Source organism: Lentisphaerota bacterium, from assembly GCA_016873675.1.
GTDB lineage: Bacteria > Verrucomicrobiota > Kiritimatiellia > RFP12 > JAAYNR01 > VGWG01.
The window spans coordinates 1-45,229 of sequence record VGWG01000013.1 but is presented as its reverse complement, the minus strand read 5'-3'; the positions used below and the strand labels follow the sequence as shown (position 1 = coordinate 45,229).

Below are 45,229 nucleotides of genomic sequence, written 5' to 3'. Positions count from 1 at the left end.
ACCGACGAAACCGGCACTCTATAGGATGGCGCCGGGCGGAAGGGCGTGCCCGTTTGCGCCCCCTGACCACCCCAAAGCCCCCTCACTGTCGAAAAACCGCCTGTTTTCGGCCTTTTCTGGCGACTGGTCCATGGCTGCGGAGCGCGTGTAGGCGCAGGTTATCGGCGGCGACGCTCCTTAGGCGAGGATTTGGGTCGAAAAATCCCGCCGGGACCGGCCCCGGACACTTTCGCCCCGCCATGGAACTTGACATAAACGCCATTTATCCGTCCAGAACCGACACTCGTCGATCCTCGGAAAAGGCTGCTTGTACGTCCTATCCGTATCCGTCGTCCGTCAGTGGGACGGTGCGAGCACATTGGGATTTGAAGCCGCGATTTCGAGCAGACGCAAGGCCGCGCCGCAGGGCGAGCGGCGGCCGGTCTCCCAGCTTTTCGCCGTCATGGGCGATACATTGAGGAGATGAGCGAAAACCGTCTGCGACACGTTCAGTGTGTGACGCAAGGCGACGACTTTTTCGGGTGGCATCGGTGCCGCCTTTTTGGGCAGGGGCACGCGGGTTGTGCGCAGGGTGATTTTACCGCGTGCGTGCTGCAGCGTCTCGTCGAGAGCACCAAGCAGTTCGTCGGCGTCGAAGTCATATTCTTTTTGTTTCACGCTCATGGCTCAAACTCCTGTCTGATTATTGCGATTCGTTGGCGCACGGCTTTCTTTACGTCAGGCGGCAGATCCTCGAAGTCGTTTTTCGTGTAGACCATCAGAAAGACGATGGTTTCCGCACGCGTGAAAAGCAGGTACAGCGTCCTTGCCGCGCCACGCTTGCCCCTTCCGGGTAGCGACAGGCGAATCTTGCGCAGTCCGCCCATTCCCGGGATCACGTCGCCCGCATCGGGGTTAGCTGCGAGTTCATTCTGCAAGGCCCGGTAGGTCTCTTCGGCCCCGAGTTCGATGATCCGCTTTGTGAAGAGCGTCGCCTCTATGAACGTCAGCATGTCCGTCCTTTCAATCAGTGTACAATGTAATCTAATTTGCGGTTGTCGTCAATAGTGGTTTCCTTCGATCAGTGCGGCGGCTTCATCTGGTGGTACGCCATAGGTCGTAAGTTTGTTCTCGATTTGAAACCTGGACTTCCGCGCAGCGATCCATACTTCAACCATTTTCTGCTCGACCATGTTGATCTCTCCTCTGATGGTTACGTGGCAGGTGCAGACAGATCTCAGTGTGTGTATCTGGGACGGACCGGACGCATGTCCCTGATCGGGTCGTTTGAATCTGGAAATCAGGAAAAATGGGCGCTACGCGTTCTCTGTCCCCACAGACTCGATTCACATACCCACACACGCGCTTTCCCCGGATAACGCATCTCGAACCGTAGGTTGCCCAGCGCCACCGCGTTGGTCGTTCCGCTCGGGCCGGTGAGGCTCACCAGCGCGGGCGAGCCGTCGAGGGTGAAGCGGGTGGTGGTCTTGGGGGTGTCGGAGACCACGAGCTCGCGCTTACCGGGTTTCTCGAATGGCTAGAGTGCTGTTGGAGCATGAGATACACGCGGTTGCCGGTATCGCCGTAATAGAAGTCGCCGTTGTTTCCGTCCCACGCGGTGTTATCGGTCACGCCTGCGTAGAGGGAGGGGCGGTAGATCATGTATTGATTAGCCGGTCCGTTGAGGTCGGCCAGCGACCAGATGAAGAACGGGAACGCACCGCTATCCGGCGACAGATTGGCGCTGGGGAACAGGTAGCTCGACTTGGCCATTGGTGGCCGCAAGCCCCTGGGCGTCGTAGATCACGGCCATGAAGGTGTAGTCGCCGGACTGGGTGAACGTGGCGAGGGTGTCCTTGGCGGGATTGGAGGCGTTGGGCGAAAAAGCCACGTCCGCCGGACCGCTAGAGGATTATGTAATCATCGCCTCCTCATCCCCGTTTGATCAATCGCGTTGTTGCATCCTCTGATTGCTTCCCGCATGAAAAACCCGCTCCGGGTCCACCAGCGTGGAACACAAAATGAGCGGGACCGAATCAGTTGATGAGGCGATATTATAGCGGGGGGGGGTAAGTCAATCGTTTCTTTAAATATTTTTTACCGCCCCGTGGGTGATGCGGAGGGGATGGAGCGGGAGAGTCCCCACAGACCTAACTCCTGACTCCTGAATTCGAGGTGCGATGCAACGAAGTGAAATCGCGCCCAGCGGCGGACCGCTTACGTCGCGAGCACCCGTTGCCACTGCGCCTCGAGGCGCTTGGCCGAGGCGGGTGCGGCCGTGCCCAACTCTTGGGCAAAAAGCGAGATGCGGAACTCCTCGACCATCCAGCGGTAGTCTGCGAGGGCGGCGCGGTCGTGCGTGGCGTGCTCATCCCGGGCCGTGAAGGCGGTGTATCGATTCCAGAAGGGCGCAATCTCGGCCAGGCGCTTGAGGTCGGCCGCCGGGTTGGTTCGCAGCCGCTCCACGCGGATGCGCATGCCCTCTAGATAGCGCTGATAGTGCTGGAGATGACCCCAGGGTGTGGCGCGTATGAATCCGGGAAACACCAGCCAGGCGAGCTGGTCGCGCAGATCGTCTGCCGAAGCCGGATGCAGGGTCACGGCCACCGGCGCCCGCGCCGCCGCCCGTTTGGCTGGCTGGTGATGCGCGCCGGGATTGGGTTGGCGGTTGTAGGATACCAGCAGATCCGCGAAGGTGGCGAGGGCATCGGCCCGGAGGGGCGCTGATAACGGGGGGGACTTGACGGCCGCCGGACCTTTGGTGAAATCGCGCATAACCGATTCGGCGGTGTGCACCGATGGCGGTGCCGCAGCCGGAATCGGCCGCGCGTCGCCGCCGAGGTCACGTTCGAGGGTCTGCGCCGCATGGAGGACCGAGGCGCACAGACGCGCGATCTGCAGATGAGCGGCACCCAGTTTCGGACGGCCGAGAAGCAGACGTTGACGAAAGACGGCTTCGCTGCGCACGGGTGCCAGACCTTCAAGAAAGCAGGTGTGCAGGGCGGCCCGAAGGATATCCTCAACGAAAGATTCGGACGTGTACTCAAGGGCTGCGAGCGCCCCGCGCAGGTCTTTGGCTGGCGCGGACGAACGGCGGAGGGCGAGCGTGTCGGGGCCGAGGGCGAGCGCGATGAGCCGCAGCGTCCCCTCGGCATGGATGGCGGCGGCGGTCGCGGCGTCGGCAAACAGTCGAAGGGCGCAGGCGGCGGGTGACGCGTCGACCAGCGCGGGATAGTGGAGCATGGGCCAGCCGGCGCGGTCGATGTTGACCTCTTCTGGAAGATCGCCAAAACTCCAGTCGGTGATGCCGTCGCGGTGAAATCGGGAGTCGGTTCCCGACTGACTCGGAGCGGGGGCGGAGGGCCCGACAGAAGCGAGGGCAAAGGTTTTGATCAAGGGGTCGAAGGTGCGGCCGCTGCCGAGGATCTTGCCGTCGGAATCGGTCACCACGAAGCGGATGCGGAGCCAGTCGGGTAAATCGTCCTCGCGCCACGCATCGGCGGGGATGCGGACGCCGCAGACCTCGTACAGGGCGCGGCTAAGGGCTTGGTTCAGCGGTTCGCGACCGGGCGGCATGCGTCCGAGACAGCGGTCTGCGGTTTCACCGGGCGGAGCGACGAGGCGCCGGGTCTTGGAGGGGAGCGACGCGAGCATCCAGCGGATCTTCTCGGGCAGCGCGCCGGGGACGAGCCAGTCGGCTCGCCAGGCGCGGAGGCGCGACAGCAGGTCGGCGGGGACGGTGCAGGTGATTCCGTCGTCGGGCTCTCCCGGCGCATGGCGGTAGGTGAGTGGGATGGACTGGCCGTCGAGCGTAAGGGTGTCGGGAAAGCCCGTCGCGGCGCCGTCGGGCAGGGGGATTTCGGCGTCGGTCAGGCGGAGGGCTTCGACCTGCTCGGGCGAGGCCTGACGCAGCCAGCGGCGCAGTGCGTCGGCACTGAAAACGTCGGCGGGCAGGTGGGCGTCATAAAAGGCGTAGACGGCGTCCTCATCCAACAGGGACTGGCCGCCGCGGGTCTTGGCCTGGGCGAGGCGTAGGAGCGCGAGGCGGCTGAGGTTGTCGCGGATGATCGGCGGCGGGTTCGGACACTCTCCCGCGATCAAGCCGTGGCGGATGAACAGGACGCGCGCATCGGCGGGATTGATGCGGGCGTAGTCGCGCGTCCGGTTTTCGACCAGCACGAGGCCGTGAAGGGTGACCCGCTCGCGGATGCGGGCGAAGCCCTTGTCGGTGTCCCACCACGGCGAGTGGAAGGAGGATTTGCAGAGACGTCCGGCGATCGGCTCGATCCAGCCCGGGTCAATGCAGGCGGCGGTGCGGGCATAGAGACGGGCGGTCTCGACCAGTTCGCCCGCGATCACCCAGTCGCGCGAGACCGGCAGGGACGCGGGGGAGGGGCGCGCCGGTGGCGCGGTGGTGACGTCGGCATCGGATTTTTTTCGCTTGCCCGCCTGGCGCGCGGCCTTGGCAAGGCCGGAACCGGGAAAGAGGGCGAAGCGCAGACCGTGGGCGCCGCGGTAGTCGCCGGTCTCGGGGTCGCGCTTGCCGATATGCCCGAGCAGTCCCGCCAGCAGGGCGCGGTGAAGCCCCGCATCGCCGCCAGCCTCGGTCGCCGGATTCAGCCCGAGCGGACGCACCAGGTGCTCGAGCTGATCGCGCAGGTCGCGCCAGTCGCGCATTCGTGGAAACGAGAGGAAGTGGTCGCGGCAGAGGCGACGGGCGGTGGTGTTGGAGCTGAACCCGCCCTGTTCGTCGTACCAGCGCCAGAGGCGGAGCAGGGCCGAGAAGTCGGATGCGGGCGTCAGGAACTGGGCGTGCGCGGCGTCGGCTTCGGCCTGCTTCTCGACTGGCCGCCGGCGGGGATCGTCGCATTCGAGGGCGGCGACAACGATCAGCGCGTGGCGCAGTGCCTGCTCGGTGTCGGCGGCGAAGAGAATGCGGGCGAGGCGCGGCTCGAGCGGCAGGCGGGCGAGGCGCATGCCGAGCGGGGTGAGCGCGGGCGGGGACCGGGGATCGGCGGACGGCGCGCCAGGCCGGGCGTCGGGATGCTCGATAGCGCCGAGTTCGATCAGCTCGCGCAGGCCGTCGCGGATGGCGGCGGGCGGGGGCGGGTCGAGAAAGGGGAAGGTGGCGATGTCGCCCAGGCGCAGGTCGAGCATGGTCAGGATCACGCCCGCGAGGGAGGACCGGACGATCTCGGGGTCGGTGTAGGGCGGCCGGCCGGCCAGGTCGTCGGCGCTGTAGAGGCGGATGCACACGCCGGGGCCGAGGCGGCCGCAGCGCCCGGCGCGCTGGCTGGCCGAGGCCTGCGAGATCGCCTCGATCTGGAGGCGCTGGACGCGGGTGCGGGCGTTCCAGCGGGGGACGCGGGCGAGACCGGTGTCAATCACGGCGCGGATGCCGGGGAGGGTGACGGAGGTTTCGGCGACGTTGGTGGCGAGGATGATGCGGCGGACGCCGGGGATCGTCTTAAAGGCCCGCTGCTGCTCGCCTGCGGGCAGGGAGGCGAGCAGCGGGATGATAGCGGTGTCGGGGAGGCGGCGGCCGGCGAGGACGTCGGCGGCATCGCGGATGTCGCGCTCGCCGGGAAGAAAGACCAGCACGTCGCCCGGCGCATCGGCCGCGAGCTCGGCGGCGGCCTGGGCGATCATCCGAGGCAGGTCGGGGGCGTCCTCTTCGTCGGCAGGCCGGTAGCGGACCTCGACCGGGTAGAGGCGGCCGGGGATGGTGAAAACCGGGGCGGGCGCGCCGCGATCCGCAAAGAAGGTCGCGAAACGTTCGGCATCGAGTGTGGCGGAGCTGATGACCACGCGCAGGTCGGGCCGCCGGGAGATGATGCCGCGCAGGATGCCGAGGAGAAAGTCAATGTTGAGCGAGCGCTCGTGCGCCTCGTCGATAATCAGCGTGTCATACGCGCGCAACAGGCGGTCCTGGCGGGTCTCGGCCAGAAGGATGCCGTCGGTCATGAACTTGATGCGCGTCTCGGGCGAAAGACGGCGCTCGAAGCGGTGTTGGACCCCGACGAAGCCGCCCGGCTCGCCGCCAAACTCCTCGGCAACACGGGTGGCCATCGCGACGGCCGCGAGGCGTCGGGGCTGGGTGACGCCGATCAGCCCGGTGCGGCCGCGTCCGGCGGCGAGGGCGATCTTGGGGATCTGGGTGGTCTTGCCCGAACCCGTGTCGCCGCAGACGATCAAGACGCGGCTGCGCGCCAACGCATCGGCGATCGCCTCGCGGTGCGCGGTGATCGGCAACTCGTCGGGGAAGCGCAGGGGCGGACAGACAAACGGAAGGGCAGGGTTCACGTGATGTAAGAGGATTACACTGCGCAAGTGATGAAGCGCTGGTTGGTGATGATCATGTGAACGCGGATGTCGTGGGGTTCGAAGGGGAGGGGATCGTCGACGACCTGCCAGTCGTAACAGACGGCGATGATGGGGACGGTGCGGGCGGCCTGTGCGAGGATGCGGTCGTAGTACCCCTTGCCATAGCCGAGGCGCCCCCCGTGGCTGTCGAAGGCGAGGCCGGGGACGATGAAGCAGTTCACATCCCAGGGGAGGATCGGGATGCGGATGGACGGCTCACGGATGCCCCGGTGTCCGGTGATGAGGGGCATGCGCGGATCATAGGCGAAGAGACCGTAGGTTTGCGCCATAGGATCCCAGGCCGGGATGCACACCTCGCGTCCGGCCTCGAACACGGTCCGGAGGATGTAGCGGCTGGTGACCTCATGCGGGGTGCTGAGGTAGCAGCAGAACCGCCACGAACGGGCAAACGCAGCGGTTGAAGCGAGGCGTTCCGCGATGGCCTTTCCGGCGTCGCGGCGCGTCTGATCGTCAACATCGCGGCGGCGGGCCAGCATGCCGGCGCGGATCTCGTCCTTGGTCATGGCCGCTCCGTCTTCTCCAAGGCGGAGGCGATCCGCTCCATCCGCTTGCGGATGGTCTCCTCGTAGCCCTGATCGGTGGGTATGTAGTAATGCTTGTCTGCCGGAATGTAGCGCTGCTCGACGATGTGGCCTTGAAAGGCGTGCGGATACAGATAGGGGTGGTCGGCGGCGTCGTGGCCGATCGCGTCGAGGTGGAGGTTTTTGAGATGCTCGGGGATGGCGAGGACGCGGCCTTCGCGGACGTCGGCCAGCGCGGCATCGACGGCGAGGTAAGCGGCGTTGCTCTTGGGGGCCGTGGCGAGATAGGTGGTCGCCTGGGCGAGGATGATGCGCGCCTCGGGCATGCCGACATACTCGACGGCCTGGGTGGCGGAGACGGCGAGCGTGATGCCGCGGGGATCGGCGTTGCCGATGTCTTCGCTGGCGAGGATCATCAGGCGGCGGGCGATGAAGCGGGGGTCCTCGCCGGCTTCCAGCATCTTGGCCAGCCAGTAGACGGCGGCATGGGGATCGGAGCCGCGAACGCTCTTGATGAAGGCGGATATCGTGTCGTAATGGCCGTCCTCGTCGCGGTCGTAGAGAATCATGCGGCGCTGGACGCAGTCTTCCATCACGCTGCGGGTGATGTGGATCACGCCGTCGGCGCCGGGGGGCGTGCTCCGGGCGGCGACTTCAAGGGCGTTGAGCGCGCGTCGGGCGTCGCCTTCGCAAATGCCCGCGAGGCAGGCGACCGCATCGGAATCGGCGATCACCCGCAGCAGTCCCAGGCCGTGCGATTCGTCGGCAAGGGCGCGCAGGATGAGGCGGACGATGGACGGCTCGTCGAGCGGCTTGAGCTCGAACACAAGCGATCGGGAGGTGAGCGGCGAGTTGATGAAAACCTGCGGGTTGTGGGTGGTCGCGCCGATCAAGGTCACCGCGCCGTCCTCGACGTAGGGGAGGAGCACATCCTGCTGGGCCTTGTTGAAGCGGTGGATTTCGTCGATAAACAGGACGGTCTTCCGCAGGGCGCGCAAGCGCTTGGCGTTTTCACACAGGGCGCGGAGCACGGCGACGTTGGAGATCACGCCGCTGGTGCGCTCGAAGCGGCATTGCGTGGCTTTGGCGATGACCTCCGCGAGCGACGTCTTGCCGCTGCCCGGGGGTCCGTAGAAGATGAGATTGGGCAGGCGGTCGGCTTCGATCACCCGCCGCAAAAGCTTGCCCGGCCCGAGAATATGATCCTGGCCGACCACGTCGTCGAGTGTCTGCGGCCGCATTTGGGCGGCCAGCGGCGGACGCGAGGCGCCACCCGGCGCGGCATTCGCGTCAGCGACATCCAGCGTGCCCGAATCAAAGAGTTCCGCGTCAGACATGCGCTTAAAGTGCCATGAAACGGTGAAAAAAGCAAGCCGGGGGGTGTTAGCCGCTACTTGATCGAACGCACGACGGTATAATCGCGCCGGCGGATGGGTTCGGCCTGGCCGAAGAGCCGGGTCATGAAATCAACGTGCCAGTCGGTTTGCTTGGCGACGATCAGGCAGCGTCCGCCGGGCGCGAGCGCCTCGCAGGCGGTGCGAATGAACAGCTCGGCAATGGCGTAATCGCCGAAGTAAGGCGGATTGCCGACGGCGAGGGTGAAGCCGGTCCTTCGGGTCCCGGTGTCGGCGCATTCGAATGCGGGATCGGCCAGCCCGTTGGCGGCGGCGTTGGCGGCGGCGCACGCCACGGCGCGGGCGTGGCTGTCGAGAAAGGTGACGTGAAGACCCGGAACAACGCGGGTGAGGGCGATGCCCACCATGCCGCATCCGCAGCCGATGTCGAGCACGCGGTCGCCAGCCACCACCTCGCGGGCGGCGACCTCGGCGAGCGAAAGGCCACCGAGGTCGGGGCGGCGATGCGCGAAGACCCCGGGACGGGTCTGCAGGGTGAACGGCGCGACCCCAGGCAGGGAGACCTCGAACGAAGCGGAAAAATTACGGGGCTTGGGGAGCGGCCGGACGCGCGTCGCGCACGCCACAGCGATATCGGCGTCCACCGTCACGGCGGTTTTGCCGAAAATGGCCTTGAGCTGGGCGCGGAGCCATTCGGCGTCGCCCTCGAATCCGATCAGGCAGACGCCGCCGTCCGCCAGCCCCTCATGCACCTGCTCCAGAAGGTCGGTCACCAACTCGGTCGGCATCGCGTGGCGCGAGAGTTGGAGGACGGCGGCGTCGAAGGGCGGATACCGGGGAATGTCGGCCGCCGCAACGCATGCAATGCCCGCTTCGGCGCCGCTTCCGGCGAGTGTGCGGAGGATGATCGCCCGGTGATGCGTGTCGAAGACATGGGCCAGCACCTCGGTCCGAGGGAAGAAATGACGGATCGCGGCGGGCAGGACGCCGGTGCGGTTGCCTGCGACCAGGACGCGCGAGATGGCGCGGGGAAGCGTCGGCAGCCGCTCCAACAGCGCGCGTTCCGTGGGATGCAGCCCCGAGCGCGACCGCACCAGCAGGGCGCCGTCGAGAAATTGCTCGTCGCGGGCCAACGGCGGGAGGCGGTCGGTGGTGGTGAGCGTCACGGGCATCAGCAGATTCCTTCGGCGATGAGGCGGGGAAGATCGTCCAGGCGGTCGATGACCGGCCGGCAGGCGGCGAGCAGCCGCTCGCGGGATTGATGTCCGCGGGCGACGAGGACGCAGCGGCAGCCGAGTTCGGCGGCCACGTCGTGGTCATGAAGGGTGTCGCCCACGAAAAGCGTCGAGGCGGCGATGCAGCCGAGATCGCGGACGAGGCCGCGTCCGCGTTCGGCCTTGGAGAGCCCGTGCAGGTTGTCGGAGCCGAAGATGCGGGAGAAGCAGCCGGTCAGCCGCGCCTCGCCGATCAGGCGCTCCAGGATCGACTGTTCGCACGACGAGAGGATCGCCTGGCGGATGCCGCAGGCGGCGAGGGTGTTCAGAACGGGCCGGGCGTCGTCGAAGAGGCGCAGGTCGGGCTGCGCGAGATAGGCGTCGTGATAGTCGCGGGCCAGGCGCTCCCAATCCTCACGGGCCAGGTCGAAGCCGGCCTCCTGGTAATAGTCGCTGACCGGAAAGCCGAAGCGGTCGCGGTAGCGCGCCACGGTTTCGGGACCAAGGCCGCGGGGCGCCATGAGCGCGTTCAGCGCGTTTACCGAGGCGCAGACATCATCCAACAGGGTTCCGTTCCAATCCCAGATGATGCAGGTGACGCGGGTCCCGCCGGTACCGGGACGAGCCTGATCCGGAAACCCATTAGTGAAAGCCTGAGCCAAAAGAAACTCCCTTCGCGCGTCCGCCGCCCATGCGCTGGCGCCTGAACACCACGCGCCCGTATCGGTTGCGATTGTGCGACAGGTCGCCTGCGCTGTCAAGCGTTGAGCGGGGCCCACATGTCGGTTTCGACCGGGTTTCGACCTCGGTTTCGACGCGGCAGCGGTGGCGTAGGACATTCCCCGAATCTGGGGCCGCTCATCCGGGCGTGACCAGCCAGTCCCAGGGTAGGGCGAAAACATTTTCGGTGACGCGACGGGGACGGTCGGCCGCACAGACAATCAACCCTGGCGCGATCCGTTGGCCGGGATGGGCGGCGCGGAAGGCGTTGATCCCCGACGCGTCCCGCGGACGTGGATTGCTGGTCAGGCGGACCTCTACGGGATAGAGGCAGCCATCGGCCTCAATGATCAGATCGACCTCCGCACCCCCCGCCGCGCGCCAATGCCAGAAACCGGGCGCAAACGCCAGCGCCGAGGCCTGGCGGCGGATATCGCCAACCACGGCCGTCTCGAACAAGGCGCCCAGGAGCGGATGCCCGCCCAACGCCTCGGACGAGGAGATGCGCTGACCGTGGCAGATGAGTCCCGTGTCACCCAGATAGCCCTTGGGTTTGGCAATCACGCGTTTGACGGCATTCCCTTGCCAGGCGGGAATCTCGTGCCACTGGAAGGTCCCCGTGAGGACGTCCAGCCACTTGCGCGCGGTGCGGGGCGTCACGCCCATCTCGCGCCCAAACTGGCTCGCGTTCACCTCCTGCGCGCTCAGCGCCCCCGCCAGACGGAGAAACAGGCCGAACTGCTGCCAATCGCCGAGCTCGGCCAAGGCGCGCGCATCACGCTCGATGTAGGTACGCTGGTAGGCGTCCCAGAATGAGGCGATCCACGCGTCCTCCACCAGCAGGGTTCCTGGCAGCGAACCGCGCCACAGCCAGCGGTGGAGCCGCAGACCGGACCGCCGTCCGGCCTGATGGTCCATGAATGCGTCGGCACCCCCTAGCCAGAACGGAAGCCAGCCGCTCTCGGGCGCATCGGCGGATTCGGCCACACTCAGACCGTGGAGGTCGATGAAGACTGCCCGTCCAGCCAGGCTCTCCGCCAACACGCGCATGACCTGCCACTGCTGCGAACCGGTCAGGATGTACTGGCCTGGAAGGTCGCCGGCGCGGTCCACGCGGCGCTTCAGCGCGGCAACGACCTCGGCCGCATACTGGATCTCATCGAGGATCAGAGGCGGCGGGTGGTTGTCCAAGAACAGATCGGGATCGGCGCGCGCGCCTTCGATGTCAGTCACCGGGTCGAACGTGACACAATCCCATTCCGGAAAGAGATGACGCAGCAAGGTTGTCTTGCCGGTCTGTCGCGCACCGCTCACCACGACAACGCGGAAAGACTTGACGGCCCCCCTGACGCGGGATGAGAGTGATCTTTCCTTGAACATGCGTGCAGATTAGTACTTGCGGTAACAAACTGCAAGCAAAAAGTGTCTCGCTTCGCACTTACCCGCCTTCTCACCCCAACACCCCCGCATTTTATTGTGTATCTTTTCGTCCGTATGCTTCAAAATGTACATCCATGCCAAACGTAAGGGGTGATAGGGTGTTGCCTGATCTCATGGGGAATCCGCGGGCCTTTGAGGCGGTGCGGCTGGCGCTGGACGAGGATGTCGGGCCGGGGGATGTGACGACGCTGGCGCTGGTGGATCCGGATGCGGAGGCCGTCGGAGCGATCCTCAGCCGCGCGGCGTGCCGCGTGGCCGGAGGAGCCGTGGCGGCAGCCGTCCTGCAAGCGGTGGACCCGGACGTGGTCTGCGAGACCGTCATTGCCGACGGCTGCGACGCGGCGCCCGGCGCGACGGTGCTCGCGATCCGCGGACGGGCGGCGGCGATTCTGACCGCCGAACGGACGGCCCTCAATTTCATGCAGCGGATGTGCGGCATCGCGACACTCACGAGCCGTTTCGCCGAGGTCGTCAAACCGTGGGGGACGCAAATCCTCGACACCCGCAAGACCACGCCCGGGTTGAGGCTCTTCGAAAAATACAGCGTGCTATGCGGCGGGGGCGCCAACCACCGCTTCGGCCTCTTCGACCGTGTGCTGATGAAGGACAATCACCGCCGGCTCTGGCAGGGTGGCGATCCGTCGCGGCTGGATCTGGCCGTCGCGGCGGCGCGGCGCTGCTTCCCCGCGATCCCGGTCGAGGTGGAAGTGGAGAGCGTCGAGGAACTGGTCAGCGCGCTGCGTGGCAACCCCGACTGGGTCATGCTCGACAATATGGATTGCGCCAGGATGCGCGAATGCGTCCAGATCACGGCGGGCCGCGCGCGTCTGGAGGCCTCCGGCGGGATTACGCTCGAACGGGCGGCGGCGGTGGCGGCAACCGGCGTCGATGCGATTTCGCTGGGGTGCCTGACGCATTCAGCCCCCGCAGTGGACCTGTCGTTGGAATGGGCGGCGGTCTGATGGAAGGAGGCGACGCATGCGGTGTGTGGTGATTGATGTCGGCAACACGTCGACCAGCTTGGCGCTCTATGTGGATGGCCGTGTTTCGCGGTTTGCCCATGTGGCGGGCGGCGTTGTCAAGAATCCGGACGCCTGCGCCGCGGCGGTGCGGCGGGCCGCCAAAGGCGGGGTGTGCGGCGCGGTGCTGGGGTCGGTTGTCCCCGCGACGAACCCGCTGTGGCGCACGCTCGTCATGCGCGAGCTGGGATGCACGCCGCTGGTGGTGCGGGCGGGGATTCCGATGGCGGTGGCGATCGATTATCCGGATCCCCGGACCATCGGCGCAGACCGGCTTGCGAACGCGGCCGGCGGCGTGGTGAAGTACGGCGCGCCGCTGATCGTCGCCGACTTCGGCACGGCGCTGACATTCGATATCGTGACGCCGGCGCGGGGCTATATCGGCGGCGTGATTGCGCCGGGGCTGCCACTGATGACCGACTACCTGCACGAGCGGACGGCCCTGCTGCCGCACGTGGCGCCGGGCGGTGCGTGTCCGAAGATCGGACGCAGCACGCGCGGCGCAATCCAGATCGGCGCCCGGATTGGCTACCGCGGCATGGTGCGCGAGATTGTCGGCTACCTGTTGCAGACGCTGGGACCCGACGTCACACTCGTCGGAACCGGCGGTTTTGCCCGCTGGGTGCTGACCGGAATCGGCATGCCGTTTGTGATTGACCCGCACCTGACCGTGTTCGGGCTGGGGACCATTTTTGAGCAGAACGCGGAAAGCAAAAAATAAAGGAGGATTCCATGAAACAAACAAAACCAGTGGAAGTGGTTCTCGGCGTGACCGGTTCGATCGCCGTTTACAAGGCGGCGGAGCTGGCTCGGCTGATGATCAAGGCGGGGTGGTCCGTGCATGTGGTGATGACCGAGGCTGCGACCCGTTTCGTGACGCCGCTGACCTTCCGGACCCTCTCGCGCAACCCGGTCGGCGTGAGTGCGCTGGACGATCCGGAGGAGTGGATGCCGGGGCATGTGTCACTCGCCGAGCGAGCTGGCATCATGGTGGTGGCGCCGTGCACGGCCAACGTGCTGGCCAAGCTGGCTCACGGCTTGGCCGACGACCTGCTCACCGCCACCGCGCTCGCAACGCGCGCGCCGCTGCTGATTGCGCCGGCGATGAACACGGGGATGTGGGATCATCCGGCGACCCAGGCCAATCTGGCTACGGTGCGTGCGCGCGGCGCCGGGATTATCGAGGCTGCGGCGGGCGAGCTGGCCTGCGGCGCCAACGGCCCGGGCCGCATGGCCGAGCCCGAGGCGATTCTTGAAGCGGCGCGGCGGATGATCGGACATGGCCAACACGGACAGTCTTAAAAGGCCACGCGTTCGCAGCCGGATCCGATTCATGGATGCGGCGGCGTTGCGGGGGTGGTTGGATGCGGTCCGCGCGACGCCGGCGTGGGCGGATTGGAAGTGGCAGATGCGACACGCGCTCGATGCGGCGGATCTGGCGCGCCTCGGCCTGTTGGCGCACCCCGACTCAGCCGCAGCCGCCATCCGCTATCCGGCGCGCGTGTCGCCCTATTATCTGGCGGCGGGCGATTTCACCGATCCGGCCGATCCGCTGCGCGCGCAGTGGATTCCCGATGCTGGAGAGATGGCGGCGGCGGCAGGGTATTGCGCCGATCCCTTTGAGGAGGTCACCCATTCGCCCGTGCCCGGCCTGGTGCATCGGTTTTCCGACCGCGTGCTGGTGCTTGCGTCGGCGCGGTGCGCCGTGAACTGCCGTCACTGCACCCGGAAGAACGATTTTGAGAACCGTGCCGTGATGACCGATGCGGCGGGGCTGCGCGCGGCGGTCGCCTATGTCCGGGCCAATCCCGGCGTGCGCGAGGTGATCCTGTCGGGCGGCGACCCGCTGCTGGAGCGCGACGCGGCGGTGCTGCGGCGCGTCCGGGCCTTTGCCGAACTGGCGCAGCTCGATGCGGTGAGGATCGGCACGCGGACGCCGGCGACGCTGCCGATGCGGATTACCGACGCATTGGCCCGCGCGTTGGGCGCATCGAAAAAAGTGTGGGTCAACACCCAGTTCAATCATGCGGGAGAGCTGACAGCCGAGGCGGCCGAGGCGTGCGGGCGTCTGGTGGACGCGGGCATACCGGTGTCCAATCAGGCTGTGCTGCTCAAGGGCGTGAACGATTCGGTCGAGGCGCTGGCGCGGTTATGCACGGGGCTGCAACGGATCCGGGTGCGGCCGTATTACGTTTTTATCGGCGACCCGGTCGCGGGGACGGTGCATTTCCGCGTCACGGCGCAGCAGGCCGTGGAGATGGCCGATGCGCTCGCGCGGCGGATCGGCGGATTGGCCATGCCCCGCTTCGTCGCCGATATTCCGGGCGCTCCCGCCAAAACCGCCGTGCAGGATCTGGTGAGATAGGACGGGCCATGAGGTTGGTGTCATTACGACGCCCTGCAACACGGATACAGAATGAGCAAAGCATTACGCGCCAGCCTGCTTCTCGTCTGGCTCATCGCTTTTCCGTACTACGTTTTCAGTGTGCGCGGCCTGTCCGGATTCAAGACTATTGCAATCACACTACTCTTTGTGTGTGCGCTTTTCACTGCGATGTTCGTCTCACGAAACAACCGGTGTCGACTCTTCTGCGCCGACTTGACAGAGTGAGAAGGCTGACGTACGATATTGCGTACGAAAGGAAAGGGCTTATGACAACACTTACGGCCACAGAGGCTCGAAAATCCTTGTATGGCCTTTTGGATGACGTGGCGGATTCCCACAGGATCGTCCAGATCACGGGCAAGAGGAGCTCCGCTGTCCTTGTTTCCCATGACGACTGGCAGGCCATCCAAGAGACTTTGTTTCTCACATCGATTCCCGGAATGAGAAAATCCATTCAGTCCGGGATGAGGACTCCAGTCAGCAAATGCGACAAGGAGTTGAAATGGTGAACTGGACGCTTGTCTTTACCAAGCAAGCCCAGAAAGATGCAAAGAAACTTCGGGCTTCGGGTTTGAAACCACAGGCAGAACGGCTTCTCGCGGTTCTTGAGAAAGACCCGTTTCAGAATCCGCCTCCCTATGAGAAACTCGTCGGCGATCTGTCCGGCGCGTATTCTAGGCGCGTGAATATCCAACATCGGCTTGTCTATCAGGTTTTGGCTGACGTTAAGACCGTCAAGGTCATCCGGCTCTGGTCACATTATGAATGATTGGCGAACAACGCGGTGGAGGCGACGGGATGCCGCCGCTTCACCGCTGGCGTTGTGCTCAGAGGGGAACAGGGAAACGGAGTCATGCCCGAACGGCTTGCCGGCAAAGTCTATCGACAGCAGGCCCGTTCCTTGTTACTCGGCGCCGATTGCCGGCGTTTTCGGATCGGACGGGAGCGGAATCCAGGGCTTGTCATCAATCTCGTCCAAAAAGAGGCGGAAGAACTGTTCGCTGCTCGCGGGAAGCGCCAGTCCGTTGGTGGATACCAGACGAAGCTGCTTTCCGCAGACATGGGCCTCGTTCTTGTAGAGTCGCCCCCCCTGGCACACCCCGATACTGACATCGCCGATGTTCGGATCGTCATGGGCGGAGTGGCTGACGATCCAGACCCAGTCATTGGTGCCGAGGTTCAGCAGGCCCCGGCCGTTGATCTCGCAGCACAGGGCCTCGACCCCCTTATGTCCGGTCGGACGAAACCGGCCGGTGGCGAGGCCGGAACTCGGAACGAAATTCCGGAGTTCGGTCGCCGTCGTCTGTATCCACGCGTCCCGCACCTCGGGGATCGGTTGCCGCTTCCCGGCAGCGGCCGCGGAGGTGGCGGCTGCCAGAAGACAGAGCACCGCGCCGGTCCGTGCGACCGGGTGTTTCCATCGGATGGACAGTCTCGGAGTATTCATGCAGCATGCCTCTCACACAGGGACCCGGAATCGCTGACACACGGCGCTGGCGCCCGGGGCGAAGGGGGTATGCCGCGTCCCGCGGGTTTTTGACGAGAAGTGGCGGAGAGGGATGGATTCGAACCCCCGGTGCCCGTAAGAGCACACAGCATTTCCAGTGCTGCGCCTTAGACCAACTCGGCCACCTCTCCAGAAGGTGCGCGAAAACGCCGCCCTTTATAGACGGTCTGACGGAAATACTCAACTCAAAACGCTCAACGCAGCGATCTGGAATATTGACAATACCTGATCGGTCATTATATAGTGCTGCAAAAGGTGATCGATAAAGAATTAGAATGACGATAGCGACGATCATGGCGATCACGATCTTCTTGACCATGCAGGTCATCGCGCAGTTGTTTTTCAAGTGGGGCAGCATGGTAGAGGGCCGATGGTGGCGGGGGTTTCTCGGCGGCAACCTCTTCGGTTTCTCCAGCATCTGGCTTCTCATGCTCGTGTACCGATCCATGAATCCCAACGTCGCCCTCGGCATCTGCGGCGGCGGCTCGTTCCTGCTCGCGCAGTTGGCGTTGGCCGTGGTGTTCAAATCGGGCCTCTCGGTGACACAATGGGGTGGAGTTGCCGCGATCTTCGCCGGCATGATCCTGTTGGCGATGGGCAAGACATAATCCCAAGTCGCGTCCCCTCCATTCCCCGGTGCGGAAACGCCATCACCGAAACCGAATCCATTCAAGGTCGTGTAGTCTGGATTCAAGTTTTCATTGAACCCCGCGTCCCGTTTCATTATAGTCTGTACCCAACAAATCACGGGGCCTGATCTATGTTACGTACATTCCGAGTGCCGGTTCTTCTCGCCCTTGCCTGGTTCGCGTTTGCCTTGTGTCCGCCCCTTCGCGCCGGCATCGCCGATCAGGTGCGGCTCGATTTCTTCTTCTCCCCCGGGTGCTCCGAGTGCGAACGCGTGAAGCGCGAGGTGTTCCCCGAACTGGAGGAGCGATTCGCGGATTTTTACGAGCTGGTCGCGCACGACATGAACCAGGCGGAGACCATCCCCCTGCTGATCGCCTACCAGAATCGGTGCGACAATCATGAAAGCGGCCTCGTCTCCATCATCGTGGATCACACCGTGTTTCTTTCGGGCTATGAAACGATTGCCGCGACATTGCTGGATCGCGTCAACGCGGCCCTGGCCAGCCGCCAGTCCTCCAACTGGCGTCCTCCGGAGCCACCCCGGATGACAACGGACGAACAGCGCGACGTCGTGCAGAAGCGCGCCAGCGCCATGACCATTTCCATCGTGGCCATCGGCGGTCTGACCGACGGCTTCAACCCCTGCGCCATCTCCACGCTCATCTTCTTCCTGAGTCTGCTGACCGTCCTCAAAGTCAGCAAGCGCACCCGCCTGCTGGTGGGCATTTCATTCATCACCGCCTCGTTCATCGTCTATACCGGCCTCGGGCTGGGCTTTTTCTTCGCCCTCCGGCGGGTGCCCAATTTCTACGCCTTCAAGAAATACGTTGAGATCGCCGTCGGCCTCGGCATGATCCCTCTCGCCGTCCTCTCGTTCCGGGATGCCTTCCGCTTTAAGAAAACGGGTCGCGTGAATGATGTCACGCTCCAAATCCCCACAGGCATTAAGACGCGCATCCATGCGGTCATGCGTAGTGGCCTCGGCTTCGGGGGACCGGTCATCAGCGGCTTCCTCATCGGCGCGGCCGTCACCATTCTCGAGAGCGTCTGCACCGGACAGGGCTACCTGCCGGTCCTGATGTATCTGGTCAAGCACGACACCTCCCGGCTCTACGCCTGGCTGCTTCTCGTCTTGTACAACCTGCTCTTTGTCGTCCCCCTTGCCGTGGTCTTCATCTGCTTCCATCGCGGCATGCAGATCAATCGCCTCCTAGACTGGAGCCGCCGCAATCTGGTGGTGGTCAAAGTGATTTTGGGCCTGTTCTTCAGTGCCATCGCGATCCTGCTGCTGACCGGCTGGTGAGCGCGGTTCGCTAGACGCAACGCGCGGCCAGGACCGATCGATAGACGGCCTCGGTGCGCGCGACCATGGCGTCGTCGGTCAACTCGCGGCGGGCAAACGCCCAGAGCGCTTCAAAAGACGTTCCGTATGCGGGCAGATCGGCGAGCGCGGTGTTGAGTGTGGCGGCTAGAGCCGCTGGATTTTCGGACGGCACCAGCGTCTCCGGCGGTAGAAAACCCAGCATCCCGCCCACGGCCGTCGAAACGACTGGACGCCGCGCATGCAGCGCTTCGATCAGCACCAGCGGCAGCCCTTCGCGCCGCGAGGCGATGACCATCAAATCAGCCGTCCGGAGCAGCGACTGGACGTCCGCACGAAATCCGGCAAACGTCACGCGGGAAGACACGCCCAGCTGGCGGGACAGCGATTCGAGTGCGGTGCGCTCGGGCCCCTCGCCGACAATCAGCAATCGCGCGGACGGGACCTCAACCCACGCGCGCAGCAGCACATCAAAACCCTTGACTGGAACGAGACGGCCAATCGCAATGACGAGCGGAGGCTGGTTGGCAGGCCCAGGGGCTGGAGGATCATCCGACAGCGGCACGCCGTTCATGACCACATCAACCGGAAGTCCGGCGAGGGCGTTGGCGACCGTCCGGCTCACGGCAATCACGCGGTCAAACGCCCGCAGGAAGGAGGTTCGCCGTTTCAGCCCATGCACCGTGGTCACGCGTACGAACGCGTCAAACAAACGGGGGACGGCGATCAAGGTCGCCGCTTTGCTGCCGTGCGCATGAATGAGGTCGGGGGCGATCTGTTTGATCAACCGCCGCAGCCGTATCAGGGTCAGCGGATTATACCGACTGGACAACAGCCCGTTGAAGGGGATAACGCGCACGTCTGGATGAAACTTATCCAGAAACCAGTCGGCCGCCACCACGGTGACGGTCTGGTTCCGACACAGCCCGTTGCAGAGGGCAATCAGGTGGTTTTCCATGCCGCCCGCTGCCGCGCTCGCGATAATATGGCAACTATGCATGTGTGCCCTGTGACAATCTCATGCGGGTTAAGAAGCAAAACGCAACCGCTACACATCGACAACAGCCACGATGCTGTTTCTGAGCAACGGATGTCTCGCGTAATAGTGATTTTTCAACACGGTCCACGATTTGATCGTTCCACTGCGGCACGTTCGCATCTCCTTCACGCGCAAGCCGGCGGCCGTGATGACCTTGGCCAGCGTGTAGGGGGTGAACCAATACCGATGATCGGAGTTGATCACTTCGCAATTCTGCCGCACGGCCCGATGGTTCTCCCGCGCAAATCCATTGGGCACGGTAATGATCATTTCAGCCGCAACACCGTTGAACCTGCGGGCGAATGCGGCCAGGAAGTCCACCGGATTGTTTTGGTGCTCCAGAACATCCGGAATGAGCAGGCAATCCCAGGTCCGGGAAAAGATATCTGCGCAGTCCTGCTTGAGGATATCCAGACACGCCACGTCCTGATAGCCGAGGACGTTCTTCACGTAGTCGACCCCCGGCTGATCGATGTCCAACCCATAACACCGGGATGCCACGCGGCAGAGCGCCTCATGCAGCCATTTGTTCTTCTTTAATTTCTTGTCAACCGATTGCGGGGTGTGATCCACAAAGCCGAGATGAATGACGTGCTTTCCACGACATCGGTCTTCGAGGATATGAACGCGCGTCTGGTAGATGAAATCACGCGGGTCCAAAACAAAGCGAGCCCTCAAACTGTTGGTATACTGACGGCCGTGCAGATAAACCAGATCGTCGGGATGAATAATCATTTCACGTCCTCACTTTTCTGACTCAGAACAAGCGTCGTGACACGGGGCGCCTCAATCGCGCGAAGGGTGTCGTAGAGGCGGTCAACAGTTTGAAAAGCGGCTTCGATGGCGCGCGCATCGCTGCTCCACGGCAGGGCTTGAAGCGGATAGCCGAGCAACTCCAAGACCCCCTCCATTTTATGCGTGTTGCCTCGAAACGGGACAAACGGCACGCGATGCATCGCCGCAAAAATGTTCGGATGCTGCCTGCCGCCGACGATCAGATGCGCCTTGGCGACGACCGCCATGGCCTGTTCATACCGGACCGGCGGCTGGATGATGAGAAAGGGATGCTTCCGCCTCAGCGCTTTCGCCAGGGCGATGTCGGTCTTCGCGTTTGCCAGGAACACGATGGGCATCGCGTAGTGGGCGCGAATGCACGTCAGCAGGCGATCCATCGTGCGCGTGGATGACTTGCTCAATGCCGATGACCCGGTCACGCCGATGAAATGAGGCGGAAGATTCAAACCGGCCGTGAGCGGTTCGATCTCCGACTCCGAGAGCCGGGGGAGCGCATACACCGCATCCGGAACGAGCTGCGCGCGGACCCCGAGGCCGACCAGTTCCCGGAAGGAGACGGGCTCGCGGGCGCTGACGTAATCGAGCGTGCGATAGACGTGTGCAACCACCTCCCGGGCCAGCGACTGCCGGCCCAGGTCCACCGTTTGATTCAACGCGCTGACAAAGCACCCCGCGTGCTTGAAATACCACAGCATGCCCATGAGGCGAATCAAATGGCCGGACTTCGCATGAATGGCTCCCTCGCCATTAAAACAGACGGTGTCAAAACCCTGAAAAAGCGTGAGCGGGATGTTCAGGCGCCGCAGATTGCGCGCGACACCAGCCGCATCATCCGCCAGAATCGCTCGGGCCAGGTGATGCTCGAAAAGAGACCGAATGGGCGCGAGATGCTTGTAGGGCAGCTTGGGCACGTCCAGTGGAACGAACTCCGCATGCGGATAATTCTGCGCCGCCAGCCGCTTCAGACCGGTGGAGGTCGCCTGTCCGCCCCAGTTGATCGCATTGAACGAGTTGACAAAATAGGCTATGCGCATGAGTCCTCCGTCCGAATCCAGGGGCTGAGCTGGGCGGCAAGCTCCGCCGTGGTGTCCTTTTCCAGCACCTGAAAATAGGAGGCGACGTCCCGTTTTGGATCGAGCGTGTGCAGGGAGCCGATGGCGACCGGCTTGATCCGGCGGGCGTCGGCATGGGATTGAAGAAACGCCTGATAGAACGGTTGCGGCCGGACCTGTTCGGGTATGAGGGAATAGACGGGTTTGCCCGCCGTCATGGCTTCGGTGATCATCGATCCGCTGTCCGCAGTGCAAAACACCAGATCTGCGGCACCGAGAAACGACGCGACAACTTTCTCGGGGCGGTGATTATAGTACGTGGCATACGCTACGGCCGGGCAATCACCGAGCACCGATTTCAGCACGCGCTCGAGCTTCAATCCGGTGCGGCGAGACGTGGTAACGAGCAGCTTGACCTGATAGTCCCGAGCCAGCGCGAGAAGCCCGTGGGCCAACTGCTCCAGCGATGCGGCGTCATAGTGATACCCTGCGCCATCACCCCCGATCAGCACGCACCAGACCGTTTGATGTTCCAGCCCGTGGGCCGTCCTGAATTGCTGGCCCTGCTCCAAGATCCGCGCCCGGTCCGTCAGCAGGGGAATAAAGGGCACGCGGATGTTGTTGTTGTGAACCGAGGCCGCGCCCAGCGAGAAATACACCGTGAAGAGGGCAGGATTCAGCCCCCTCAACGCGCTGCAGTACATGTTTCTGAGGCCATGACGCTGGGCCAGCCAGACGTTCAGGAAGGAGGTGTCGCCGCCGCTCGATATGACCCAGTCAAACGGCTGTGTCGGGTCGAGGTGCTGAGGCTCGCACATTTGGTACACGAGTCCCATCAGCCGGCGTTGCGTGCCTGCGGGAATGCGGCGCAGAAGGGTCGGCCGGTTCAGCAGCCATCGTAACGGATAGCGGATCATTTTCAGGCGGAGGCGGACCTGAAGCACGACCGATTCCGCCGCCACGATTGTTTGGATGGCCTTGAACACCCCCATGCTGTTGGTCACGTGGCCGGGCTTGTTGTCGGAAAGAATCAGGCATCGAATAACTGGCTTCATGCGGCACCCTCCGCGTTTGAGCAGAGGTCAAGAAGCCCGCGGGAGATCCATTCATGCCCCTGCGCGTTGATGTGCGTGTCGTCCAGATACAGCGTGTCGCGATGGGTGGCAAACCAATCGTAGGTGTCGAGCGCCTGGCAGCGGGGATGCGCTGCCGCAACGTTCCGCAGGGCGTCGTTATAACGTCGGATGGCGGGATTGCGCGATTCATTCCGGTTCGGCACGGTTTCAATGAGCAGGATTCGGGTGTCGGGCCGGCAGGCTTCGATGATCTGGGTCAGCCTGCGCGCATACTCCTCCACCGGCACGAGCGGCGCGCTACCCAGCCAGGTGTTCAGGCCCGTCTGACGACAGAGCTTCTTATAGCGTTTGACAACTTTTCGACAGAGTTTGCGGACCAGATTGTCGGGATAGTACAGGACATAGGGGGCGTAGGCAAAGGTTTCCCAGGAATCCACAAGTCCGTATTGGAGAGTCACGATGGTCGTGTCATGCGTGTAGAAATCACGGAAGAAATAGGAGGCCTCCCGCATGGTGGACATGGTGTAGCCACAGTTGCGCACGACTCCGCCAAGAAGCTGCGCGAACCGCTCCGGATAGGCATTCCCTTCGCACGGAGCGATGCCGCAGGTGTTGCAATCGCCCAAACTGAGAACGGATTCCATCTCAAACGCCCCCCAGTGCGGCCTCAACGCCCGAAATGACCAGCGCCTTTTTCAAGAATGACGAACGCAGCAATTTGGGATATCTATGGGCATAAGACACCAGCTTCGGCATGTCGACAAGATCCGTCAGGCACGTGTTGGCGCGAAGCAATTCCAGAATGCGAGACTGATTGTTGTACAGGAATCGTTTGCCGTCCCAGCGGAAACCCTGCTTTTGCTGCCGCCATTGTGACGGCAGCGGCGCGAGCGAGTCAAAGGCCTGGCGCAATTCATATTTGTTCCAGGCGGAACGGAACTTCCGGCGATACCCGCTGTAGGCATAGCGATTGAGCCGGTAATCCAACAGGGGGCTGCGCCCTTCCACGCTGGACATCATGGAGTTGCGGTCGTTATGCCACAGCCATTCACCCAGTCGGCCGCCGGGCGCGAGATCGGCGCACATCGCCTCTGTGAAAGAGAACGAGAGATTGTCGAGCGGGTCGGCGGTGGATGATCCGAGGATCTGACGCAGCTCAACCTTCAAGCAGGGATAGGCCAGAGCCTTCAGTTTGTTGCCCGCCGACTGCGTCGCTTCAAGCCAGGCAGCGGGCAGAAAGGAACGCAACAGATGGGTGCGGACGATGTGCTCATCGTCCTTGCACAACAGCTGATTCCAGATCCACGTCCAGTCGCCCTGTCTGACGGCCTCGCGCACCGCAAACGGAAACTGGCGCTGCCAATAGCCGCCGAATAGCTCGTCCCCGCCCGTGCCATCCAGCACGACCGGCACGCCTTGCGCGGCGATCACCTCATACATTTGCGGCATCGCCATCGTGCTGCCATTCATCGAGAACGGCTTCTCCTGATGCCGGCAGATCGTGAGAAAGCGATCAAAGGTGTTCGAGTCATAGTCGAGCAAGACGGTTTCGGCGCGGACACCCAGTTGATCGGCGCACCGCTTGGCATACGCATAGTCCTCCGATTTCCCGGTGTCGCCCATGTACACCCGGCAGTGCTCATGCAGCCCGAGCGTATAGAGCGTGGATAGGATCAGCGTGCTGTCAATGCCTCCCGAAAGCAACAAGCCGACCGGACGATCCGAAATAAGCCTTTTTCGAACGCTGTCCTTGAGGTCCTCCACAAGCTGTTCCGGATCGTCGTTGATCTGACCTGCCAGTTCGGAATCATAAAAATTGAAATACCGCTCCTGCCGGATTGTCCAGGAGTTGAGGTCAAAAACGCCCCAGTGTCCGGGCAAAATCTGCGAAATCCCCTGATAATGGGTCTCGGCGCATCCGGATGGATACAGCGTTCCATGAACCAGGTAGCGCGCCACCGTGTCCCGGTTAAAGACGAGTGGACGATGGAGATAGGATTGGATCGCATAGAGGGTGGATGACACGCAGAACGTATCGGTATCCCGATAATAAAAAAGCGGCTTTTTTCCATAGCGGTCGCGTGACAGAAACAGACGGAATCGATCCGCCTGATACAGCGAAAAAGCCCACATGCCGTTGAAGTGTTTGAGGGCCTGGTCCTCCTGGGCGAGGACGCTCTTGAAAAGCGTCTCTGTGTCCCCGTGGGTCTCGATCACGTGTCCCCGTGCTATCAGGGCTTCGTTCAACTCTTTAAAATTATAGATTTCTCCGTTGAACAACAACACGTCCGGGCCGATGACAAACGGTTGTCTGGATTTCTCCGACACATCCAGAATGGACAGCCGCTGATGGCCGAACGCAAAATAAACCGTCTGCTTTTGGCCCTCGTGTGCACACGTTTCGCGTTCAACAAAAAGCTCGCCGCTTTGGTCGGGGCCGCGATGACGCATCGACGCCAGCGCATGACGAAAGCGATCCCGGTTCACCGGCTTGTTCCTGTGAATCACCTGAAGAAAACCGCACATGTATTATTCCTGGAGATGGCCCCTGAAACGGTTGGAAAGTATGGCATGATTGAAGGAGGATGTCCATCTCAGGCTAGAACCGGAAATAGATAAAGGGGTTGTGCGTCCCGGCCGCTAGCGACATGGCACTGAAGAGGAACAAAAACGCCACGGCCGCGGCGTTGACCAGCGTATAGGCGGCCGCGCCGGCCGGGTTGCGCATGAATAGCCGCTGACACCACAGCCGGGCGCGCGGCAGGACTGGCGCGGAAAACACAATGCCGAACACGAGGGCCGCCAGGACGTCACCGGACCACCAGTCCTGCAGCATGAGCGAGCTTTTCGCAGTCGGCGCAAACCCCGCCATCGACGTGATCAGCACGACGGCTCGCGAGAAGGATTCGGTGTAAAAAAGAACCCAGCCGGCCATGATCACCAGCAAGGCATACCCGTGTTGCAGGGGACGCGGTAATCGATTGATCAGGCGGGCCAGGCCGAGACGCTCCACCACGAGGAAGAATCCATGGAAGAGGCCCCAGGCCACATACGACCAGTTGGCGCCATGCCAGAGCCCGCACAGGAAGAAGACGGCAATCAGGTTGAGATACGTGCGGCTTTCGCTTTTTCTGTTGCCGCCCAGAGGAATGTACAGGTAATCCCGGAACCAGGTCGACAGGGAGATGTGCCACCGCCGCCAAAACTCTTGGATGGATCGGGAGACGTAGGGATAATTGAAATTTTCCAAAAACTGGAATCCGAACATGCGTCCCAGTCCGATCGCCATGTCGCTGTAGCCCGAGAAGTCATAATAGATCTGAATGCTGTAACAGAGGGTCGCGACCCAGGCCTGCGGAGTGGTGACCTGATCGGCGGGCAACGCCATCACGGCGTCTGCCGCGCGGGCAACGGTGTTGGCAATCAACACCTTCTTGGCCAGCCCCAGAACAAACCGGTTGACGCCGGAAGCGAACACCGGCGCGGACAGGGTCCGATGCACCAATTGCTGGGCGATATCGGCGTAGCGGACAATCGGCCCGGCCACGAGCTGCGGGAACAACGCCACATAGCAGGCGAAGTCAATGAGATTGCGGGTGGCTTTCACATGGCCGCGATACACGTCAATCGTGTAACTCATCGATTGGAACGTATAGAAACTGATGCCGAGGGGAAGCGTCACCCGCAGGGCATCCGTCAGACGCCAGGCCTCTGGAACCAGATGGTTCACGGTATCCAAGCCGAAGTTGAAATACTTAAAGAAACCGAGAAAAAGCAGATTGGCCGTCAGGGATGCGATCAGCGTCAGGCGTTGCGCGCGGGACCGCAGTCCTCCCGCCGCCAATGGCTCCACACGTCCGGTGCGCCATGCGCCGGAAATCAGCAGGCCGCACACGTAGTCAATCAGCGTTGAGGTGAGGAGTATCCACACGAGCCAGCCTTCGCCCCAGAAGTAGAACAGGATGCTGACGCACAGCAGAAGAAGATTGGACAGACGGAGGAACAGCGGCGCGCGCGAGCTGTGGCGGGAAACCTGCAGAAAGAGCAGGTGGTAAAGAATCAGGACGACGGGAAGGTAGAAAAAGAGAAAAGTGAGTGAACTAAAAACCATGGGTCCTATCTTTCCAGCGCCTTCGCCCATTCATCAAAAACCGGTTGCGGCTTGTGCAGGACGTTCCGGTGAATCTGTTCGTCCACAATCGCGTCCGGGTGGAAGGATTCGATGATCCAGCGATAGGTGCCGATGGAGGGACGCAACGTCGCCAGAAAGATGGTTTCTTTAAAATGGAGGGGAAAAAACCGAAACCACCCCTGCCAGGCGAACGAATCATGAATGATCACAATCCGCCCGGAGCCATCCGGGTTGCGCATGATGCGAACGCCGGAGATGCCATCCGGCAGTTTCAGGGACGCAATCTCCTCGGCGGGGGCCTCCTGAATCCGGTTGGTGTGCGCCGAGTCGGGCATGATCTCGACGCAGGAGATCGTGGCGGGGCGACCGTCGCCGAGCATCGCAATCAGATCGCCTTTCCACAGGCTCTCAACCTCAACGCAGGACTCGCGCCTGATCGGCTCCACGTCGGGAAAGCGCCGTTTGAGCCTCTTAATGACCGCGCAATAACTGAAATAACTGCCGAGATAGGTCCAATGCGTGTCGTTGGGGAAGTAAAGCAGCCCTTCAGACTTGCGCGCCAGGAGCTCGTCGCGAAGGTCCAGAATGTTCAACGCGGAGGACGCGCGCTCCAGCCAGCTCAGCCACTGCATGATGCCGTCCGTGCCACGCGCCTTCAGAACCGCATCCGGAAGATGTTCGGGGTAGATCACCGGCTTGTTCGGCGGGATGACGAACAGGTGGTGAATGCCCTGCTGTTCAATCCAGCGTTGCCGGCCTTCGAAACTGATGCGCAGGTTCTGCATCTTTTCATCCGACAGGGTGCGCAGGCCGAGAAAGTCCGCGATATTGCCGTTATCCTTGAGGTATAGCCAGCCGTCTCGTCCTTCCAGCACGCGATCGGATTGCCGGTGAAAAACATCCTGCATCAGCTTCCGGTGGCGCCGAATGAAGGTGTTGCGGAAGCCGATGTGATCGTTGCAATAAGCGTCCAAGCTCGCAGGCCAGGCTGCCAGCGGCAGCGACAGCAGCCTCGGGCGCTCGGCCAGAAGACGATTCTCATCCCCGGGCGGATGAAAGTCCCAGTTGAAAAAAGTTCCCAGAAAGGGGACGCTGATCAGCGTCGCGAACAGGACGGTGATCAGCCGTCCGCTGGATGTGATTGCTGAAGGCATGGGTTTCCGTGTCAAACAAACTCAGAACGTTTCATGAGGGCGTCACAGACCTGGACCTCTCCGCGTCAGAAGTCGTGTTCTCTGAGGGATGGTCGAACCGCTGGCGCTCGCAGGGCATTCGGCTGGAGAGCAGGCCTTGAAGGAAGCGAACGCCATAGACGAGATGCGTCGCGATGATGCCGAGCCAGACGATGAGCCAATCGAGGGGGCACCTGCGTATGGCGGCCAGTCCGGTGATCACCAGGTAGGCACCCACGCCGCACAGGTAGGCGCGCGCCAGCCACGGATGGACCCCGGCCAGGGGCGCACCCAGCACGAGGCCGAGCACAAAGAGCGACGGCAGCATGTAGGCCGGGCGGCGCGACGTGATGGGGAAGCGCTTGGCGAAGAAGCCGCGGTGCAGGGCGTAGCGCCCGACCTGCCGCAGGTGGGGCCCGAAGAGCGCGCGCCGGTGGTGGGCGACCGAAGCCCACGGGTCGTACACGATACGCCGCCCGAGCCGGTGGACGATGTCGGAACAGAGGATCGTGTCCTCACCCGGCCAGTACGCGGTGTTGAATCCGCCCAACTCGCGCACCACGTCGGCGCGAGCAATGAGATTGCAACTCGGCAGATCGTCTACCGTGCGCACCCGTCCCGGCCGGTACCGATACACGCAGGTTCCGGAAACCAGCCGGTTGGCATAGACTTCGCCCCCCAGTTGCGCCATCCAGGGGTCGCGCGGCGGCGTGACGCCCGGACCGCCGGCCGCAGCCACGCCGCTGTCGGAGAAATAGGGGACCGCGTGCGCCAGCCAGTCGGGGTAGGGGATCGTGTCGTCATCCAGAAAAGCGACGAGAGAACCGCAGGCCTCGCGGATGCCCCGGTTGCGCTTCTCCGATGGGCGGATGTGGCCGGTCGGGATGACGCGCAAACCGGCGGCGGGCGCGGCGTTAAGTTGCGCGGAGAGGTCGGGGAGCACCAGGGTCTCGATCCGAGCATACGTTTGCCGGGCGATGCCCGCGAGGCATTCGTCGAGATAGGGCGAGGGGGCGGGGCAGGCGATGATGATCGACACCAGCGGCAGGGGATCGGGCAGGGGATGGACCTCGACGCTCGGATAGTAGCGGAGGACGCGAAGACGGTAAAAGATGGCCAGTGTGTCCACCATGACGTGCTTGACGGTCGAGAAGCTCAGGCAGCCAACCTTGTTGCCGAATTCCATGCGGATCGGGGCCTCGGCGACGCGGTATCCCTTGGCATGGCAGATCGCCAGCATCTCCAGGTCAAAGGCGAAACTCTTGCAGAGCATCCGCTCGAAGGCCCAGGCAATGGCCTCGCGGCGGAACAGCTTCATGCCCGTCTGGGTGTCGGTCACCGGCAGGCCGACGAGGATGCGGACGAGGGTGTAGTAGACCCGGCTCGCGAGTCGGCGATGCCACGGGTAGTCAATCTGGGATTGCGGATGGCGTTTGGAGCCGATCACGATGTCGGCGCGCTCGGCCTGCATCACGGCAAAAAAGGTCGGTATCCGCTCGGGGGAGAGGTCGAGGTCGCCGTCGAGCAGCAGCACGTGGGTTCCGGAACAGGCCGCGAGGCCAGCGCGCAGCGCCGCGCCCTTGCCGGCGTTGGCCGCCAGCAGCACGGGGCGCACGATATCCGGATGACGCTCGGCCGCAGCCCGCAACTCATTCGCCGTGTTGTCGCGACTGCCGTCGTCCACCACGACGATCTCAAACGGGATGCGGCCGTCGAGCAGCGTGCGGACGCGGTCGCTGTTGGCCGCGATCGAGGGGCCGAGGTTGTAGGCCGGCATGACCACGCTCAACCGGCCGTCCGGGCCGAGACAGGCCCGCGCGGCCGACCAGTCGTCCGAAATCCCCGTTTTTTTGTGTTTGCGCGCTCTGCTCATCGATTCAGACATCTCCGAGTTTGCGAGCCGTCATACGCCGGGCGCGAGAAGGCGCAGCCGCAGTAATCCTGCCGATACAGGCCGAGGGCGGAACTGATCGAACGGGCGCGGCCGAAGCCGTCGTCCTTCTTGAAATCCAGGGCCAGGAAGCGATCCGCCGCGAGTTCCCGCCCGATCACGAAGAGGATCGGCGACGATTTGTGGGGGCTGGTGGTGAGGCTGGTCGTGAAGGCGTCGAACCCGGCCTGTAACATGTGGCCGCAGGTGCGGGCGAGGCTGTAGCGGAAACACAGGGCGCAGCGGCTGCCACGCTCCGGGGCATTCTCGTGGCCGGCCACGGCTGCGCGCCAGGCGTCGCGGTCCGGGGCGTCGACGAGGAGCGGCGCGAGGAAATGCGCGGCCAGCCGTTCGACGTGCAACAGCCGCAGCGCGTGCTCAGCGGGGGTGTCGATGTTGTGGTTGCTGAAGAACAGGGTCACGGCGTGGCCGAGGCCGAGGAGACGCTCGACGGCGGTCGAGGCGCACGGGGCGCAGCAGGCATGGAGGAGTACGCGCATGACACTTAAAGCTGCAAGAGGATGAGCATGGCGAGCGCGGTCTGCGCTTCGGCCGCGGCCTCGTGAGTCATGCCCGTGGCCAGCCAGAAACCGGCGCCGGGCGTTTGGGGGTCGTGCTGCTGGCGGGCGACCAGCGTGCCCGCCAGTTGCTCCCGCCAGTCGGCCGGGGTGACGACGAGGCCAACGGGGATGGCGCGGTTGATTTCGGTGATCAGGAGGACCCGATCGCCTGAAAGCAAGGAAGACTGGACAATGTCCAGTGTGAGCGGCCTGGCGGCATCCACGGTCCCGGATGATGGCCACGGAGTGATCTCGGCCCCCGTGGCGAGCGCCGTCCAGAAGGTGTTGGTGCCCGAGTCGGAGGTGCGGCGCAGCCACGCCTGACCGCGATCAACGGCGGCCTGAAGGTTCGTGTCGGCGGGCATCTGGCGCAGCGCCAGGACGGCATAGGCGGTGGCGAGGCGGTTGCTGACGCCCCAATATCCGCCGGGCTGCTGCCCCGCCCGCAGCCATAGCCCCCCGCGGCGCACCGCCGCATCGGCTTCCTGCTGCAGGGAAAGGTGGAGCCGGCCCCCCGGCAGTCGGGGCGTGGGCGACTCCCGGACGGTCCCGGCAGTATCCGCCCAGCAGCGAACGGCCAGCGCGGCACACATGAAAAAAACGGGTTTCATGATCGGATCATCGGCTTTCATTACCATTCCTTGACGCGACCCCAGCATACCACACGTGACGGGTTTTGCAAGTAGACACACCTCGAAAAACGTGCCATACTGCGTCTGTCTGTTTTCGAGTGCGGCCCACTGCCGTAATCAGATTGTTTAGCCTGGGTGGCGGAATGGCAGACGCACCGGACTTAAAATCCGTTGCCGGGTAATCCGGCGTGAGGGTTCGACTCCCTCCCCAGGCACCATAAAATCGCTGTTTTCCGGTTGACGGATCTCGGGGAGAGAAGCTGTGTCTACTTGCCCGGCCTCGGATGACCCTGATGATCGGTTCCGCAAGCGAAATTGGCGAAGCGTACCCGCATAAGTTAAATATACGGAGTGTCCCTTATAAACCGCTGGATAGAGGCACACTCTCAGGGAGACTCTTTATCGGGAGCTCACGGCTTCAAATACAGCAATCACGACTTTGGACATTCGCTCGTAGTCCAGCCGCCCGGACGTGTCCTCTTTTGTGTGGTATGCCCTGTTTCTGTAGAATGCGGTGTCAGTGATCATCAGGGCATTGAGTCCAAGCGGCCAGTAGTTGAGATGATCCGAGAAATCAATGCCCGGAATGGAGGCTGGAGCCCGCAGGGAGTACACGGGAAGGTCTGTCGCTCCTTTCATGCCCGCCTTGATGCGCTTGATCCACCGGCCTTGGTCCCAGCGTCCAATGACGGCGATGAAGGTGCCTCGACTGGGGTAGATCAACTTGAGCCATTGCGAGGGATAAGACTGAGAGCCCTTCGCAGCGTTAAAGTATCCGACCGTATCCAGGACGATCACGCCCTCAATCTTTTCCTGCTCGGCCGCAATGCTTGCCGCATGGACGGCGCTCCCCATGAGCGGCGTCCGGAAAAATGGGGGTTCCTCCAGAACATAGGCGACCAGTTCAATCTCCCTCTCTGGCGGGTGACGCCCGAACAGGTAGCTCAGTTCAATGAGAGCGGCCACGCCGCTGGCATTGTCGTCCGCACCCGGGGTGTCGCCGCAGGCATCGTAGTGTGCCCCCACCACAATCTTAGCGCCTTTCCCCACGCCGAAACGGGCGATTACATTGCGGTACTGCCGCCCCTGGGCTGGGACGGGTTGGAACTGCACGACAGCACCGGCGTTCGTGAAGTGGGTGCCGATATAGTCTGCACAGATGCTGAGGTTAGCCTCGTGCTCCCAGTCCCGTGGATGGAAGGTCTCGCTCAGCGTGGTCACATGTTCCCGCAACTGATCGGGTGCAACGGACACCGCAGAAGGCTGATTGCTTCGGAATGTGGGCTGGGAAATCAGACACCCCGTCACAGCGACGACGAGCGCAACAGCGGCCAGGATGCGCGCGGAAGATAGTAAAAGGCGTCTTTTCATGTGACGTTCTCCACACTCAGGAACCTTGATCAATATCGTCGGCTACATCCCGTCCGGGACCGTCACACCGAGCCGATAGAAGCGTGGTGTGGCGGGTGAGGTGTTGGTGGCGGACCAGTACGTCGGGTTGCCGGCACCGGAAAAGGCGCCGGTGACGGCGGACTGCCACGGCGTGGTGGGCGCGAGGGTCAAATCCCGCTGCCAGACGCGATAGAGACGATCGGTGTGGCCGTCAAAAGAGAGGGTGTCCACATCGTTGGTTTGCCAGACGGCGGCGATTTGGAACAAGGAAGCGGTGTTTGTCGGATCCGATCCGGCGATCCATTCGGCGAGGTTATTCGCGCCGTCGCCGTCGGCGTCGTGTGTAGCATCCATTCCCTGAACGCTGCCGCCGTAGCGGCCTTCCCACCAGTCCGGAAGGCCATCAACGTCACTGTCGAAATGGGGGATGATATTGGTGATCCACGCATAGCGCGAGGAGACGCGGGTGGAATAGAAGCCGCTGGGAACAGGGTTGGTGATCAGCGTCCAGTTGTTGTCGGAGCCCATGTAGAGGCCATAGCCATCGTAGATAGCGGCATTGAATTCGGTGGTGTTGTTGGTGCTCTGATTGAAGGATCCGTCGACGGAATAGTGCACACCGGCCAGTTGCCAGCGTTCGTCAATGCAGGCAAAGGCTGCCCCCCCGGAATCCCATGTGGCCAGATGGCATTCGTCGGGACCCGCGCCGTGATCAAACGTGGCATACAGACAGTCGGCGCCGCCCGCCTGTCTGATGGAGGCCACCTGATTCGAGCCCCAGCGCATGATGCCGTCGGCGCCACCCCATTTCCAGCCGTTGGTCAGACCGGCGGTCACCACCGCATTGCCTCGCTTCCGCCCGCGGCCGAAAGCCAGCAGCGGCGCGCCGACTTCGTTGGTGCCGACGTACAGGGGTGCGTGGCGGGGCAACCGCGTCACGGATCGACAGAGCCGCAGGTCGGAATGGGAATCGTCGTAGACGGTGCTCAGCGTGTAGTTTGAGCCGTCGAGAACGAAATTTGTTGACACGCTGAGGTGCTTGGCCGTCAACACGAAAAAGGGCGCGATGGCCGTGGCCTGGGCGGTTCCGAATCGGCCGATGTAGTGCCACCCGCTGTTCGTCAAGGCGCCCGCAGGAGCATTCGTGTTGTACGATGCATCGGGGGTGGCGTCAAAAAGCACAGCGTAGGACGTCGGTGCCAGCCGTAAAGCGAGCCCCACGATCATCCACCGGAAGCAGCCGTTCTTGGTCGTCACAAACACGCCACATTATACCACTGCTGCCGGGCCGGGCCAACACCGAATGCGTGTCTTCGAATCGCGGGGGTGCATCCCCGTTTATGTTGCGCGCAACATAATCGTGGATGCGCCCGAATCGCGGGGGGTGCGGGGCGCGTTAGAATGGCTGCGCGGGTGTAATCGGTAAGCCACAGGGGGGGCAGCGCGAGAAGAGGCGAAAGGGCACTGGATAGTCTGACGTGGCAGGTGTGTGACGAGCCAGTGCGTGGCGGATCGGGCCGGACATTCAGCTTCACCCAGTGCCTCTCCATCAGTAAGTCAAATTTTGAGGCGATTGGGTCATCGGGGTCGGTATCGGAATCGGGATCGAATTTCCGTTGGTTTTATCGATACCGATACCGATACCGATTCCGACCCCGACGCCGATGGTCCCATATCCAAAATTTGAATTGCTGGGCGGGTTTTGAATCCTCTTGACAGACACCTTCATTTTTGAAATATTTCGCGTCATGGATTCGCGGGTCCAGACGGTTTTTGGCACATGCTCGGCTCGTGTGGGCCAGGGCGAGCCGACAAGCGATTGCGTGTCAATCGGTGCGGCTGCGCGGTTGTCGGTGTCTGGTGTTCTCGCGCTAGTCCTTGTCGCTCTGGTCCTCGGCGGGTGTGGAAAGCACGAGCCGTCCGTGATCGCCAAACCGCAGTACGATCCGGTGGTGAGACGATGGGCGGAGCTGTTTCACCCCTCGGTGTTGACGCTTGACGAGCGGTGCGCCGAACTCGCCTGGTTCCGTGAGAAGGGGGCCGAGTTCGCGGGAATGAATCTGGTTTCGGTCGGGGAGGACATCGAGACCAGCTTTTGGGAAAGCCAGTATCTTTCGCGCGCGTTTGAGGAGATCACCGGCATTCGCGTACGTCACGACGTGATTGGCGAGGGCGATCTCGTCGACCGGCTGGTCGATCAGATCGAGCACGGCAAGCACCGCTACGACATTTACGTGGCCGACGCGGATCTGAACGGATGGCTTTTGCGGACCCGGGGTATCGTCGTGCTTGGTGACTACATGGCCGGCGATGGCAAGGCCTACACCAATCCCTATTTGGACGTGGACGACTTTCTCAATCTGGAATGCGCGCAAGATTACGACGGGCGACAACTGCAGCTCCCCAACTATCAGTTCCCGCTGGTCTACTGGTTCCGTCATGACTGGTTTTCGGACCCCCAGGTGCGGAGCGACTTTTTCAAGCGCTACGGGTATGCGCTCGGAGTTCCGCTGAACTGGGCCGCTTACGAGGACATTGCCGCTTTCTTCCATGGCCGGACGATGACAAACCCCAATGGTTCGGAGGTCGTTGCCCGCGGCCATGCCGACTACGGGTTGCCCGGTCCGTGGCTGGGCTGGCGATTTTCGGACGCTTTTCTGGGGGTAGCCGGGATGGGCGATGTCGGTGTGCCCAACGGGCTGCCGGTCGACGACTGGGGCATTCGGGTCGAGGATCGAATTCCGGTGGTGGCCTCGGTCGCGCGTGGGGGCGCCATCAATGGACCGGCGGCGGTCTACGCGCTGACGACTTGGCTGTCTCTGCTCAACCGCTACGCGCCCCCCGAATCTCGGCAGTTGGACTGGCTGGGGCAGGGACGCATTCCGCCCCGGGGCGACATTGCTCAGACTTGGTACTGGTGCCAGATCTATGCGGCGCTCAATCCCGAGTACAACAAAGTGGGAAGCCCCGTCTGCGACAAACAGGGCAATCCCGTGTGGCGCATCGCCCCCATGCCACGCGGCAAGTACTGGCGCGAAGGGATGAAGATGGGGTATATGGACGCAGGCAGTTGGACCCTGCCGCTGGATACCGACGGTCCGCGCCGACACGCCGCCTGGCTGTGGGCACAGTTCTGCCTGTCCAAGAGCGTCGCGCTGAAGAAGTTCATGGCCGACGCCACACCGGTGCGCAGGAGCACGCTCTATTCGGGGCCGGCGACCCAGAGCCAGCGGCGGCTGGGTGGCCTGATCGAGTTCCTGCGATCCCCGGTGATCAAAAATTACACCGACACCGGACTCAACGTTCCGCACTATCCGCAAATGTCGGCCCTGTGGTGGCAAAACATCTCGCTGGCCATCGAGGGCCAATCGTCTCCGCAGGAGGCGCTCGATCATCTCGCCGAACAACTCGACGCGCTGATGGGGTCGCTGACGTTGGAAGCGTACTCTCCGCGGTTGAGTCCGCCGAAGCCCGAAGCCCAAGGGCCGGACCACGCGGAGCCGCCACCGTCTGCTGAGCGGGAGACGCCGAAGACGTGCCTTTACGAGGATCTGCTGAAGGAATGGAAGAGGGCACCGCCATGAACCGACGGCCGTTCCGATTCGGGATCCGCACCAAACTCAATCTGTTCACCGTGGTGGTGGTGGTGCTCCTCACCATTATCGTCTATGGCTTCGTCATCCCCATGGTCGAGCGCGAGAAACGGGGCGAGCGCGAAAACAAGCTGCGTGCCGTCGTAGAGACGGCTGTCTCGCTGATGGCCCACTACGAGGATGCCGTTCGCACTTACCAATGGAAGACCGACTCGTCGCTGCCGCGCACCCGCGAGGAGGCCCAGGAGAAGGTGTTGGCGTACCTGCGGCCGTTGCGTTACGAAAAGGACGAGCACATTTTCATCCTCGACAGCGCGGCGCGCATGATCATGCATCCGCTGAAACCCGACCTGCAAGGCCGAGACCTGTCTGCAGAGAAGGCACCGGACGGCAGCCAGCCGTTCCGGGACATGGCTTTCGAGGCGCAGCGACGAGGGAGCGTCTTCGTCAACTACATCTGGTTTGCGAAATGGAGCCAGACGGTGTCCGAGCCGCAGACCACGTGTGCGCGCTATTTCTATCCGTGGGACTGGGTGGTGTGTTCGAGCCTGTATACGCAGGATATTGATGATGCCGTTCGAACGCTGAAATGCGACGCCGCCCTTGTCCTCGGCTTCGGCGCTATACTGGCGTGGGGCATCCTTTACGTCATTGCGTCTTTGGTTGCCAGACCCATCGTCGCGCTGGCCCAGCAGGTGAGCCAAGTGACCGGGCATGCGAACACTGCGGCTGCAGGCATCATTGCCGTGCGCGGCAATGACGAGATCGGCGATCTGGCGAATGCGTTCCGACAGACGCTGGATGACCTGCGTCAGGCGATAGCCCGGCTGCGCGAGAACGAGGAGAGCCTGCGCACAACCTTGGATTCCATTGGCGATGCGGTCATCGCCACGGATGCGCACGGCAATGTCGCGCGGATGAATCCGGTGGCGGAAGCGCTCACCGGCTGGCGGAGCGAGGAGGCGCGCGGCAGACCCATGAGCGAGGTGTTTCGGATCGTCAATGCGCTGACCCGGGTGCCAGCCGCAAACCCGGTCAGCCAGGTCATCGCAAACGGCAGGGTCGTCGGGATCGCGAACCACACGGTGCTTCTGTGTCGCGACGGAACCGAGCACCCGATCGCGGACTCCGCCGCGCCCATCCGGTCGGCTGCAGGCGTCATCACCGGTGTGGTGCTGGTCTTCCGCGACGTAACGGAGGAATACCGGATGCGACGGGCTTTGGCGGACAGCGAGAGCCGCTTCCGCGCGTTGGTCGAGTCATCCGCCGACCTGATCTGGGAAATGGACCGGCAGGGCGTCTACACCTACATCAGTCCGAGAGTTCGCGAGGTCCTTGGTTATTCGCCCGATGAGGTGTTGGGGAAGACGCCGTTTGATCGCATGCCTGCAGACGAAGCCGATCGGTTTGGCACGTTGTTCCGAGAGCGGGTTGCGGCCGGTCAGCCGATCATCGGGCTAGAGCACGTCAACAGGCACAAGGACGGGCGGCTGATGGTCCTCGAAACGAATGGCACGCCGATCTGCGACGGCGCGGGGGATGTTCAAGGGTACCGCGGTGTGGATCGCGACATTACTGAGCGCAAGCGCGTCGAGAAAGAGAACGTCACGATCGAGGCCCATCTGCGGCAGTCTCAGAAAATGGAAGCGGTCGGGCAACTGGCGGGCGGGGTGGCCCATGATTTTAACAACCTCCTGCAGGCCATCCTGGGGTATGCGGAGCTGGCGCTCGACACGGTCAACCCGGATGCCCGCGAATCCGTCGAGATGGTCTTGAAGGCGGGTCGGCGCGCGGCCACCTTGGTCCGGCAATTGCTCGCCTTCAGCAGGCAACAGGTCCTCGACATGCGAGATGTCGATCTGAATGAAGTCATCGCCGACATGATTAAAATGATTCGGCGGGTCATCGGCGAGCACATCGTGCTCGATGTCGTTCCCGGTTTAAATCTGGGCATCGTGCGGGCGGACAAGGGGCAGATCGAGCAGATTCTGATGAACCTCTGCCTCAACGCGCGCGATGCTATGCCAGAGGGGGGGCGAATCGTCATCGAGACGGAGGCTGTCGTGATCGATGAGACCTTCTGTCGTACGCACGCTTGGGCTCTGCCGGGACGCTATGCGTGCCTGAGTATAACAGACTGCGGATGCGGAATGGACGAGAAGACACTCGCGAGCATCTTTGAGCCGTTCTTTACAACGAAAGTTCTCGGGCAAGGGACGGGGCTTGGGCTGGCCACCGTCTATGGCTTGGTCAAGCAACACCATGGCCTCGTCAACGTCCTCAGCGAAATCGGCAAGGGGTCTACGTTCAGAATTTACATTCCATTGACCGGCAGCGTCGCCGTCGTCGTGTCCGAGGAAAAGAGCGAACCCTGCGTCCGCAGCGGGTCCGAGACCATTTTAGTCGCGGAGGATGACGAAGTGGTGCGAATGCTGACGCGCGCCGTCCTCAGCGGCGCCGGATATCAGGTGCATATGGCCGAAGACGGCGAAGTGGCCCTGCGGCTATTCGACGACCTGAAGGACTGCGTCGATCTGGTATTGCTCGATGTCGTGATGCCCAAGCTGGGCGGCCGAGCGGTCTACGAACGGATTCGGGCGCAACGTCCGCAGGTGCCGGTCATCTTCTGCACCGGGTACAGCTTGAGCGCCATTCACACCAACTTCGTTCTTGACGAGGGACTTCGGCTGATTCAGAAGCCTTATCGGCCCAATGATTTGCTGCGCAAGGTGCGCGAAGTCTTGGACGGTGCCGCGACGGCGCGTTCATCGCCAGCCGACCGCTCGTGCACGAGCGTGTGAGTCAACCGGAGCGTGAGCAGCACGAGCGGAGCGATCCCGGCCCGCTGAATTTCTGATCGCTTGTTCAGGGAGCATCCTTCGTATGCACGTTCTCGTCCAGCACGTGTCGCACCTTGCGCGCCAGGTCATTGCGCTTCGAAAGATTTGCTGGTTATCTGCCCCCATTTCTGGCACGCTATCACAATGAATTCATCCCGTCAGATCGATGCAGGCATGCTTTAGGCACATGCGGGCCGGTGCTTGTCGAAAAGCGATGTGCTTATCGATCTGTTGTAAACGATTGTCTGGCCCGTCTGACCCGTTTGATAAACCGCAAAAGAAGAACAGCCCATGATCATCGACATTCAAGACCATCTCGACGAAAACTCCTCCGTTGACATCGTGCCGGCTGTTCAGCGCGCGCTGGCGGCCTGCCGCACGGCGGATCATCCGACCCTACGCTTTCATCCCGGCGTCTACCACTTTCGTGCAGACCGAGCCCCCGAAACATTCTCCTACATCTCGAACAACGACAGTGGCGTCCGGCGCATCGCTTTTCCGCTGGTCGCTATGAACGGGCTGACCCTTGACGGGGGCGGCGCGGAGTTTATCTTCCATGGGCGCATCACCCCGTTTGTCGTGGATCATTCCAGCAACATGGTATTGCGCAACTTCAGCGTGGATTGCGACCGCCCCTTTTACTCGCAGGGCGAAGTCGTGGCCTGCACGGCGCAATCGCTGGACCTGCGGATTTCGCAGGAGGAGTTTCCCTATCGCGTGGAAGGCAGGACGCTGTACTTCACGTCGGCCGACTGGATGAGCCTGAACGACTGCAGTTGGCTGATTACGGAGTTCGACCCACGCACCCGCGCCCCGACGCGAAGCATGTACTATTACCCCATCAAGGCTGTTTCGATCGCCCATCTGGACGAAAGCACCGACAAGTGGGCGCAGCTCTTCACCTCCACGGAACCGGAGCCGGGCGTGGTGCGTCTGCACTACAAGACCCCATGGCTCCACACGATCGGCAACATCGTGACCATCAGTCACGAGAAGCGGAACAACCCCGGCGTGTTCATTCACGAGTCGCGCAACGTCGCCATTGAGGACGTTCGCCTGTACCACGTCGGCGCCATGGGTGTGATCGGTCAGCTCTCCGCCGACATCACGCTCAAGCGGGTCGTGGTCGCCACACGCCCGGGTTCGTCACGCATCATCTCTGCCAAGGCCGATGCCACGCACTTTGTCAACTGCGAGGGGACGATCCGGATGGAGGACTGCCAGTTCGACAACATGCTGGACGACGCTACGAATATTCACGGCATCTATTCGCGCATCTCGCGCGTCGCGGGGAAGGACACGATCGAGGCGGAGCTGAAGCACTTTCAGCAGTACGGGATCTGCTCGTACCGGCCGGGCGACCGGGTGGCGTTCACGGAGGCGCAGACCATGCAGACGCTGGCCGAAGGGGTGGTGGCCGAAGCGCGCGTGATCAACGCACGCTTCTTCGAGCTGCGTTTCAAGGCTGCCATCCCGGCGGGGGTGTGCTCGGGCTTTGCGGTCACCAACGTCACGCGCCTGCCGGCGGTGGTCATTCGCGGCTGCCGCACGGGCAACAACCGGCCTCGCGGTTTTCTGCTCAGCAGCAACCGGCCGATGCTGATCGAAGGGAACACGTTCTACAACTCGTCGCACGCGATTCACGTTTCTGGCGATGCCAACTACTGGTTTGAGTCGGGGCCGGTGCGCGATCTCACCATCCGCGGCAACACGTTTCTGAACTGTGGCTATGCCGACGGCGCGGCGCCTATCAACATTCGGCCCGAAGTGCCCAAGCCCCAGGAGGCGAAGGCGGGCTATCACCTCGGGATTGTGATCGAAGACAACACCTTCATCTCGCCCAATCCCAACCTGCTCACGGCCCACCATGTGGATGGGCTGGTGTTCAGAAACAACCGGGTGAAGGTCTCGGATGCGTTTGTCCCCAACGCCGCAGGCAAACCGCCCGTGCAACTGTGTGGGTGCCGGGATGCAACGGTACTCCCGTGCAGTCCGGCATGACGGCCTCCCAAAAGCGTGCCGAGTGATTATCAATTCAATAGGAGCAGACAATGTTTTATCCTGGACAGATATGGAAAGACACGGACGGCAATCCGATTCAGGCCCATGGCGGCGGGATTAACTGCTTTCATGGAACCTACTACTGGTATGGCGAGAACAAGACCGGCTGCAGTGCGTTTATGAACGGGCAGCCGTGGCATGCGGGCGTAAATTGTTATTCGTCCAAGAACCTGACGGATTGGACGTTTGAAGGCACCGTTCTGCCATCCAGGCCAGACGACACGGAACACGACTTGTCGCCTTTCAATATTATGGATCGTCCGCACGTTCTCTTCAACGCCTCCACCGGAAAATACGTCATGTGGATGAAGATTGTGCGCGGTGGATGGGGGGGCGCACAGCGGACGGGCGTCGCGGTGGCGGATACACCGACTGGTCCCTTTCGTTATCTCCGCTCGTTTCTGCCCTGCGGGATGGTTTCCGGGGATCCCAATTTCTTTTTGGAGCCAGGCCACGAGCAGAAGGCCTATTGGATTTTCAACCGGCCCCACACATCGGTCGTGATTGCAGACCTTACGGATGATTATTTGAACACGACCGGCATGTACAGCCTGCACTTTCCGCATTCGGGTCCGCCGTCTGCGCGGGAGGCGCCGGTGGTGATCAAGAAGAATCAACGCTATTTCATGATCACCTCCGGGACCACCGGCTACGGCGCCAATCCATCGGAATGGGCCTCGGCGGATCTGATTCATGGGCCCTGGACAACGCATGGGAATCCCTGTGTGGGGACGAAAGCGGAGACGAGTTTCGATTCTCAGTTTGGGTCCGCGTTTGAACTTGCGGACCGGCCGGGGCACTTTATCGGGGTGGCGGATCGCTGGACGCCGGGGGACATCTCCGACTCGCGGTATGTCTGGCTCCCGTTGCAGCTCAAGGACGGGCGCTTGGAGATACGCTGGTTCGACGAGTGGGATCTTTCGGTGTTTGCGGCCCTCTGAACGGTTGGAGCCAGTCAATGTCCTGTCGGGATGAGGGGCTTCGAAGGATGAGGGGATGAACCACGGACATTTCCAGGCGGTGCGAAGCCGCTTCAACCGGTACGTGGCCCGATTTCGCGGGCCTGACGGCGCATTTCCCCCGATGCAAGCGCTCAAGCGGCGGCACACCGCCCATGTGGTAGCCGACGCCGGGCGCATCATGGCCGCAGAGGGATGGGCGACGGCAGAGGCGCTGCTCGGGCGGACGGCGGCGCTTCTGCACGACATCGGACGCTTCTCGCAGTACGCCGAGTTCGGCACGTTTCAGGACAGCGCCTCGGTGAACCACGCCGAACGGGGATGCGCGGTGATGCGTCAGGAGGGGATCTGCTTCGGGATGCCCGAGGACGATGCGCGGATCATCTTTGAAGCGGTGAGGCTGCACAATGGAATCGCGCTGCCGCCAGACATCGCTCCAGACGCAGCCCGGATCGCCTATATGGTGCGTGATGCCGATAAACTCGACATCTTCCGCGTGCTGGAGGAGGCTGTTGAGAGCGGGCAGCTGGAGCATAATCCCGAGATCACGTGGAACATGCAACTGGAGGGCGGGGTTTCCGAACCCATTCTGGCGGCGCTCGATGCGGGGCGCGCGATCAATTACCGCGATGTCACCACCTTCTGCGATTTTGTCATGGTGCAGGTCTCGTGGCTTTCCGGGCAGTTGCACTATGCCGAGTCGCGGCGGCTGGCCCGCGAACGGCGCGTGCTGGAATACCGCGAGCGTCTGGTGCTGGCGCGCTGCGATGACCCGCGGGTCAGCCGCTATTTTCACACATTAGAATAGCTCCGCCATCGCCGCAGCGCGCTGGACATTGCTTTGCGCTTCTGGCATACTCCCTGCGTGACATCGCTACCGATTATCGGTTTGGCCGGTTTACAGCAGGCATGAGCCTTCGTCGGCCAAGGAGCGATCACTGAACAATCCTAAAGGAATCACCATGAAGACCAAGAGCGAAATCATTGCAGAGTTGGCTGAAACGGCTGGTGTCGAGAAGGCGCAGGCGGCGACGATGTTGGAAGCTCTGGTCGCGATGGCCATCCGGGAAGCCGCGGACGGGTTCACCATTCCGGGACTCGGCAAACTCGTCAAGGTGGAGCGCGCAGCCCGGATGGGGCGCAACCCGGCGACGGGCGAGACGATCCAGATCGCGGCCAAGTCGGCCCTGAAGTTCAGGCTCGCCAAGGCGGCCAAAGAAGCGATCATGACCCCCGCGTGAGGCGCAGCGAACGAATACCATCGTTGAACGGAGCCGCGGGGACGGGTTTCGGGCTATGGGGTTTGAATGCTCCGTCTGGTTCTGGACTGCCTGAATGGCGGGCGGCGGCGGCGATTAGCCGTCCGCCTGCACGCCCTTGATGGGGCGTCTCCCTTCTTCAGATCGGGTTGTCTGCTCTGCCTTGGGCAATAGCGTGGACAGCAGCGAGCGCAATCTGTCAACGGTGTACGGTTTCTGCAGGCAACCAGCCAACCCCATACCGGCGAATCGCGCCGCGATGTCATCCTCGGCATAGCCGCTGGCAAGGATCACACGCACATTCGGGTTTATTTGCCGAAGTTCCCGGAAGGCTTCTTCTCCGTTCATGTGCGGCATCGTCAAGTCCAGCAGAACAAGCACGATGGCGTCCTTGCGCTCGCGATACAGATTCACAGCCTGCAGCCCATCCTCCGCCGTCAGGACTTGGAGTCCCAATCGCCGCAACTGCTGTGAGCTGATTGCGCGAATGCTCTCTTCGTCGTCCACGAGCAGAACCGTTCCAGACCCATGCCAATCGCGGTTGGCGTCGTGTTCGGGTTCTCGATCCTCCGCCACGTCAATCGCGGGGAACAGCACCTTGAACGTCGAACCCTTTCCCGGTTCACTGTATACTCGCAGCGCTCCCTCGTGCGCTTTGACAATGCCCAGAACAGCCGACAGCCCCAGCCCGCGTCCAGTGAACTTGGTCGTGAAGAATGGCTCAAAGATGCGTTGAACGGCATCCTTGTCCATTCCGCAACCCGTGTCGGACACCTCGATGTAGACATAGGTCCCCGGCTTGTCGGGCGCCACGATGTAGCCATTGGTCAGGTGCTGCCCCGAGCAATCCATCGCGCCGGTGGAAAGGGCGATGACACCGCTTCGCTCGCCTATGGCCTCCGACGCGTTGATGACCAGATTCATCAGGATTTGGCGAATCTGCGCGGGGTCGCCTAACATGCACGGAAGCGACGTCTCCAGCTTCAAGTTCAGGATCGCTTTCTTCGAGATGCTGGTCTTGAGCAAGTGGAGGGTTTCTTCGACAAGATCTCCCAGAGCTATGTTGCGCTTCTCGATTCGACTCTTTCCCGCATAGGCAAGCATCTGCGCACACAAGCCCGCCGCGCGCTTGGATGCTGTCATGATTCCCTCAAGTCTTTCCCTGCCGGGAGAAAGCGGAGAAATATCATCGAGCGCGAGTTCCGCGTTCCCCATGATGGCCGCGAGGATATTGTTGAAGTCGTGAGCGATCCCGCCCGCAAGTATACCCAGCGATTCCAATCTTTGAGTCACACGAAGCTGCTCTTCATATTTGCGGAGTTCTTCTTCGGCTTTTTTACGAGCTTCAATATCATTGACCGAGGGGAGGAAGTATAAAGGCTTCCCTTCAGAATCACGAACAAGGGATACATTGACTTCCCCCCAAACCATCCTGCCGTCTTTTCGGATGTAGCGCTTCTCTGCCGAAAAGGAAACCCGATTCCCGTCGATCATTTGCTCCAGTTCCTTCGTTCCAATTTCAAGGTCGTCCGGATGGGTAATATCTGAGATATATTTCCCTATAAGTTCTTTTTCGGTATATCCCAAAAAAGCGCAAAAGGCAGGATTGCATTTCATCAAGCGTTTATCCAGACCGACAAGGACGGCCCCGACAGACGATTGTTCAAAAACACTTCGGAATCGTGCTTCAGATTCACTGACACGGGAATCAGCCTGGATACGAGCAAGGAAGGCCCCTACATGGGCGGCTATGTCCTCAAGAATTTCTATTGTTTCGAGTGAGAATAAGTCCTTTTGTCTGGCATTGAGTTGAATCAGCCCCACAATCCGGTCTTTATTACGAAGAGGGATCAGCGCTACGGATGCAAATCCCTGATGGATGCAGTTATTACGCGGATGCAGGCGCGGATCCTGATCGGAGGGCAGATCCAGCAGAGGGAATGAGTTGTTTGTCCAGAAGCTTCCACCCTTGGTAAAAAGGGGATTGGCGGGGTCGGTTTTGCCGGAGAGGACTAACCCACAGGTGCATTCCAGCCGGACGTTGCCATTCTCGTCCTGGCATAAACAGCCATCTTTACCGCGTTCGACCAGGGAATTTTCGACGAGCAGGAAATTTGCGGAAAAACCCTCCTGCGCTTGAGAGTGCCAACTTCTCGGGCGCTCCCTGCGTCCGCTCCCCGCCCCCGCCCCCGCCCCCGCCTCCACATCCGTGGAGCGTGAAGATGAAAGAGCCGAACGCATCGTTGGAATGCACGATGCGG

38 protein-coding genes and 2 tRNA genes are annotated in these 45,229 nt (G+C 62.3%); 15 read left to right on the top strand and 25 right to left on the bottom strand.

All coding sequences use genetic code 11. The annotated features are described in order from the left end of the window. Positions 1-336 precede the first annotated feature (336 nt). The 9 genes from FJ222_03365 to FJ222_03325 all read right to left on the bottom strand — a co-directional run bounded on the left by FJ222_03365 (position 337) and on the right by FJ222_03325 (position 11,553). On the bottom strand, positions 337-663 hold the full coding sequence (locus FJ222_03365) for an XRE family transcriptional regulator (protein ID MBM4163465.1): 327 nt from the start codon (positions 661-663) through the stop codon (positions 337-339). Further along, positions 660-989: a type II toxin-antitoxin system RelE/ParE family toxin gene (locus FJ222_03360; protein ID MBM4163464.1), complete on the bottom strand. Its 330-nt coding sequence runs from the start codon at positions 987-989 to the stop codon at positions 660-662. Before FJ222_03360 ends, FJ222_03365 begins: the two co-directional genes overlap by 4 nt. A gap of 290 nt (positions 990-1,279) precedes the next feature. Continuing rightward, on the bottom strand, positions 1,280-1,486 hold the full coding sequence (locus FJ222_03355; protein MBM4163463.1) for a hypothetical protein: 207 nt from the start codon (positions 1,484-1,486) through the stop codon (positions 1,280-1,282). Between the two features lie 710 nt (positions 1,487-2,196). Further along, a complete protein-coding gene (hrpA, locus tag FJ222_03350) occupies positions 2,197-6,282 on the bottom strand; it encodes an ATP-dependent RNA helicase HrpA (GenBank protein ID MBM4163462.1) in 4,086 nt (1,361 codons plus the stop codon). Positions 6,283-6,296: 14 nt separating this feature from the next. Then, positions 6,297-6,866, bottom strand: a complete 570-nt coding sequence (locus FJ222_03345) for a 5-formyltetrahydrofolate cyclo-ligase (protein ID MBM4163461.1) — start codon at positions 6,864-6,866, stop codon at positions 6,297-6,299. Continuing rightward, positions 6,863-8,221: a replication-associated recombination protein A gene (locus FJ222_03340; GenBank protein ID MBM4163460.1), complete on the bottom strand. Its 1,359-nt coding sequence runs from the start codon at positions 8,219-8,221 to the stop codon at positions 6,863-6,865. Before FJ222_03340 ends, FJ222_03345 begins: the two co-directional genes overlap by 4 nt. A gap of 53 nt (positions 8,222-8,274) precedes the next feature. Next, positions 8,275-9,411 carry a methyltransferase gene (locus FJ222_03335; GenBank protein MBM4163459.1) on the bottom strand — a complete coding sequence of 379 codons (1,137 nt, stop codon included), beginning with the start codon at positions 9,409-9,411 and terminating at the stop codon, positions 8,275-8,277. Then, positions 9,411-10,355 carry an HAD family hydrolase gene (locus FJ222_03330; GenBank protein MBM4163458.1) on the bottom strand — a complete coding sequence of 315 codons (945 nt, stop codon included), beginning with the start codon at positions 10,353-10,355 and terminating at the stop codon, positions 9,411-9,413. Before FJ222_03330 ends, FJ222_03335 begins: the two co-directional genes overlap by 1 nt. Further along, the gene (locus tag FJ222_03325) at positions 10,312-11,553 is read right to left on the bottom strand and encodes an ATP-binding protein (protein ID MBM4163457.1); all 1,242 of its coding nucleotides are present in this window, start codon (positions 11,551-11,553) and stop codon (positions 10,312-10,314) included. Before FJ222_03325 ends, FJ222_03330 begins: the two co-directional genes overlap by 44 nt. Positions 11,554-11,726: 173 nt before the next feature. Between FJ222_03325 and nadC the strand changes: the two genes are divergently transcribed. The 6 genes from nadC to FJ222_03295 all read left to right on the top strand — a co-directional run bounded on the left by nadC (position 11,727) and on the right by FJ222_03295 (position 15,787). Continuing rightward, positions 11,727-12,575 (top strand): carboxylating nicotinate-nucleotide diphosphorylase, encoded by an 849-nt coding sequence (gene nadC / locus FJ222_03320; protein ID MBM4163456.1) that lies wholly within the window; start codon positions 11,727-11,729, stop codon positions 12,573-12,575. 16 nt (positions 12,576-12,591) lie between these two features. Further along, entirely contained in the window at positions 12,592-13,353 is a 762-nt protein-coding gene (locus tag FJ222_03315; protein MBM4163455.1) for a type III pantothenate kinase, read from the top strand. A gap of 11 nt (positions 13,354-13,364) precedes the next feature. After that, positions 13,365-13,934: a phosphopantothenoylcysteine decarboxylase gene (locus FJ222_03310; protein MBM4163454.1), complete on the top strand. Its 570-nt coding sequence runs from the start codon at positions 13,365-13,367 to the stop codon at positions 13,932-13,934. After that, positions 13,912-14,997, top strand: a complete 1,086-nt coding sequence (locus FJ222_03305; GenBank protein ID MBM4163453.1) for a KamA family radical SAM protein — start codon at positions 13,912-13,914, stop codon at positions 14,995-14,997. The genes FJ222_03310 and FJ222_03305 overlap by 23 nt, the downstream gene beginning before the upstream one ends. A 287-nt stretch (positions 14,998-15,284) precedes the next feature. Further along, on the top strand, positions 15,285-15,527 hold the full coding sequence (locus FJ222_03300; GenBank protein MBM4163452.1) for a type II toxin-antitoxin system Phd/YefM family antitoxin: 243 nt from the start codon (positions 15,285-15,287) through the stop codon (positions 15,525-15,527). Then, complete coding sequence (locus FJ222_03295) at positions 15,521-15,787, top strand: Txe/YoeB family addiction module toxin (protein ID MBM4163451.1); 267 nt, start codon at positions 15,521-15,523, stop codon at positions 15,785-15,787. The genes FJ222_03300 and FJ222_03295 overlap by 7 nt, the downstream gene beginning before the upstream one ends. 135 nt (positions 15,788-15,922) lie before the next feature. On the opposite strand, the gene FJ222_03290 is transcribed toward FJ222_03295, so the two are convergent. Further along, entirely contained in the window at positions 15,923-16,465 is a 543-nt protein-coding gene (locus FJ222_03290) for a hypothetical protein (GenBank protein ID MBM4163450.1), read from the bottom strand. Positions 16,466-16,565: 100 nt separating this feature from the next. Continuing rightward, a tRNA-Ser gene (locus FJ222_03285) sits at positions 16,566-16,656 on the bottom strand. 144 nt (positions 16,657-16,800) lie between these two features. Between FJ222_03285 and FJ222_03280 the strand changes: the two genes are divergently transcribed. Both FJ222_03280 and FJ222_03275 read left to right on the top strand, forming a co-directional pair. Then, complete coding sequence (locus FJ222_03280) at positions 16,801-17,133, top strand: hypothetical protein (protein MBM4163449.1); 333 nt, start codon at positions 16,801-16,803, stop codon at positions 17,131-17,133. 152 nt (positions 17,134-17,285) lie between these two features. Further along, positions 17,286-18,458 (top strand): hypothetical protein, encoded by a 1,173-nt coding sequence (locus tag FJ222_03275; GenBank protein MBM4163448.1) that lies wholly within the window; start codon positions 17,286-17,288, stop codon positions 18,456-18,458. A gap of 10 nt (positions 18,459-18,468) precedes the next feature. On the opposite strand, the gene FJ222_03270 is transcribed toward FJ222_03275, so the two are convergent. From FJ222_03270 to FJ222_03220, 11 genes are all read right to left on the bottom strand, one after another. Further along, on the bottom strand, positions 18,469-19,476 hold the full coding sequence (locus tag FJ222_03270) for a glycosyltransferase (protein ID MBM4163447.1): 1,008 nt from the start codon (positions 19,474-19,476) through the stop codon (positions 18,469-18,471). Between the two features lie 48 nt (positions 19,477-19,524). Then, complete coding sequence (locus FJ222_03265; protein MBM4163446.1) at positions 19,525-20,250, bottom strand: hypothetical protein; 726 nt, start codon at positions 20,248-20,250, stop codon at positions 19,525-19,527. Beyond that, complete coding sequence (locus FJ222_03260; protein ID MBM4163445.1) at positions 20,247-21,344, bottom strand: polysaccharide pyruvyl transferase family protein; 1,098 nt, start codon at positions 21,342-21,344, stop codon at positions 20,247-20,249. Before FJ222_03260 ends, FJ222_03265 begins: the two co-directional genes overlap by 4 nt. Next, the gene (locus FJ222_03255; protein MBM4163444.1) at positions 21,335-22,417 is read right to left on the bottom strand and encodes a hypothetical protein; all 1,083 of its coding nucleotides are present in this window, start codon (positions 22,415-22,417) and stop codon (positions 21,335-21,337) included. Before FJ222_03255 ends, FJ222_03260 begins: the two co-directional genes overlap by 10 nt. Next, entirely contained in the window at positions 22,414-23,082 is a 669-nt protein-coding gene (locus tag FJ222_03250; protein ID MBM4163443.1) for an SGNH/GDSL hydrolase family protein, read from the bottom strand. The genes FJ222_03255 and FJ222_03250 overlap by 4 nt, the downstream gene beginning before the upstream one ends. Position 23,083: 1 nt before the next feature. Further along, positions 23,084-24,964, bottom strand: coding sequence for an asparagine synthase (glutamine-hydrolyzing) (gene asnB, locus FJ222_03245; protein MBM4163442.1), 1,881 nt, complete (start codon positions 24,962-24,964; stop codon positions 23,084-23,086). Positions 24,965-25,037: 73 nt separating this feature from the next. Then, positions 25,038-26,549 carry an MBOAT family protein gene (locus FJ222_03240; protein ID MBM4163441.1) on the bottom strand — a complete coding sequence of 504 codons (1,512 nt, stop codon included), beginning with the start codon at positions 26,547-26,549 and terminating at the stop codon, positions 25,038-25,040. 5 nt (positions 26,550-26,554) lie between these two features. Then, a complete protein-coding gene (locus FJ222_03235; protein MBM4163440.1) occupies positions 26,555-27,724 on the bottom strand; it encodes a hypothetical protein in 1,170 nt (389 codons plus the stop codon). A gap of 31 nt (positions 27,725-27,755) precedes the next feature. Then, positions 27,756-29,627: a glycosyltransferase gene (locus FJ222_03230; GenBank protein ID MBM4163439.1), complete on the bottom strand. Its 1,872-nt coding sequence runs from the start codon at positions 29,625-29,627 to the stop codon at positions 27,756-27,758. Continuing rightward, positions 29,612-30,172: an epoxyqueuosine reductase QueH gene (locus tag FJ222_03225; protein MBM4163438.1), complete on the bottom strand. Its 561-nt coding sequence runs from the start codon at positions 30,170-30,172 to the stop codon at positions 29,612-29,614. Before FJ222_03225 ends, FJ222_03230 begins: the two co-directional genes overlap by 16 nt. Positions 30,173-30,177: 5 nt before the next feature. Continuing rightward, positions 30,178-30,864, bottom strand: a complete 687-nt coding sequence (locus FJ222_03220; protein MBM4163437.1) for a hypothetical protein — start codon at positions 30,862-30,864, stop codon at positions 30,178-30,180. A gap of 129 nt (positions 30,865-30,993) precedes the next feature. Here FJ222_03220 and FJ222_03215 point away from each other — a divergent pair. Further along, a tRNA-Leu gene (locus FJ222_03215) sits at positions 30,994-31,082 on the top strand. Positions 31,083-31,263: 181 nt separating this feature from the next. On the opposite strand, the gene FJ222_03210 is transcribed toward FJ222_03215, so the two are convergent. Together FJ222_03210 and FJ222_03205 are read right to left on the bottom strand one after the other, a co-directional pair. Further along, positions 31,264-32,235 carry a M28 family peptidase gene (locus FJ222_03210; protein ID MBM4163436.1) on the bottom strand — a complete coding sequence of 324 codons (972 nt, stop codon included), beginning with the start codon at positions 32,233-32,235 and terminating at the stop codon, positions 31,264-31,266. Between the two features lie 42 nt (positions 32,236-32,277). Beyond that, positions 32,278-33,513, bottom strand: a complete 1,236-nt coding sequence (locus tag FJ222_03205) for a hypothetical protein (GenBank protein ID MBM4163435.1) — start codon at positions 33,511-33,513, stop codon at positions 32,278-32,280. A gap of 491 nt (positions 33,514-34,004) precedes the next feature. Between FJ222_03205 and FJ222_03200 the strand changes: the two genes are divergently transcribed. The 6 genes from FJ222_03200 to FJ222_03175 all read left to right on the top strand — a co-directional run bounded on the left by FJ222_03200 (position 34,005) and on the right by FJ222_03175 (position 42,950). Beyond that, positions 34,005-35,840 carry a carbohydrate ABC transporter substrate-binding protein gene (locus tag FJ222_03200; protein MBM4163434.1) on the top strand — a complete coding sequence of 612 codons (1,836 nt, stop codon included), beginning with the start codon at positions 34,005-34,007 and terminating at the stop codon, positions 35,838-35,840. Continuing rightward, entirely contained in the window at positions 35,819-38,650 is a 2,832-nt protein-coding gene (locus FJ222_03195) for a PAS domain S-box protein (GenBank protein MBM4163433.1), read from the top strand. Before FJ222_03200 ends, FJ222_03195 begins: the two co-directional genes overlap by 22 nt. Positions 38,651-38,980: 330 nt before the next feature. Beyond that, on the top strand, positions 38,981-40,690 hold the full coding sequence (locus FJ222_03190; protein MBM4163432.1) for a hypothetical protein: 1,710 nt from the start codon (positions 38,981-38,983) through the stop codon (positions 40,688-40,690). Positions 40,691-40,740: 50 nt separating this feature from the next. Next, positions 40,741-41,691 carry a glycosyl hydrolase family 43 gene (locus FJ222_03185; protein MBM4163431.1) on the top strand — a complete coding sequence of 317 codons (951 nt, stop codon included), beginning with the start codon at positions 40,741-40,743 and terminating at the stop codon, positions 41,689-41,691. 55 nt (positions 41,692-41,746) lie between these two features. Next, positions 41,747-42,517, top strand: a complete 771-nt coding sequence (locus tag FJ222_03180) for an HD domain-containing protein (GenBank protein MBM4163430.1) — start codon at positions 41,747-41,749, stop codon at positions 42,515-42,517. A gap of 154 nt (positions 42,518-42,671) precedes the next feature. Next, complete coding sequence (locus FJ222_03175; protein ID MBM4163429.1) at positions 42,672-42,950, top strand: HU family DNA-binding protein; 279 nt, start codon at positions 42,672-42,674, stop codon at positions 42,948-42,950. 114 nt (positions 42,951-43,064) lie between these two features. On the opposite strand, the gene FJ222_03170 is transcribed toward FJ222_03175, so the two are convergent. Then, positions 43,065-45,229 (bottom strand): PAS domain S-box protein (locus FJ222_03170; GenBank protein MBM4163428.1); only part of this gene is annotated, 2,165 nt, incomplete at its 5' end.

Excerpts from the sequence above, each read along its gene's own strand:
- FJ222_03365 (MBM4163465.1), bottom strand. The coding sequence starts at position 663 with ATGAGCGTGAAACAAAAAGAATATGACTTCGACGCCGACGAACTGCTT.
- FJ222_03345 (MBM4163461.1), bottom strand. The coding sequence starts at position 6,866 with ATGACCAAGGACGAGATCCGCGCCGGCATGCTGGCCCGCCGCCGCGAT.
- FJ222_03340 (MBM4163460.1), bottom strand. The coding sequence starts at position 8,221 with ATGTCTGACGCGGAACTCTTTGATTCGGGCACGCTGGATGTCGCTGAC.
- FJ222_03335 (MBM4163459.1), bottom strand. The coding sequence starts at position 9,411 with ATGCCCGTGACGCTCACCACCACCGACCGCCTCCCGCCGTTGGCCCGC.
- FJ222_03330 (MBM4163458.1), bottom strand. The coding sequence starts at position 10,355 with ATGTTTTCGCCCTACCCTGGGACTGGCTGGTCACGCCCGGATGAGCGG.
- FJ222_03325 (MBM4163457.1), bottom strand. The coding sequence starts at position 11,553 with ATGTTCAAGGAAAGATCACTCTCATCCCGCGTCAGGGGGGCCGTCAAG.
- nadC (MBM4163456.1), top strand. The coding sequence starts at position 11,727 with ATGGGGAATCCGCGGGCCTTTGAGGCGGTGCGGCTGGCGCTGGACGAG.
- FJ222_03315 (MBM4163455.1), top strand. The coding sequence starts at position 12,592 with ATGCGGTGTGTGGTGATTGATGTCGGCAACACGTCGACCAGCTTGGCG.
- FJ222_03310 (MBM4163454.1), top strand. The coding sequence starts at position 13,365 with ATGAAACAAACAAAACCAGTGGAAGTGGTTCTCGGCGTGACCGGTTCG.
- FJ222_03305 (MBM4163453.1), top strand. The coding sequence starts at position 13,912 with ATGGCCAACACGGACAGTCTTAAAAGGCCACGCGTTCGCAGCCGGATC.
- FJ222_03300 (MBM4163452.1), top strand. The coding sequence starts at position 15,285 with ATGACAACACTTACGGCCACAGAGGCTCGAAAATCCTTGTATGGCCTT.
- FJ222_03295 (MBM4163451.1), top strand. The coding sequence starts at position 15,521 with ATGGTGAACTGGACGCTTGTCTTTACCAAGCAAGCCCAGAAAGATGCA.
- FJ222_03290 (MBM4163450.1), bottom strand. The coding sequence starts at position 16,465 with ATGAATACTCCGAGACTGTCCATCCGATGGAAACACCCGGTCGCACGG.
- FJ222_03280 (MBM4163449.1), top strand. The coding sequence starts at position 16,801 with ATGACGATAGCGACGATCATGGCGATCACGATCTTCTTGACCATGCAG.
- FJ222_03275 (MBM4163448.1), top strand. The coding sequence starts at position 17,286 with ATGTTACGTACATTCCGAGTGCCGGTTCTTCTCGCCCTTGCCTGGTTC.
- FJ222_03270 (MBM4163447.1), bottom strand. The coding sequence starts at position 19,476 with ATGCATAGTTGCCATATTATCGCGAGCGCGGCAGCGGGCGGCATGGAA.
- FJ222_03265 (MBM4163446.1), bottom strand. The coding sequence starts at position 20,250 with ATGATTATTCATCCCGACGATCTGGTTTATCTGCACGGCCGTCAGTAT.
- FJ222_03260 (MBM4163445.1), bottom strand. The coding sequence starts at position 21,344 with ATGCGCATAGCCTATTTTGTCAACTCGTTCAATGCGATCAACTGGGGC.
- FJ222_03255 (MBM4163444.1), bottom strand. The coding sequence starts at position 22,417 with ATGAAGCCAGTTATTCGATGCCTGATTCTTTCCGACAACAAGCCCGGC.
- FJ222_03250 (MBM4163443.1), bottom strand. The coding sequence starts at position 23,082 with ATGGAATCCGTTCTCAGTTTGGGCGATTGCAACACCTGCGGCATCGCT.
- asnB (MBM4163442.1), bottom strand. The coding sequence starts at position 24,964 with ATGTGCGGTTTTCTTCAGGTGATTCACAGGAACAAGCCGGTGAACCGG.
- FJ222_03240 (MBM4163441.1), bottom strand. The coding sequence starts at position 26,549 with ATGGTTTTTAGTTCACTCACTTTTCTCTTTTTCTACCTTCCCGTCGTC.
- FJ222_03235 (MBM4163440.1), bottom strand. The coding sequence starts at position 27,724 with ATGCCTTCAGCAATCACATCCAGCGGACGGCTGATCACCGTCCTGTTC.
- FJ222_03230 (MBM4163439.1), bottom strand. The coding sequence starts at position 29,627 with ATGTCTGAATCGATGAGCAGAGCGCGCAAACACAAAAAAACGGGGATT.
- FJ222_03225 (MBM4163438.1), bottom strand. The coding sequence starts at position 30,172 with ATGCGCGTACTCCTCCATGCCTGCTGCGCCCCGTGCGCCTCGACCGCC.
- FJ222_03220 (MBM4163437.1), bottom strand. The coding sequence starts at position 30,864 with ATGAAAGCCGATGATCCGATCATGAAACCCGTTTTTTTCATGTGTGCC.
- FJ222_03210 (MBM4163436.1), bottom strand. The coding sequence starts at position 32,235 with ATGAAAAGACGCCTTTTACTATCTTCCGCGCGCATCCTGGCCGCTGTT.
- FJ222_03200 (MBM4163434.1), top strand. The coding sequence starts at position 34,005 with ATGGATTCGCGGGTCCAGACGGTTTTTGGCACATGCTCGGCTCGTGTG.
- FJ222_03195 (MBM4163433.1), top strand. The coding sequence starts at position 35,819 with ATGGAAGAGGGCACCGCCATGAACCGACGGCCGTTCCGATTCGGGATC.
- FJ222_03190 (MBM4163432.1), top strand. The coding sequence starts at position 38,981 with ATGATCATCGACATTCAAGACCATCTCGACGAAAACTCCTCCGTTGAC.
- FJ222_03185 (MBM4163431.1), top strand. The coding sequence starts at position 40,741 with ATGTTTTATCCTGGACAGATATGGAAAGACACGGACGGCAATCCGATT.
- FJ222_03180 (MBM4163430.1), top strand. The coding sequence starts at position 41,747 with ATGAACCACGGACATTTCCAGGCGGTGCGAAGCCGCTTCAACCGGTAC.
- FJ222_03175 (MBM4163429.1), top strand. The coding sequence starts at position 42,672 with ATGAAGACCAAGAGCGAAATCATTGCAGAGTTGGCTGAAACGGCTGGT.